The sequence below is a fragment of the Mycobacterium sp. 852002-10029_SCH5224772 genome (assembly GCF_001667315.1).
Lineage (GTDB): Bacteria > Actinomycetota > Actinomycetes > Mycobacteriales > Mycobacteriaceae > Mycobacterium.
Window position 1 is genome coordinate 57,672 of record NZ_LZHT01000029.1, and the last position, 57,671, is coordinate 115,342.

Here is a 57,671-nt window from a genome sequence, read left to right on the forward strand (position 1 = left end):
TACAACGGCGTCAGCTTGGAAAAATCGGGCCGCTTCTTGGCGTCCTCGATCGAACCGCCGTTGATGGTGTCGAGGCGGACCAGCGGGTTGAACTTCTGCCGCTGGTTGGGCTGTTCGCCTTCCTTCGGCACACGGACCGCGCCGGTCACGGCGTCGCCACGGCGCAGGCCGTTCTTGCGCACCATGTTCATCGACACGTACACGTCGTGCGGGCCGGCCAGGTAGCCGGACGTACGCACGAAGGCGTAATTGTCGAGGACGTCAAGAATGCCGGCGACAGGCTGAACCACGTCGTCCTCGCGCAGTTCGGCGTCGCCACCCTCGCCGGATCGCTCGCCCCGGCGCCGGCGGTCGCGGAAGCGGCGTCCCCGCCGGCCCCCACGCCCCTCGCCGTCGTCGTCTTGCTGGTTCGACCCACCACGACCCTGCTGGCCGCCCGAGCTTTGTTGATCCTCGCTGCCGCCGCCTTGGCCGCGGTCTTCGTTCTGGTTGTCTTGCTTGCCTCGGTCGCGGCTGTCGGTCCCGCCGGTGGCTGCGCCATCTCGGCTGCCGGTGCGCTCGCGGTCGGCGTCGTCGTTGCCGCGGGCGGCTGATCCCCCGTCGCGGGAAGCGCCGCGTCGTTCGCGGCGGGGCGCCTCGGCTGTTGCACCATTCTGGCCTTCCTTGGCCGCCGGCGCTTCGGCGCTGTTGTCGTCCTTGTTGTCTTTGGTGTCGGCGCCTTTGGTGCCTGACTTTCCGCTGTCCTCAGCGGACTTCGTGCCGTTGGCGGGAGCGCCGTTGGCCTGTCCCCTGACTTCCTTGATCGCGGCGATCAGTTCGTTCTTACGCATTCCCGACGTCCCTTTGACGCCGACCTGGCCCGCCAGCGCGCGCAGCTCGGGCAGCACCATGGCGGACAAGGAGCCGGTCGAAGCGTTCGTCTTCGCGTCGGGAGCGTTGGTGGTCACGGCATTAGACAGTTGATTGGCGTCAGTGTTTTCGCCAGCCGTGAACAGGTCCGTATCAGTCACGGAGTTCCTTTCTTCCCCCGCTGATCACGTCATACGGGGGGTTCGTTGCATTCAGCCAAATTGCCGAGTGCGCCCAATCATCGACTCTGCAACGGTGATCGCCTGGATCGGCGGAATAAACGGCGAACCTCGTCCACAAGAAGAATTGGTGTTGTCCTAGCGGCAAGGCAGTATGGATGCAGATGCAGATGCTGCGATTGCTGGACGGCTCCGAGGATAGCCCCCATCCCTGCTGGAAGCAAGCAAACCCTCCGGCCACGCTGTTGATCAACCCGCGACGGTGACCCCCGGGCCCCAGCGAACCCGTTCGCCGGCGGCCATCTTGATGAGGGCAAATCCGTTGGTGGCGCCGTACTCCACCGCCTCCGAGGGCAACTGTGCGACCGTAGTCACAGCGATCACCGATGGACCCGCCCCGGACAGCGTCGCTGCCACGTTATGACGCCGTAGCAGTCGCAAATATTCCGCTGAGGCGGGCATGGCCGGTGCGCGCTGGGGCTGGTGCAGCACATCTTCGGTTGCCGCCATGAGCAAGTCCGGTCGTTCGGTGAGCGCTACCACCAGTAACGCGGTGCGGCTGACGTTGAAGCGTGCATCGTCATGGCTGACCTGCGCGGGCAGCAGCACACGAGTCTCCGCGGTCAACGAGCGTTCCTCGGGAACCGCGCAGTACAGGTGGATATCGGGGTGAAGCCGCAACGGCACCGCCGCGTACCGCGGGTGGTCACCGCTGCGGTCAACCCACGAAACGATGGCACCGCCCAGCACGGCGGCCGCTGCGTTGTCGGGATGACCCTCGAAGTCCGAGGACAGCTGAATCAGCTGGGCATCGTCGAGTGTGTTCCAATCCGTCTGCGCGACAAGGCCATTCGCGGCCGCAAGGCCTCCGACCACCGCCGCCGCGGACGAGCCCAGGCCGCGGGAGTGCGGGATGGCGTTGCGGCAGCGCACCACCAGGCCGGGGGCGCGGACCCCGACAGCTTGCAGGCCGCGCTCGAGGGCGCGCACCACTAAATGGTCGGGGCCGACCGGCAGCTGGCCGGCACCCTCCCCCTCGACCGTGACCACCAAACCGGAAGAAGTTGTCTCCACGGTGATTTCGTCGCAAAGACTCAACGCCAGACCGATACTGTCAAAGCCCGGGCCGAGGTTGGCACTGGACGCCGAAACCACGGCGGTGGCCACCAGCCCGGCGGGCAGCATCGAGGTCACCAACAGCCCTTCGTTACGTGACGACCCGCTGCGCCCGGCTTCGCCGCGCTTGCGATCGCCACGCAGCCCAATACGTGACGACCCGCTGCGCCCGGCTTCGCCGCGCTTGCGATCGCCACTAGGCCAGCCCCAGCTTTTCGACCACCAGAACCGGATCAACCGGCAACGCAGTGACGGTGGGCATATCCCGCAGCGCAGTGTCCGGATCCTTGAGCCCGTTGCCCGTCACCGTGCATACGACCGTCGACCCCCGGTCCACCCAGCCGTCGTCGACGGCCTTGAGCAGACCCGCGATGCTGGCCGCCGAGGCGGGTTCGACGAAGACACCTTCGGACTCGGCCACCAGGTGGTAGGCGGCCAGGATCTCCTCGTCGGTGGCCGCCAGGAAGCGGCCATTGGATTGCTGCTGCGCGTCGACCGCGGCCGTCCACGACGCCGGCGCGCCGATGCGGATCGCGGTCGCGATCGTTTCCGGGTTCTTGACCGGCGCGCCGTTCACCAGCGGGGCTGCGCCGGCCGCCTGGGTGCCCAGCATCCGCGGCAGCTTTTCGATCAAGCCCTCGTGGTGATATTCGGTGTAACCCTTCCAATACGCGGTGATGTTTCCCGCGTTGCCGACCGGAAGGGCGTGCACGTCCGGCGCGACGCCCAGCGCGTCGACGATCTCGAAGGCGGCCGTCTTCTGGCCCTCGATGCGCACCGGGTTGACCGAGTTGACCAACGAGATCGTCGGAAAGTCAGCGGCCATCTTGCGGGCCAGTTCCAGGCAGTCGTCGAAGTTGCCGTCGATCTGGACAATCTTGGCGCCGTGCATGACCGCCTGCGCCAGCTTGCCCATCGCGATCTTGCCCTGCGGGATCAACACCGCACAGGTGATGCCGGCGCGGGCGGCATAGGCCGCCGCCGACGCCGAGGTGTTTCCGGTCGAGGCGCACAACACGGCCTGCTGGCCGCGTGCCACCGCATCGGTGACCGCCATCGTCATGCCCCGGTCTTTGAAGGATCCGGTCGGATTGAGGCCCTCGACCTTGAGATGAACTCTGCAGCCGGTCTTTTCCGACAGGCGGGTCGCCACGATCAGCGGGGTGCCGCCCTCGAGCAGGGTGACCGGTGTCCAGTCGTCGCCCACCGGCAACCGGTCCCGGTATGCCTCGATGAGGCCGGGCCACGGCTGATGGACGGCGGTGCGCGGCGCACTCATAGGGTGGTCCCTTCCAGTCGCAGCACGCTTGCGACGCTCTGCACGGCATCCAGATCGGCCAGCGCGTCGACGGTTTCGGACAGCGCGGCGTCCGTGGCGGTGTGGGTGACCACGACGATCCGGGCCCCCACCCGCCGCCCGCCTTCGTCCGCGACGCCCTCCTGCCGCACCTCGGCGATGCTCACCTCGCGCTTGGCGAACTCGGCTGCCACCGACGACAACACGCCGGGCTTGTCGGCCACGTTCATGCTGACGTAATAACGCGTGGAGATGAATCCCATTGGGGCGATGGGGAGTTGGGCATACTTGGATTCCCTCGGCCCACGGCTGCCCAGCACCCGGTTGCGTGCGGCCATCACCAAGTCGCCGGCCACCGCGGACGCGGTCGGCGCGCCGCCGGCACCCTGACCGTAGAACATCAGCCGCCCAGAGGCCTTGGCCTCGACGACAACCGCGTTGAATGCGCCGTTGACCGTGGCCAGCGGGTGCGACAGCGGCACCAGCGCGGGATAGACGCGGGCCGAGACCCGCTCCTGGCCGTCGTCGCCTGCGATGCGCTCGCAGATGGACAGCAGCTTGATCGTGCAGCCCAGCGCCCGGGCGGACTCGAAGTCGGCCGGGGTGACTTTGGTGATGCCCTCGCGATAGACGTCGTCGGCGGTCACCCGCGTGTGAAAAGCGATGGATGCCAGGATCGCGGCCTTGGCGGCGGCGTCGTAGCCCTCGACGTCGGCGGTGGGGTCGGCCTCGGCGTAGCCCAGGGCGCTGGCCTCCGCCAGCGCGGTGTCGTAGTCGGCGCCGGTGCTGTCCATCGCGGACAAGATGTAGTTGGTGGTGCCGTTGACGATGCCGGCCACCCGCAGCACCGTGTCACCCGCCAGCGACTGGGTGAGCGGCCGGATGACGGGAATGGCGCCCGCGACCGCCGCCTCGAAATACAAGTCGACGTGCGCGCTTTCGGCCGCCTGCGCCAGCTCGCCGGTGGAGATGGACAACAGCGCCTTGTTCGCCGTGACGACCGATTTGCCGTGCTCGAGGGCGCACAGGATGGCCTTGCGGGACGGCTCCACGGGCCCCATCAGCTCCACGACGATGTCGACGTCGTCGCGTGCGGCGAGCCCTTCGATGTCGTCGGTGAGCAGCTCGGTGGGAACGCCGCGGTCATCGGCGACGCGGCGCACTCCGACGCCGCGCAGCACCAGGGGCGCACCGACGCGCGCCGCGAGGTCGTCGGCGCTGTCCTCGAGGATGCGGACAACTTCGCTTCCGACGTTGCCCAACCCGAGTACCGCTACACCGACCGGCTTTTCGTCACGGGGCACAGTTCACCTCACTTCCAGACTCAATAGATCGTCGACCGTCTCGCGGCGCAGGAGCAGGCGCGCGCGCCCGCCGCGCACCGCGACGACGGCGGGACGGCAGATCATGTTGTAACGACTCGACAGCGAATAACAGTAGGCACCGGTGGCGGCCACCCCGATCAGGTCGCCGGGTTGTAGATCGCCGGGCACCCAGGTGTCGCGCACGACGATATCGCCGCTCTCACAATGCTTTCCGACAACGCGAGCCAGCTCCGCCGGCGCATCGCTGATCCGGGAGACCAGCCGGGCGTCGTATTGGGCGTCGTAGAGCGCGGTGCGGATGTTGTCACTCATGCCGCCGTCGACGCTGACGTAGCGGCGATGTGCGGTGGCACTGACATCGACGTCCTTGACGGTGCCCACCTCATAGAGGGTGACGGTGCCGGGCCCGGCGATCGCGCGTCCGGGCTCGACCACCAGCCGCGGTGTCGGCAGCCCGACGGCCGCCGACTCGTTCTTCACGATCGCGCTCAGCTTGGCGGCCAGTTCGCCCATCGGCGGCGGATCGTCGGCAGCTAGATACGAAATGCCAAGTCCACCACCGAGATCCACGGTGGAAATCTGGGCGGTTTGCTCGACCCCGAACTGCTCGACGGCCTCGTGCAGCAGGCCGAGCACACGGCGCGCGGCGAGTTCGAAACCGGCAACGTCGAAGATCTGCGAACCGATATGGCTGTGCAGACCGACCACCCGCAGGTGTTCGGTTTCGAATACCCGGCCGACGGCGGCCAGCGCCGCGCCGCTGGCCACGGACAACCCGAACTTCTGGTCCTCGTGTGCGGTGGAGATGAACTCATGGGTGTGCGCTTCGACGCCGACGGTGAGACGAACGAAGACGTCCTGGACGATGCCCGCCTCGGCCGCGATCGCGTCCAGGCGTTCGATCTCGGTCATCGAGTCCAAAACGATATGGCCTACACCGGCTTTCACTGCAGCGGTCAACTCCGCCACAGATTTGTTGTTGCCGTGGAAAGTAATCCGTTCCGGTGGAAAGAAGGCGTGCAGCGCCACGGCCAGCTCCCCGCCGGTGCACACGTCGAGCGATAGGCCTTCCTCTTCGATCCAGCACGCTATCTCGGTACACAGGAAGGCCTTGGCGGCATAGTGCACATTCTTGCCGCCGCCGAAGGCCGACGCGATCTCGCGGCAACGGGAGCGGAAGTCGTCCTCGTCGACGACGAACAGCGGGGTCCCGTACTCCTGGGCGAGGTCGGTCACCGCAACGCCCGCGATGGTGGCGACACCGGATTCGTCGCGAGCTGTGTTGCGGGGCCACACGTTTGGCGCCAGCAGCAGCAGCTCCTCGGGGGATTGCGGCCGGGGCGGACTTTCGGCGTGGCGGGTCTCTTCGGCGTGCCGAGGACCGGCGGGATGAACGTTCACATTCGCTCCGGGGCAGTGACGCCGAGTATCGCCAGGCCGTTGGCGATCACCTGGCGGGTCGCCTGGCACAGGGCCAAGCGCGCGGTGTGCAGATCGTTGGGTTGCTCGTCGCCCTGCGGCAGCACCCGGCAGGAATCGTAGAACCGGTGGTAGTCGCCGGCGAGATCTTCCAGGTAGCGGCAGATCCGGTGCGGTTCACGCAGGGATGACGCCGTGGTGAGCACCCGGGGGAATTCGCCGAGGGTGCGCAGCAGCGTCCCCTCCTTGTCGTGGCTGAGCAGGCCGAGGTTCCCGGTGTCGGGGATCAGGCCGAGCTCGGCGGCGTTGCGGGCCAGCGCCGAGAGCCGGGCGTGCGCGTATTGCACGTAGTAGACCGGGTTTTCGTTGGACGCCGACGACCACAGCGCCAGGTCGATGTCGATCGGGGTGTCCACCGAGGACCGGATCAGGCTGTAGCGCGCGGCGTCGACCCCGATCGCCTCGACGAGGTCGTCGAGTGTGAGCACGGTTCCGGCGCGCTTGCTCATCCGGACGGGCTGGCCGTCGCGGACCAAATTGACCATCTGGCCGATGAGCACTTCGACGGTGGCCGGGTCGTCGCCGAGGGCCGCAGCCACGGCCTTGAGGCGGGCGGTATACCCGTGGTGGTCGGCGCCCAGCATGTAGATGCACAGGTCGAAGCCACGCTGCCTCTTGTCCAGGTAGTAGGCGATGTCACCGGCGATATAGGCCGGCTTGCCATCGCTTTTGATCACGACGCGATCCTTGTCGTCACCAAAGGCGCTGGCGCGCAACCACGTTGCGCCGTCCTTCTCGTAGATGTTGCCGGTCTGACGCAGCCTGGCGAGAGCCTCGTCGACCCGACCGCTGGTGTGCATCGCGTCTTCGTGGGTGTAGACGTCGAAGTCGATGCCGAATTCGTGCAGCGACTCCTTGATGTGGGTGAACATCAGGTCGACGCCGATGGCGCGGAAGGTCTCGTGCATCTCGGGATCGGGCAGGCGCAGCGCGTCGGGCGCCTTCTGCACGATCTGGGCGGCGATGTCGTTGATGTAGCTGCCGGCGTAGCCGTCTTGCGGAATGGGTTCGCCCTTGGCGGCGGCGATCAGTGAGCTGGCGAAGCGGTCGATCTGGGCGCCGTGGTCGTTGAAATAGTATTCGCGCACCACGTCGGCGCCCTGGGTAGACAGCAACCGGCCCAGGGCGTCGCCGACCGCGGCCCACCGCGTTCCGCCGATGTGGATGGGTCCGGTCGGGTTCGCCGAGACGAATTCCAGGTTGATGTGCTGGCCGGCCAGCGCACCGGAGTGGCCGAAGCGATCGCCGGCGTCGATGACGTTGTTGACGATGACCGCCTGCGCCGACGCCTCGAGACGAATGTTGATGAAGCCCGGCCCGGCCACCTCCGCCGACACGATGCCGTCGGCCTGTGCCAGCGCCTCGGCGAGCCATCCGGCCAGGTCGCGGGGGTTGGCGCCGACCTTTTTGCCCAGCTGCAGCGCCAGGTTGCTGGCGTAATCGCCGTGCTCGGGATTGCGGGGTCGCTCCACGGTAACCGTCTGCGGCAGCGCGGCAGCGTCCAGCCCACGCTCGGCCAGCACCGCGGCGGCGGTGCTTTTGAGCAGCTCGGCGAGGTCAGCGGGGGTCACGAGCGTCCATCCTATTGGCTGGGGTGCCCGGGCCCCGAATCCATTGCGGTGGCGGGGCAGCCGCCTCGATGCGTTAGTCTGTGCGTGCTTGTTTGAATGCCCCATGGCGCAACAGATATGTCGGTGCGCCCCCGTAGCTCAGGGGATAGAGCGTCTGCCTCCGGAGCAGAAGGCCGCAGGTTCGAATCCTGCCGGGGGCACCAGCGTTATTGCAGGTCGGAGGTGGTTTCCGAACCACCTAGCAGTGCCGTTCGTGCGATCGTCGTGCGGGTTTTCTATTTGTCAGGGCCGTCACATCGCGTCGCCTTGACCCTCTCCCTGGGGGAGACCCGACCGTGGTGACATGACAGCCGACAGCTCAATCCCACGACACCAGTTGCCCGCGGCGATCACCACCTACCTCACGGCGCATCAGCACCGCGAGGCGGCCACGGCGATGACGACCTTCACCACCGATGCCGCCGTCACCGACGAAGGCCGCACCTACCGCGGCCACGACGAAATCGCCGACTGGCTGCGCAACGCCGCCAGCGGATACACCTACTCAATGGAATTCGTCGGCGCCACCCGATCCGACGACAGCCACGTCGACGTCGTCCAGCACCTCGAAGGCGACTTCCCCGGCGGCGTGGCCGATCTGCACTTCCGGTTCACACTCGACGATGGACTCATCAGCGGACTGGTGATCGAGCCATGACGAAGACGTGGTTCATCACCGGTGGCACCCCGGGCGGGTTCGGTATGGCGTTCGCCGACGCCGCACTCGAGATCGGCGACCGGGTCGTCCTCACCGCCCGCCGGCCGACCGAGCTGTCCGACTGGGCACAGCAGCACGGCGACCGTGTACTGGTGCTGCCGTTAGACGTCACCGACTCGAAGCAGGTGCGCGAGGCGGTGCGCGCGGCGGAGAAGAATTTCGGCGGCATCGATGTCCTGGTCAACAACGCCGGCCGCGGCTGGTATGGTTCGATCGAGGGCATGGCCGATACCGCGGTCCGAAAGATGTTCGAGCTCAACGTCTTCGCGGTGCTGTCCGTGATCCGCGCCGCACTGCCCGGTATGCGTGCCCGGGGCAGCGGGTGGATCATCAACATGTCCTCGGTCGCCGGACTGAGCGGCGTCACCGGCTTCGGTCATTACAGCGCAACGAAATCGGCGGTCGAGGCCATCACCGGGGTCCTCCGCAAGGAGGTGGAGCCCCTCGGCATTCGTGTCATGGCGGTCGAACCCGGAGCGTTCCGCACCCGCGCCTACACCGGCTTCGCCGACGAACCGATCGAAGAGTCCGTTTCCGAATACCGGCCGCTGCTCGAGCAGGTCCGCGCCGCGATGGTCGAGCAGGACGGCGCCCAGCCAGGCGATCCGCGACGCGGAGTGCGTGCGGTGATCGCGGCCATGGCCCAAAACCCGCCGCCTCGGCGGCTCATCCTCGGCAGCGGCGGCTACGGCACCGTCGTCACCGCACTCGAGGATGCTCTCGAAGATATCCGCGCACAGGAAAAGCTCTCTCGCGAAACGGATTTCCCGCCGGGGGCCTAGAACTCAGGCCGTCGAGTCGAGGTCCCGGTCGGCATCTGGCGCGACCCGGAACACCGGCCAACCGATCTCAGTTCGCCATTGGGTGGGTTCGGTCGTGTCGCGGGGACCCACGACGTAGGTTTCGTGGATCGGCCCGTCGACGGTGAGCGCGTTCTCCACCACCCAGGCCCCGAGACGGCCGTAGGTGACGTCGAGATCGTCATGCGGGCCTTGATGCACGGTGACGGCGAGATCGGCGGGCGGAAGCTCGACGACCTCGATACGGCCCGACGCCCGCGGAGAGCGCACTGGCCGGAAGACGGTCATCGACCCGGCGGCCTCGGTGAACAGTTCGTTGGCGTACCGGCCGCCGGGCGGTCCCGTGCGCTCGGCTTCGGGAAAAGCCGCATCCAGCTCGGCCATCGCCGCGTCGTACCACCCGAGCGAATCGTCGAGCTGGACAACGCCGGTGATCGCGGCGACCCTGCGGGCGGGAACCGACCGCAGTTCGACGTCGGCCGGCTCGGGGTTCAGCAGCCGGCGCAGGGACACCACTGCGGCACGGGTCCGCTCCAACTCGGCCTCGAGCCGCCGCACATGACCGGCGATCACCTCGGCCCGCCGCTGTGCATCCTCGGTGTCGAGGATGGACCGCACTTCGGCGAGCGGCACGTCGAGCTGGCGAAGCCGGTGGATCACCTGGGCGGTCGGGATCTGCTCGACGGAGTAGTAGCGGTATCCGGTGAAGGGATCGACGGAGGCGGGCTCGAGCAGCTTGGCCTCGTGGTAGCGGCGCAGTGTTCGCACGCTCAGATGCGTCACCGTGGCGAACTCTCCGATGGTCAAACCCGACCGCATGCGGCCAGTCTGCCTTCCCGCCGTCTATCCTGCGCCCATGGGTAGCTCGCGAGTTTCCGGCGGCGTGGTGCACAAGCTGCCGACCGACCTTGCGTAAGGCATTGCTCGCCAACGACACCGCACTCGCCGCGTGGAACGACATCACGCCGTTGGCGCGCAACGAGTTCATCTGCTGGGTCGAGGACGCCAAACAGGAAACGACCCGCGAACGGCGGATCCGCCGGACACAGGAGGAACTCGAAGAGGGCAAGCGCCGGCCGTGCTGTTGGCCCGGTTGTAAGCACCGCGAGCGAAACGGCAAATGATCACTTCTCGTGGGCGGGAGCCGCCTGCAGATCGGGTGCGGCGGCGGCCAACAACGCCGCACGGTCACCTGTCAGCGGAGGAGGATAGATCCGCTGACCGTTGATGATCCGCTTCGTCGCCTTGGCCGCGGCGCCAGTGCTGACGACGTGGCGATCCCAGCCCTCGGTGTACACCGCACCGGCCGGCCCGAGGTCGAGCACCGTGACGTACCACGGAATGCGCAGCGTCCTCATCGGCAGGCCCAGCAGATCACCGATCACGCTGTAGACGCTGTAGACGCTGAAAGCTGTTGTGCACCAACATCTATGCTGGATACGGACTATGTTTGCTGAAACTGCGTCCGCATATTCGAATCCTGCCGGGGGCACCAGCGTTACCGCTGTTCAGCCTTGTGAAGCTAATCCGAAGACTTGTCCGACTCGTCGGAGTCCTCTGACTCCTCAGGCTTATCGGAATCCTGCGACTCGTCGGTTTTCTCGGCTTTGTCGGAGCCCTCGGTGTCCTCCGCGTTGTCGGATTTTTCGGCCGTGTCCGACTCCTCGGCCTCATCGGACTCCTTGGCCTTGTCGGCATCCCGCGCCTCGTCGAGCTTGTCCGCATACTTCGTCAGCAACCCGGCCAGGTCGCGCGCCTCCTCAGCAGCCAACGAATCCTCGAACAGACGCTCGTCGCTGTCGGAGATGCGCTCGACGTAGACGGCGGCTTCCCTGACTCCGACGTCCCATCGGCCTCCCTCGTGACGAACCATGTGCTGCCGCCTTTCGACCGGTGACTCGATTCCGAACCTGACGCCCCGCGCTAGTGCGTTGTTTACCCACTTCTGCGGTGGCCGATACGGCCACATTTGCTTGCACGAAGCGTGGCGGGCCCTTCGCCGCGCCGCTGAAATCTGCCGGGGGCACCAGTCTTCGGAAAACATCGCCCCACGCGTCACAGACGACGTTAAGCTGCTGGTCGTGGGCGTGAGGATGTTCGCCAAGGGCCGTGGCCGATGGCTGGCGGTCGCGGCGTCGCTCGTCGTCTCGGCCGCCATGATCCACGCCCAGGGCACCAAGCCGCGGTGCTGTGTCGAGCCGCCCGCACCGACCCCCACCAGCGCCGCTGCGTCCCCAACTCCGCCAGCCAGCGCGCCGCACACCGCCAGTCCGGCCGAGGTGGAGGCGCTCACCGCGCTGGCACCCCCCGCCCCCTCGGCGGGTCAGCAATTCCAGCTCGCGTTGCCGCGCGGCGTCGCGTCCGAGGACCGGCTGCAGGTCAAGACCATCTGGGCGGCCCGCGTCATCGGCGTGCTCTTTCCCCAGATCAAGACCATCTACGGGTTCCGGGAGGACCCGCTGCCGTGGCATCCCAACGGGTTGGCCATCGACGTGATGATCCCGAACTTCCACACCGCCGAGGGCATCGAGCTCGGCAATCAGATCGCCGGGTATGCGCTGGCGAACGCCAAGCGGTGGGGCATCAACCACGTGATCTGGCGGCAGAAGATCTACCCGGGCGTCGGCGGGGGCAACTGGATGGCGGACTTGGGCTCAGAAACCGCCGACCATTACGACCACGTACACATCGCCACCGGCGGTGGTGGCTATCCGACCGGGCACGAAATTTATTACATCGCCTCCATGACGACCGCGCCACCGGACTGATCGACGGCGCCTCCGTTCACGCCCGCCCGGCGGCGAACGCCGCCACCGGCATCTCGACGGATCCGCCGCACGGGCCGCCGATGATGTCGGTATGCCAGACACCGCGCAACGATCCGTCCGCCTGCGGGGTGTAAAAGGCCCACGACCGCGCGGGTGCCCACACCTTCTGCACGCCTTCGCCCCGATAGCAATCCCATTGGAAGTCGAAGCGCTCCACCCATTTCGCCCCATCCCAGGTGTAGCGGGACGGCTGGGGCAGCGTCGGGTTCTTCGGAGTGGGCCCGTTGGTGGCGGTGGCCACGCACGTGCCCGACGAGCACGCGGTGGTGAAGACGTAGTCGGCGCTGAAGGTGGGTTCGGTTTGCGTCGCCGCGACACTGGTGCCGGATTTGCCGGCCGCATACCGCACCAGCGAGTATTTGCCGTTCCACGCCGGTGACACCGCTTGCGCGCCGACGGCGGGCGTGCCGGCGACCGAGGCAGTCACGGCAGCGAGCACCGCGACTACCCGAAACCTCGGTCGCATTGGTCAATGGTGGACGTTCGACGACGCGGTCTGATCTCGGCGAGGACACGATCACGTTGTTCCAACGACGTTTGTTCTCAGCGCAACAGGAAAAGGCCGTACGCGGCGATCGACTGCGCATCGGCGATGATGCCCCCGCGAATCATCTGCTCGATCTCGTCGCGCGAGAACCACGCGCTGCGCATGTCCTGCTCCTCGTGCTCGCGGTTTGCTTCGCCCTCGACGATGCCCGTGGCCAAAAACACCCAGCCGCGCTGACTGGTCATCCCCGGAGCGACGTCGAGCTCGCCGAGCGCCTCGAACGTCGTTGCGCGCAAACCGGTTTCCTCGCGCAGCTCGCGCTCGGCCAACTCGTCGGGTTCGGCGTCGGCCAGGTCCGGCGCGGTGCCTTGGGGAAACTCCCAACGACGCTCCCCGATGGGGTAGCGAAACTGCTCGACCAACCGGAAGCGGTGCCCGTCATAGGGCATCACGAGCGCGTAGGTCGGTTTGTCGACGACGCTGTAGAGGCCGGTGCTGCCGTCCGGGCGGCGGATGTCATCCTCGCGCAGCACCATCCACGGATTCCGGTAGATCTCGCGGCTTGCGAGGCGTTCGATGAAGGTCACGCCGCCAGTATTGCCGTGAATACCGCACCCGACGCGGTGGCTATGGGCGAGGAGTAGCGTCCGAATCCATGCCGTCCCCCGAAGCCATCACCGAGACCGTCAATCGCTACCTCGCGCTCGTCGCCACGGGCACCGCCAACGACATCGTGACCCTGTACGCCGCCGACGCCACCATCGAGGACCCGATCGGGGCCGACATTCGCCGCGGGCACGACGCCATCCGCGGCTTCTATGCGGGGTTCCAAGACGCCAAGAAGGAGACCGAACTCGCCGAATTGCGGGTTTCTGGCAGCGAAGCCGCCTTCTTCTGGCACCTCACGCTGGACGCCGGCGACAGCCGCACCCGAATCTCACCCATCTCCACGATGTCGTTCGACGCGGACGCCAAGATCACCGCGATGCGGGCATTCTGGTCACCGGCCGACGTTGAGGTTTTGTAGCCCGACCGCCAATTCTGTTGGCATCCGGTAGTGCGCAACACACCTGGGTCAGGAAGCAGACCAGTCCATGGACCCTTGGGGGCCGGTGCCGTCCGCGTCGCCGCCGTGTCGCGCACACCAGCCGGCCAATTCCTGGCGCGCCGCGACAGTCACCGGATGCTCATCACCGAGTACGCGGGTCTCCTCCTCGACCAGCGCTTCCCATGCGGCGACCCCGTCCGTGACGCCGGCCCGGTTCGGGGCCCAGAGCGTGAACATGTGCCGCGCCATGAGCAGATGAACGTGGTCGTCGCCCAGCTTGTCGCGCAGTTCGCCGATCAGCCACTCGAGTTCGGTGATCGCCGCGGGGATATCACCCGCCCGGCCCCGCCAGATCGCCAGCATCAAGCGAGTTCCGAGGGTGTCGGCGTGACCGTCGCCGAGCACCCGACGCCGCGCCGCGAGCACGTGTTGCCCCTCGGTCATGGCGCCGCCGAAATCACCGATCTCCCAACGCTTCTCAGCGACCCTCTCGCGGGCCATCAGCGTGCTCTCGTGTTCGGCTCCCAGAATGCGCTGTTCGTCGGCGACGAGCTGCGACCATTCGGACAGCGACGACAGCGGGGGTTGCTGGCGGCCCGCCAGCAGGTGACGAGCGGTCAAGGTGCTCAGGTGATCGCGACCGAGGACCTCGACGAGATCAGGTATCAAACCTTCGAGGTCGGTGTAGACGACGGCGTCCTCGCCCGCCCGCAGCTGCAGGGTGGCCAGCGCCACCTTGAGCTCGAGGACGTTGGGATTGCGCTCCCCCAGCGTTGCCCGGCAGAGGGTCACCAGCTCGTTAGCCTGCAGCGCGGCACCGGCGAAATCGCCGTTGTTCGCACACTGCGCCATCAGCCCGGTCATTTCGGCCAGCGGGGCGGGCAACTCCTGCTGCGTCATATCGCTAATGAAAACGCCACTGCGCCGATGCGGCAATTCACCCTGTGCCGCCCGCCGCGCAGCCCTGAGTCGCGACCAGCTACAGCCGCCCCGCCACGTCCGCCGCGCGGCGAAGCTGATCGGCATCCGAGCTCGTCGGGATGAGCTGAACCTCGTCGGTGCCGATCTCCTCGAACCTGCGCAACACGTCCAGCAGCTCGTCCTCGCTACCGGCCCAGCCGGTCATCGGCGCCATGGCGTCGACGTATTCGCCCGGTATCCAGTTCATGTAGCGACGCAGATGGCGGTGCACCTGGGCGCGGGACTCCTCGGGCGAGCCGAACGCGAACCAAAACGAGGTGATCAGGTGGGGCTTGGGCTTGCCGGCCTGCGCCCACGCGTCTCGCGTGACGTCGAACAGCTCGTTCTGCTTGGCGACGTCGAGGTCCAGGGTGGTGCCGGCCAGCCCGTCGGCCCATGCCGCGGCGCTGCGGATGGTTTTCGGTCCGATACTGCCGACGAACAGCGGCGGACCGCCGGCCTGCACCGGCGCCGGCCCGACGGGCAGCACCGAGTCGGCGGTCTTCTCCCCCGCCCACACGCGCTTCATCACGGCCACCCGTTCGGCCATGCCGCGCATGGTCTGCGTCGCCCGATCGGCGCTGACGGCGTCATAGTCCTCGTGCCGGCCGCCCACCCCGATGCCCACGGTCAACCGGCCGCCGCTGAGCATATCGCCGCTCGCCAGGCCCTTGGCGAGCATGACCGGGTCGTGCAGCTGCGGCACGATCACCGTCGTCAGCAGCCGCACCCGGTTGGTCCAGGCGGCCAGCGCGCCCAGCAGGGTCAAGCTGTCCGGGTTATCAAAGGCGATGCGCTCACCCCAGCACAGTGACGAGAACGGGCCCTCGTCAATACTGCGCGCCCAGGTCTCGAGCACCGTCGCATCCAGATCCGGTTCCATCACCGGCATGGTCATCGCTATCTGCACGACGGCGATTCTGACATGTTTAACATGCGGCCCATCAGTGGAACCATGGTGCGAATGGACTTCACCAGCACCTCCATCGCGCATGTCCGACTGACCGTGACCGATATCGAGCGATCCCGGCAGTTCTACGAGAGCGTGTTCGGTTGGCCGGTGTTGCTCGAGGTCCCAGAGAACGCGGACGAATCCACCCGCAATCAGTTGAGCTTCCTGTTCGGCGGCGTCATCTACGACCTCGGCGGAACGCTGCTCGGGCTGCGGCCCGTCGCCGCAGACCGCTTCGACGAGGATCGCGTCGGGCTGGACCACATCGCGTTCCGTCTCACCAGTAAAGACGAATTGGATTCGGCAGCAACACATCTCGATGAGCTCGGGGTGGATCACCAGCCGGTCAAAGACATCGGGCCGTCATACATTCTGGAGTTCCGCGACCCCGACAACATCGCCCTGGAGCTGACCGCGCCGAAGTAGCGGGAGGCTCGTGGCGTTGTCGCGCCGGGCGACCGGTGGTTGACTGGACAGAACTATGACCATCAGTTTCAACCACACCATCGTCGCGTCCCGCGACAAACGCGAATCCGCCGAATTTCTCACCGAGCTGTTCGGGCTGCCCGACCCAAAGCCGTTCGGCCACTTCATGGTTGTCGAACTCGAGCACGGCGCCAACCTCGACTACGCTGACGCCCCCCAGGGTGCGGACATCCCGCGTCAGCACTACGCCTTCTTGGTGTCCGAGCAGGAGTTCGACACCATCTACGACAAGATCCGGTCACGCGGCCTGCAGCACTGGGCGGATCCGGGCGCCCAGCGTCCCGGCGAGATCAACCACAATCACGGCGGGCGCGGCGTCTATTTTCCGGACCCCTCCGGCCATGCCATGGAGATCCTCACCCGCCCCTACGGGTCAGCAGGCTGAGCCGTGGAGCGAGTTGCCTAGTCGCCGGTGCGCGCCGTGCCGTGCCGCTGCCTTTCCTGCTTGCGATAGTCATCGGCCAGTTGCGCGACGTGCTTGGGCAGGCCGCCGGTAGCGACGTCGGCCAGGGTGGTTTCTTCCAGCACCGATCGCATGCTGGCGCGTAGCGCCCGCCAGACGTCGGTGAGCGCGGCGGTCGGTCCCGAATACGGCAAGTCGCCGAGTCCGATGTCACGGACGCTGGCCAGTGGTCCATCGATGCAGCGCAACACGTCGGCGATGCTGATATCGCCGCCGGAACGGGCCAATTCGTAGCCGCCCTCGCGACCGCGATGGCTGCGCACCAGCCGGTCGGTGCGCAGGTTGGTCAGGATGTCGACGAGAAATTGCGGTGGGATGCCCTGGGCCTGGGCCAAGTCGTCCGTCTTCACCAGCGTCCCGTCGGACACCGTGGCGAGCTGGATCATCGCCCGCACGGCGTACTCCGCCTTCGCTGACATGCGCACTCTCAGGATTGTGCCATCCAGTGCGAACATTTCGGTGCAGCCGGGCTGGACCGGCGCGCTACCCGCGCGATTCGAGCAGGTCGATGACCCGCTGCGCCTGCTCCTCGACGGTACCGTCCGGGGTGAGTCGCAGGTCGGGATTCACCGGCGGCTGATACGGACTGTCGATACCGGTGAACTGCGTGATCTCGCCCGCGCGCGCCTTCGCGTACAAACCCTTGGGGTCACGCTTTTCGCATTCGTCGAGCGGGGTGTCACAGAACACCTCGATGAAGTCGAAACCGGCGTCGGCGTGCACTTGGCGCGCCAATTCGCGTTGCTCGGCCAGCGGGCTGATCGCCGGCACCAGCACCACGTTGCCGCAGTCGGCGAGCAGCGCCGCCACGTGCGCGAGCCGACGCAGGTTTTCGGCGCGGTCGGCCATGCTGAAGCCCAGGTCGGCGTTCAGACCGTGCCGCAGGTTGTCACCGTCGAGAACGTAAGCCAGAGCGCCGTTTTCGAGCAGCTTTTGCTCGACCAGCATCGCCACCGACGATTTGCCGGAACCGGACAGTCCAGTGAACCACACCGTCGTGCCCCGGGGCCGGACCTCGGCAATGGCCGAGGGCTTGTGCCGCACGGTGTTTGGGCTCGCCGCCTGCGCCGACGCGTCACGCAACACCATGCCGGCCGCCACGGTGCCGTTGGTGTGCGGGTCGATGAGGATGAACGAGCCCGTACTGGGGTTTCGGGTGTACTCGTCGAGCAACAGCGGGACCTGGGTGCGCAGCGAAATGCGGCCAAGCTCATTGAGCTTCAACGCCGTCGCGGTCTTATCGCGGTGCAGCGTGTTGACGTCGAGCCGGTAATCGAGCGCCGTCACCTTGGCTTGCGTGGTGCGGGTGGTGTGCTTGATGACGTAATCGCGGCCTGGCTCGAGCGCCGCGCCGTCGGCCATCCAGCACACCGTCGCGTCGAACTCCTGCGCGACCCTGGGCTGGTTGTGGGTGCGCGCGATCAGATCGCCCCGCGAGATGTCGATCTCGTCGGCGAGGGTCACCGATACGGCCATCGGCGGAAACGCTTCTTCCACAGGACCATTCGGCCCCTCGATCGCGGTGATCCGGGTGCGCTTGCCGACGGGCAGCACCACAACCTCATCCCCCGCGCGCATGACGCCGCTGGCGACGGTGCCAGCGTAGCTGCGGTGGTCTTGATGTTCGCGGGTGTGCGGGCGGATGACGTACTGCACCGGGAACCGCACGTCGACCATGTTGCGGTCACCGGCGATGTACACCTCTTCGAGGTGGGACAACAACGCCGGCCCCTCATACCAGGGCGTCTGGTCCGACTTGGTCACCACGTTGTCGCCGTGCAGGGCGGAAATCGGGATGGTGGCCACGTCGTGCACATCCAACCGCGCGGCGAAAGCGTGGAATTCGTCGCGGATCGCCTCGAATTTCTCTCGGTCCCAACCGATCAAGTCCATCTTGTTGACCGCGAGCACGATGTGTTGGATGCCCAGCAGGGACGCCAGGAAGGCGTGCCGGCGTGACTGTTCCAACAGGCCGTGCCGCGCATCGACGAGCACGATCACCAGTTGGGCGGTCGACGCGCCGGTGACCATGTTGCGGGTGTACTGGATGTGGCCGGGGGTGTCGGCGATGATGAATTTCCGCTTGGGAGTGGCGAAGTAGCGGTAGGCGACGTCGATCGTGATGCCCTGCTCGCGTTCGGCCCGCAGGCCGTCGGTCACCAGCGCCAGGTCGGTGTAGTCGTGACCGCGGTCCTTGGACGTCTGCTCCACCGCCGCCCACTGGTCTTCCATGACGGCCTTGGAGTCATAGAGCAGGCGACCGATCAGGGTGGACTTGCCGTCGTCGACGGACCCCGCGGTTGCGAGCCTCAATAGCGTGGTGGGCGGGGCCATCAGAAGTATCCCTGTCGTTTGCGGTCTTCCATGCCGGCCTCCGAGATCCGGTCGTCGGCTCTGGTCGCCCCGCGTTCGGTGAGCCGGGAAACCGCGGTCTCGGCGATGACCTCGTCGACGGTGGCGGCTTCGGATTCCACGCATCCGGTGCATGTGACATCCCCGACGGTGCGGAAGCGCACCGTCGCTTCGAACACCGGCTCGTCGGGGTTCGGCTGCATGTTCCGGTCGACCGCCAACAGCATGCCGTCGCGGCGAAAGACCTTGCGCCGGTGCGCGTAATAGATCGACGGCAGAGCGATGTTCTCGGCGCCGATGTAGGACCAGATGTCGAACTCGGTCCAGTTGGACAACGGGAAGACCCGGATGTGCTCGCCCTTGTGATGGCGCCCGTTGTAGAGGTTCCACAGCTCGGGCCGCTGCACCTTCGGATCCCATTGACCGAACTCGTCGCGGAAGCTGAACACGCGCTCCTTGGCGCGGGCCTTCTCCTCGTCGCGGCGCGCCCCGCCGAACGCGGCGTCGAACTTGTTCTCCCGGATCGCGCGAAGCAGGGTCACGGTCTGAATGGGGTTGCGTCCCTGGCGCGGCTCGACCACCCGGCCGGCGTCGATGTCTTCCTGGACCGAGGCGATGACCAGGCGCACCCCGTGCTCGTTGACCAACGCGTCGCGGGTCGCGATCACCTCGTCGAAGTTGTGGCCGGTGTCGACGTGCATCACCGGGAAGGGCAGCCGGCCGGGGCGGAACGCCCGCAACGCCAGGTGCAGCATGACGATGGAGTCCTTACCGCCCGAAAACAGCAGCACCGGCCGCTCGAACTCGGCGGCCACCTCCCGGATGATGTGGATCGCCTCTGCCTCCAGCGAGCGCAGATGGCTCAATTCGTACTGTCCGACCGCGGGGGCCGTCTTCAGATCACTGGTCATAGCTTCCTTCGGCTACTCGCTAAAACCTGGCAGAACTGACCATATTTAGCATCTTAGCGATATATGAGACCAGCTGACTTCGGCGCTGTCAACCTGAGGGGTGAGCACGCCTGGCGACCTACCGGCTCGGAGGAGGTCGCGAGCGTAACGGGGCTGCGAAAATTCACCCGATTTTTCGCAGTGTGGTTACGCTCGCGGGCCGCCGATTACAGCGTGACCTCGTGGAGCTTGCCCGTGGCGACGTCGAAGAAGAATCCGCGCACGGAGACGTGTTTGGTGACGAACGGATTGCCCTCGATGCGGCGCAGCGACTGCCGGACATCCTCGGCGACATCCGGGAACGACTCGGGCGCCCACGGCGGTTTGACCCCGGTCTCCTCCTGGATGCTGCGCTTGAAGTCATCGTCGGTGAAGGTGAGCATCCCGCAATCGGTGTGGTGAATCAGGATGATCTCTCGCGTTCCCAGCAGTCGTTGGCTGATGGCCAGCGAGCGGACGACGTCATCGGTGATGACCCCGCCGGCGTTGCGGATGACGTGGGCCTCGCCCTCGTTGAGCCCGAGGAGGCGATAAACGTCGAGCCGCGCGTCCATGCACGCGACGACCGCGACATGTTTGCCCGGCGGCATCGGCAGCGGCCCCTTGAAGCTGCTCGCATACTCGGCGTTGTTGGCCAGGAAATCATCGGTAACCGTCACGCAAGCCTCCTCGGGACTGTCGCGGTCTGAGACGTGCTGCGATTGCCGCACGGCTGCGTACCGCGGTGGATGCTAACAACTGATCACACGCGATTCACGCATGAGAATCAAGCAGATCGGAATGTCATCGAACGCGCCGGGCGCTGCACACGCGACGCTGTGCTGCCGGCTCGATAACCTGTCCCAATGCGACGTGGGCTGTGCGGACGGGCATGACTCGATTCCTGGCACGCCGGTTGCTCAACTACGTCGTCCTGCTGGCGCTGGCATCGTTTTTGACGTTTTGGCTGACGTCGGTGGCCTTCAAGCCGCTGGACAGCCTGCTACAGCGCAACCCGCGGCCGCCCCAAGCCGTCATCGACGCCAAGGCCCACACGCTCGGTCTCGACGAGCCGATACCGATCCGCTACGCGCACTGGGCTTCGCACGCCGTCAGCGGCGACTTCGGCAAGACCATCACCGGCCAGCCCGTCGGAGCGTCGCTGTGGCGGCGCATCGGAGTAACGCTGCGCCTGCTGATCATTGGCTCGCTGGTGGGCACCGTCGCGGGCGTCGCGGCCGGGGCGTGGGGCGCCATTCGGCAGTACCGACTCAGTGATCGCGTCGTCACCATGGTGGCTCTGCTGGTCCTCAGCACCCCCACCTTCGTCATCGCCAACCTGCTGATCCTCGCCGCGCTCCGGGTGAACTGGGCCGTGGGCCTTCACGTTTTCGACTACACCGGGGAGACCTCGCCGGGTGTGTCCGGCGGGACGGGGGCGCACCTGCTCGACCGGTTACGGCACTTGGTGTTGCCGTCGCTGACCCTGGCGCTGGCCGCCGCGGCGGGTTACAGCCGTTACCAGCGCAACGCGATGCTCGACGTCCTCGGACAGGATTTCATCCGCACCGCGCGGGCCAAGGGGCTGACCCGCCGGCGTGCGCTGGTGAAGCACGGATTGCGCACCGCGCTGATCCCGCTGGCCACCCTGTTCGCCTACGGGGTGGCCGGGCTGGTCACGGGAGCGGTGTTCGTGGAGAAGATCTTCGGCTGGCACGGCATGGGCGAATGGCTGGTGCAGGGCATCGCGACGCAGGACACCAACATCATCGCGGCCATCACCTTGTTCTCCGGCGCGGTGGTGTTGCTGGCCGGCCTGCTCTCGGACGTGTTCTACGCCGCTCTCGATCCGCGGGTCCGGGTGTCATGACATCGCAGGCGAATATCGATGGTGCCCACGGGTTTTCGGGTCACGAAGTGGCGGGCTTCACCTCGCGCCGCACCCTGGTGCTGCGCAGGTTTGCCCGCAACCGGCTCGCGGTGGCGTCGCTGACGTTGTTGGTGCTGTTGTTCGTCGGCTGCTACGCGCTGCCCGCGGTACTGCCCTATTCCTACGAGGACCTCGATTTCACCGCGCTGCTGCAGCCGCCGAACGCGCGCCACTGGCTGGGCACCAACGCGCTGGGCCAAGACCTGTTGGCGCAGATCCTGCGCGGAATGCAGAAGTCCATGCTGATCGGTGTCTGCGTCGCGGTCATCTCCACCGGCATCGCCGCCACCGTCGGGTCGGTCTCAGGCTACTTCGGCGGTTGGCGTGACCGCGTGCTGATGTGGGTGGTCGACCTGCTGTTGGTGGTGCCCAGCTTCATTCTGATCGCCATCGTGACACCGCGAACCAAGGATTCGGCCAATATCTTGATGCTCGTTCTGCTGCTGGCCGGGTTCGGCTGGATGGTCAGTTCCCGCATGGTGCGCGGGATGACCATGAGTTTGCGTGAACGCGAATTCATCCGCGCCGCACGGTATATGGGCGTATCCAGCCGGCGCATCATCGTCGGGCATGTGGTACCCAACGTGGCTTCCATCCTGATCATCGACGCGGCGCTCAACGTCGCCTCGGCCATCCTGGCCGAAACCGGTTTGAGCTTTTTGGGTTTCGGCATTCAGCCGCCGGACGTGTCGCTGGGAACCCTGATCGCCAATGGCACCCAATCCGCGACCACCTTTCCCTGGGTATTCCTGTTCCCCGCCGGGGTGCTGGTGGCGATCTTGGTGTGCGCCAACCTCACCGGCGACGGCCTGCGGGACGCGCTCGACCCCGGCAGCGCGCTGGTCCGAGGCGACGGCCGATGAGCCCGCTACTCGAGGTGAGCGACCTGGCCGTCACGTTCGGAACCGGCCGTGACCCGGTGGCCGCGGTGCGCGGCATCAGCTACCGCATCGAACCGGGCGAAGTCGTCGCCATGGTCGGCGAATCCGGTTCGGGCAAGTCCGTTTCCGCGATGGCGGTCGTGGGCCTGCTGCCCGAGCACGCACGGGTGCGCGGCTCGGTCCGGTTGCACGACACCGAACTGCTGTGCCTGGGCGACGACGCGATGTCGCGGTTGCGCGGCAAGGCGGTCGGCATGGTGTTTCAGGATCCGATGTCGGCGCTGACGCCCGTCTACACCGTTGGCGACCAGATCGCCGAGGCGATCGAGATCCACCAGCCGCGGGTGGGCAAGAAGGCGGCCCGCCGCAAAGCGGTGGAACTGCTCGAGCTGGTGGGCATCGCGCAGCCAGAGCGGCGCGCCCGCGCATTTCCGCACGAGCTCTCCGGCGGCGAACGACAGCGGGTGGTGATCGCGATCGCGATCGCCAACGACCCCGACCTGTTGATCTGCGACGAGCCCACCACCGCACTGGATGTCACCGTGCAGGCGCAGATCCTCGAAGTACTCAAGACCGCACGCGACGTCACCGGCGCTGGGGTGCTCATCATCACCCACGACCTCGGCGTGGTCGCCGAGTTCGCCGACCGCGCGCTGGTGATGTACGCCGGGCGGGTCGTTGAATCCGCCGTCGTGGATGACCTTTACCGGGATCGCCGCATGCCCTACACCGTCGGGCTGTTGGGCTCGGTTCCGCGCCTGGACGCCGCACAGGGCACCCGGTTGGTGCCGATCCCCGGCGCACCGCCGTCATTGGCCGGCCTGGATCCCGGCTGCCCCTTCGCCCCGCGCTGCCCGCTGGCCATCGACGAATGCCGGCTCGAGGAGCCGGAATTGCTTTCCGTCGGCGCCGATCATCGGGCGGCGTGTATCCGCACCGATCAGGTCGACGGCCGCAGCGCCGCGGACATCTACGGCGTCAGCACCACAGGCCATCCAGCGCAATCCGGGGACTCGTCGGTCGTCGTCCGGGTGCGCGACCTGACCAAGACCTACCGGCTGACGAAGGGGGTGCTGCGCCGCAGCGCCGGCGAGGTCCGCGCGGTCGACGGGGTCAGCTTCGAGCTGCGACAGGGCCGCACCCTGGGCATCGTCGGCGAGTCGGGTTCGGGCAAGTCGACCACGTTGCACGAGATCTTGGAGCTCACCGGGCCCGAGTCGGGATCGATCGAAGTGCTGGGCACCGACGTGACCACACTGAACACGGCCGGCCGACGATCGCTGCGGCGCGACATTCAAGTCGTGTTCCAGGACCCGGTCGCCTCGCTGGACCCGCGGTTGCCGGTGTTCGAGCTGCTCGCCGAACCGCTGCGCGCCAACGGGTTCGACAAGAGCCGCACCAACGCGCGCGTCGCCGAGTTGCTCGAGATCGTGGGCCTGCGTCGCGCCGACGCGATCCGTTACCCCGCGGAGTTCTCCGGCGGGCAAAAGCAGCGCATCGGCATCGCGCGTGCGCTGGCGCTGCAACCGAAGATCCTGGCCCTCGACGAACCCGTCTCCGCGCTCGATGTGTCCATCCAGGCCGGGATCATCAACCTGCTGCTCGACCTGCAAGCACTCTTCGGTTTGTCCTATCTGTTCGTCTCCCATGACCTTTCGGTGATCAAGCACCTCGCGCACCACGTGGTCGTGATGTACGCGGGCTCGATCGTCGAGCAGGGCGACAGCCGGCAGGTCTTCGACAATCCACAGCACGAATACACTCGGCGGCTGCTGAACGCGGTGCCGCAGCCGGATCCGGGCAAACGTGTCTAGCCGTCCCGGCATCCGTTTCGCAACAGTGCTTCTCACGATGGCGCTGGCGCTGTCGGGCTGCTCGCCGGCCATCAACGTGATTCCCGAAAACGGGCATAACGCGCGCATCGGTACGACCAGCGACATCAACCCGCACGATCCGGTCACCCTGCAGGACGGCGGCGACCTACGACTGGCGCTCACCGCCTTCCCGCCGAACTTCAACATCTTGCACATCGACGGCAATTCGGCCGAGGTCGCCGCCATGATGAAGGCCACCTTGCCGCGCGCCTTCGTCATCGGGCCGGACGGCTCGACAACGGTGGACACCAACTACTTCACCAGCGTCGAACTGACCGGCACCGCACCGCAAGTGGTGACCTACACGATCAACCCCGAGGCGGTGTGGTCGGACGGCACACCGATCACGTGGGAAGACATCGCCAGCCAGATCCACGCACTGAGCGGTGCCGACAAGAACTTCGAGATCGCCGGGCCCGCCGGCGCCGACCGCGTCGCCTCGGTGACCCGCGGCGTCGACGACCGGCAGGCCGTCATGATCTTCGCCAAGCCCTACGCTGAGTGGCGCGGCATGTTCGCCGGCAACGGAATGCTGCTGCCCAAGAGCATGACGGCCACCCCGGAGGCGTTCAACAAGGGCCAGCTCGACGGGCCGGGCCCGTCGTCCGGCCCGTTCATCGCATCGTCGCTGGACCGGACGACCCAGCGGATTGTGTTGAGCCGCAACCCGAAATGGTGGGGCTCGCGACCCCGTCTGGACAGCATCACCTACTTGGTGCTCGACGATGCCGCGCGGCTGCCGGCGCTGCAAAACAACACGATCGACGCAACCGGGGTCGGCACGATCGATCAACTGACCATCGCGGCGCGCACCAAGGGAATCACGATCCGGCGCGCCCCCGCCCCGGCCTGGTCTCACATCACCTTCAACGGAGCGCCGGGGTCGATCCTGTCCGACAAGGCGTTGCGGGTCGCGGTGTCCAAGGGCATCGATCGGCAGACCATCGCCGAGGTGGTGCAATACGGCCTCACCAGTGACCCGGTGGCATTGGGCAATCACATCTACGTCGCCGGGCAGAAGGGCTACCAGGACAACAGCGCGGTGGTTCCCTACGACCCGGCCGCGGCAAGACGCGAGCTTGACGCCTTGGGCTGGAAGCAGGTCGGCCAATTCCGGGAGAAGGACGGCCGCCAGCTGGTGATCCGTGATCTGTTCTATGACGCCCAAGGCAGCAGACAGTTCGCGCAGATCGCCCAGCACAGCCTCGCCCAGATCGGTGTCAAGCTCGAGCTTGTCGCCCGCGCGGGCAGCGGATTTTTCACCAACTACATCAACGTCGGTGCTTTCGATCTCGCCCAATTCGGTTGGCTCGGAGACGCTTTCCCGCTCTCGTCGCTGACCCAGATCTACAAATCCGATGGGGAGAGCAACTTCGGCAAGATCGGCAGCCCGCAGATCGACGCGGCCATTGAACGAACCCTGGAAGAACTCGACCCCGACAAGGCGCGGGTGCTTGCCAACGATCTCGACAATCTCATCTGGGCGGAGGGCTTCAGCGTTCCGCTCACCCAATCGCCCGGCGACATCGCGGTGCGCAGCACGCTGGCCAACTTCGGCGCGGCGGGCCTGGGCGACCTGAACTACACCGCTATCGGATTCACGCGGAGCTGAGCCGACGCAGCAGCCGAGTCGGCACCGGCAGCGCCCCTTCGGCGGCGGCCGCCGTTCCGATCAACTTCCACAGCAGACGCACCTCGGGCCGCGGCGGAAGCGCGTCCAGCGCCGACGCCCGGGCGGCGAGCCCATCCAGATCGCCACGCCGAACCGCGTCGGCCACGGCGAGCGCGACGGGCTCACGAAAATCCAGCGCGCTGTGCGCCATGCTGGGCAGGCTCACGAGCACCGCATGGGGCAGCAGCGACGCGACGCGATCGGCCACCGCAGGCGGGGTGATGAGATCACGTCCCCCGGAGAGCACCACGGCGGGCCAGCTGAAATTCGGCATTTCGGCGGGCAGGTCATAGGGCTCGTCCTCGAAAGTCACTCGCTGCGTGCGCGCTTCGCTTTCGGCCACCGAGGGATCCAGCGGCAGGCCGTCGGGTTGGGCCGCGTAGTCCAGCTCGCGGAACGCGATGCGGCTCACCAGATCTTCCTCATAACGGAACGGCAGGTTACTCAGGGTGGTGAACCGGGACAGCGTCCACCACAAGAGTTTCCGGCGTTCCAGCAGCAGGTCGAGTTGCCGTTCGAGCAGGTCGGCACCACCGTACCCGTAGATGGTCGCGACGACATGTGTCGCCGCAGGGGTCATGACACCGCCGTCGACGAGTTTGCGCATTTTCGGTGCCAGGGTGGCGGTTTCGGGGCTGTCGCCCCTGAGCAGCAGCCGGCGGATCGCCCGTCGCACGATCACGATGTCGTGCCGCGACAGCAGCGGCGAATCGAGCACCATTGCGTGTACGCGGCCGGGATGGCGCACACCGACTCCGGCCGCGATATAGGTGCCGTAGGACGCGCCATAGATGATGGCCGAGTCCGTGTGGGCGTCGTCGAGCACGGCCGCGACGTCGTCGACAACCTGATTCACGGTCATCGCCTGTGCGGGCAGATCGGCACCCGAATCGTCATGGCGCGACATCCCGACCCCGCGGTGTTCGATCATGATGACGTCGAGACCGGCCGCCGCCGCGCGCCGGCGCAGCCCCTTGTACATCTGCACCGACGCGACCCCCGGCCCGCCGGGGATGATGACCAGCGGGTGGGCGGACTTACGGCCGGTGCGCACGTAGTACAGATCGAACTCGTCGGCGCTGTGCGGCGAGATCGGCCGGCGTACGGCGCGCACGCCGGGCAATGCCGCCAACTTCTGCTGCACCCGGCTCCGCTTTGCGTTCATCGTCATTGGTGTCGGACCGCCATGGTCCCATTCTGCAGGCAAGGCGTCCCGGCAGCGCCGAGTCGTCAGACCGGCCGTATCGAGTGAGGTCAGCCGCCCGGGTTTAAGCGCTGAGATCGATGCGGTGCGCGCCCTGGACACCGTCGTAGCGGTCGGGACTGCAGGTGAGCACGATCACCTGCCCGTGCGTCCCGACGCTGTCGAACAACTGGCCCATCTTGGCCAGCCGGTCGGGGTCGGTGAAACCCAGTGCATCGTCGACGACCACCGGGACGGCGTCCTCCTTGGCGACCAGGGCGGCGCCGGCCAGCCGGGCCAGGATGCCGAGTTGCTCCTTGGCGCCGCCGGACAACGACTCGTAGGGCACCGTGATGCCGTTGAGCGTGCGGCTACGGATGCACAGGTCGCTGTCGATGTCGACCTCGAAACTGGGGCCGAACACCGGCCGGCCGAGCCGCTGCAGCTCCGCGCGGTAAGGCTCGACGTAGCGTCGCCGGGTGGTGTCGCGGTGGCGCGTCATGACCGAGCGCAGCAGCTGCGCGGCGCGGGCGCGCCCGCCGATCTGGCTGTGTTCGGTGGCGGCGTGCTCGAGTTCGGTTTCCGCGGCGTCCAGCTTGCCCTGGCGCCCCTCACTGCCGAATACGGAGAGTTCGATAGTGATCTCACGCAACGCGCGGGCGGCGTCTTCGTAGCGCTCGCGCAGCGACTCGGCTTCCTTTGTGGCCTCGGCCAATTCGGCGGCCACCGCGTCGGGGGACGCCGCCGCCAAGGCGTCGGCGAGCTCGGTCGCCCGTTGCCCCGCGGCCTGCTCGGCCCGCAACGCCGAGTCCGCCGATGCCGCCAGTTCCTCGTCGCTGACCGAGGCGCGCTCGGCGGCCAGCCGGCCCGCGGCCGCCTGTAGCTCGGCGCGTTGAGCTTCCACCGTGTTCTGCAGAACGGTTGCCCGGGTGGACAACTCGGCCAGCTTTGCGGCGGCGGTGGCGGCGGCCAGTCGGCGGGCCTCGCATTCGGTCGATGCGTCCGCGCGGCTCTGTCGGGCCGCGTCGAGTTCGGTGCGGGCAGCGCTGATGTCGGTGACAACGGGATCCGGCTCGACCGGGTGTTCGGCGCGTAGCTGCGCCAGGCGCAAGCGGAGCTCGTCGATCTGCTCGTCGCCGCGCAAACCGGCCAGGGTGGCGCTGAGCTGATCACGGGTGCTCTGCAGCTCGCGGCGACGCTGGTCGACCGATCGTGCGGCGGCGAGATCGGCCACCCCGGCGACCTCCAGCGCAGCGGCCATCTCCTGTTGTGCCGCAGCATGTTTCGCGTGGATGTCCAGCGTGGTCGCGCCCGGGTTGACCCGGGCGGTCAGGACGTCGGTAACCTCAACCACGGCAGACCCGGCGGCGGTGATCGACCAACTTTGCCCCGCCGCCAAGGAGATCCGTTCACCGTCGACCACCAGGTGAATGTCCGCCGCAGCGGTGAATTCGATTGCCGCAGACGTCAACGCCAACTGGTCGCCGGTACGATCGACCGCGGCGGCGGCGTCCTCGATTCGTCGCAGCAATTCCTCGGTGACGGTGATCGTGCTGAGCTCGGCGCGGATTCGCTCACACTCCCCCTCGATGGCATCGACCTTGGCCAGCCTGGCGCTCAACCGGTCGGCCTCCTCGCGGCCGGCCAACCGGTCGAGCGCGCACCGTGCGTCGTCGACGCGGGCGTGCAGGTCGGCAAGGACCTGGGTGGCCTGCTGCAGCACGGCGTCGCACGCTTCGGCCTCGGTTCGCGCCGCCGATTGCGCGGCCGCGGCCTCCTCGACGTTGGCTTCCGTCGCGGCGACGGCGCCGGCGCGGGTGTCGATTTCGGCCAGCAGCTGCACACGTCCGGCATGGGCGGCGGCCGCCGCGACGCTGCTCGCGTCCGCGGCCTCGGCGACCAGCTGGGCTTCGCGCCGCTGCGCGGTGAGCGCTGCGATCTTGTCGGCCGCTTCCTGCGCGGCCGCGACGCGCGGGCCGGCGGCGATGCGCCGCCGGGAGAAGTCGGCCACCTGCTCGGTCAAGATAGCGTGGCGGCCCACCCGATCGTCGACCTCGGCGACGGCGGCCGCGCACTCGGCGATCGCGGCCTCGGCGTCGGCCAGCCGGGCGATCGCGGCCGCCCACTGCCCCGTCGGGCGTCCGGTCGGGGTGAAATACCTTGCGTATTCGGCGTCGATGCGTTCGATCAGCAACGGCTCAGTGCCGCACAGCCCCCCGCTGTCACCGGCGGCGACATCGAGCGCGCGCGACAGCGCGTCACACCCGGACAAATCCACCGCGGCGGTCGACGCCGACTGCAACACGCGCTGGGCATGCCACAGGTCGCTGTCCACCGTCTCGGCCAGCATCGCCCGGACCCGTTCGTGGGCTTCGTCGCCGGTGAGCTGTTCGCGGCACGGCGTGATGACCGTCAGCTCCGTTTCGCACTTCTTGTGAAACCGCTTGCGATAGACGAAACGGTATGGGCCACAGCTGATTTCGGCGGACACCTCGGAGCCCACGTCGCTATGGGTGGGCTTGACCTGTTTGACTTCCTTCTTCGTCGAGCGATCGCGGGACTCCAGAAGAAGATCCAGGGCCTCGATCATCGATGACTTGCCGATCTCGTTGGCGCCGCACACCACCACGACGCCGTGGTCGGGGAATTCGATCTCCCGGTGCGAGATGCCGCGGTAGTTCGTCAGGATCAGCCGGTGCAGCTTCACGCCGCGCCCCGATCGGCGAGGCGCAGCAGCAGCGCCAGCGCGGCCTGCGCGTCGACGGCGGTGGCCGAATCGTCCTCGCGGGCCGTCACCACCAGCTCCTCGACCGCCGCGGCGGCGAATCCCCCGATGCCGAGATCGCTGAATTCGCCGTCGGCCGGGATCACCGCCAGCTCGGTATGCCGTTCCCACAGCCCCAGCCAGGCGAACAACCGCGCGTACTTGTCCAGGCAGGCGTCCAGCGCGGCGCGGTCGGTGACCGTCAACGAGCCGGTCAGCGCCAGGCGCACCACGGTTCGGTCCTTATCGGCCATCAGGTCCAGGTTCACGTCGAGGTCGGCGATGTCGCGGCCGGTGTCGACCTGCCGGTGCATCGTGACGAAGCGCCAGCATCCGACGTGCCGCGCGGTCACGGAGACGGCGCGCTGCGGGTCGGCCTCGTCGACGTCCACAACCAGGACGTGGCCCGGGTTGGATTCCACATCGTCGAAGTTGGTGACTTCCGGCGACCCGGAGTACCACACCCGGCCGGTGCTGCCGACCTGGGTCAGGGAGTGCTTGTCCCCCAAGGCCACATAGTGCACCGCGCCGCGGGACAGTGCGTCGTCGAGCTTGGCGAGCCGGATCAGCGAGGGCTTGTCCCGATCGGGGTCCAGGACGTCGACTCCGCCGTGCGCGACGAGGATCCGGGTGCCCGCGGCCGCGGGCAGGCCGTCCAGAACCTCGGCGACCAGGTCGGTAGTCGGCACCTTCGACCGCCACGGCGCGGCGACGATTTCCAGCCCGGGACGCACCTGATGTACCCCGGCACGGTCGAGCACCACCACGTTGTCGGGACACTCCGCGGTGAACAGCGCACTGGTGTACACCGATGAGGCATCCAGGGGATCGTGGTTACCCGGAAGCAGATACACCGGAATTCCGATGGCGCGCATGGCTTCCAAAGACTGGCCGATCACCTTCGGCGAAAGCTGGTTGTGCTCGAAGACGTCCCCCGACACGACGACGAACTCGGCGCCCACTTCCGCCGCGAGCGCACCCAGGCCGGCAACCGCGTCGCGGCGGGCCGCCGAATAGCGTGGCTGGGCGTCGCCGGCGAGGAAGTGGCGGGTCATGCCCAGCTGCCAGTCGGCGGTGTGCAGGAATCGCATGCCGGCGACCCCCTTTCGAACTGCGTGTTTACCGGGGCATCGCGAGTTTAGGTCTGTGCACCGACAAGACGCGGGACCTCGATCGGCAGGTCTTGGTGTGAGAAATCCGGCCAGATCCTGGAGTTCTTGATCGGCGGATCGAGTCCGGACCGATACCGACTCGAGGTCGCGGTCAGAAATCCTCGCGACCATGCCTCAGATGAGTTGCACCAGTGTGAATCAAGACCAGAGGCCTGCACAAGCCGCTGCAGTCAGTCTCGCATGCTGGTACTCGGGAACTGCCGCAATACCTGGAGATCAACCCGGTCGAGATGCCATGGCCGCACGCTTGGGCAGCGACGTAGGAGATGGCTGCGACACAAGCTAACTTGGCGGGTTCACAGGCCTGCCGGGATTCGGAAACGCCGGGTTCGTGTAGGCCGGCGTCTGTGGCTCATCGCCGGGAATCGGATTCATGGTTGGTGGTGGCCCGGACTCTGGCTCAGCTAATGGAGGCGGGGGTGCCCGGTGTTCGGGCGGTGGCGGCTTGGGCACCAAATAGTTCTTCCACGCGCCCGGTGGATTCGGTGCAGGGCCGATGGTGTTATCCGGCCAGCGCCATGAACAGCTACCGGAAGCACCCCCGAAATCGCCTGCGGGAATGGTCAACCCAAAACCCATGAAACTTCCGCCGATGGGGGCGTTGCCACCTGGACCGCCCATGTTCCATCCGCCGTATTCGCAGTGCCAGTGCGTGCTGTTCTCTTCGATAGGAAAATCGCAGTAGTACGTCGTGGCCCCCGCCTCGAAAGTACTTCCGCCAACACCGGGATAGTCGCACACGCCGGGACCCGGAAGGTTGCCGCCCGGCCCAGCCCAGGCTGCCGGCGAATTGAGGATTACCCAGAAGGTAACTCCCGGTGCCACAAGTAATCTAATTCCCGTGCGCAACGATTCTTTCACTGTAACGCCTTCTGGCTTCGGCAAATGGCAGCGCGTGCCTCGAGCGGGGGACTGCTATTCCAAGTTCTACAACGCCCGGGACAAATTCGCAGAGGAATTAGGATTCGTCCCCTTAGGCTGGTCCTGGCGGTCGGCGCCGAGACCGTGCTGCCAGTCGACCGACGTCTCCACTCGCTAGGCCTGCCGGATACAACCGAGCTCGGCCGCTTCGTCTGCCAACCAACCCCGGCCACCACCCCGAGAAACTGCTCGTCGACGACGCGGATGACGACGACTTGCCGCAGTCATTAATCTGATTGCTCGTGACTGGCCAGCGCACCTTGCTGTTGATGCGGCATGCGAAGTCCGACTACCCGGCCGGGGTCGCCGACCACGACCGGCCGCTGGCCCCACGCGGCATCCGGCAGGCCGGGCTCGCCGGCGATTGGTTGCGCACCAATGCGCCCGCCATCGACGGCGTGCTGTGCTCCACGGCGACACGCACCCGGGAGACGTTGCTCAACACCGGCATTGACGCGCCGGTGCGATACAGCGAGCGCCTCTACGCCAGCACCCCCGGCACGTTGATCGACGAGATCAACACGGTGGACGACGCCGTCGGCACGCTGCTGGTCATCGGGCACGAACCGACGATGTCGACACTGGCGCTGGGGCTCAGCGGTGCCGGGGACACGAATATCGGTGCCGCCGAACGAATTTCGGCCAAGTTCCCCACGTCGGCGATCGCGGTGCTCGCCGTGCCGTGCGCGTGGAAAAAGGTGGAACTCGGCGTGGCCACGCTCATCGGCTTCGAGGTGCCGCGATGAGCCTCGATCAGGAGTTGGTGGCCAGCGTCAGCTCCATCAGCTTGATGGCCTGCCCGCACGCATCGATACCCGGCGCCTGCGGGTTGACCCACCAGCCGACCACCCCGGCCGCATCGCTGGCCACGCCGCACGCGCCGTTGGCGTCGTCGGGACGCATCACGATTGAGTCGATCCCCGCGATCGGCCGCGACTCGACCTTGTACTTCAAGAACTCCGCGACCTTGCGCTCGTTACTCAGACTGCCCTGCTCGAACCAGAACCGGGTGATGTCGATCAGGCCGGCCGGATTGGCCGCCTGCCACCGGCAGATCGCGCCGACGAACGTGCTCTGGATGTCGAGCGGATCGGCGCCGACGGTCTTGGCCAGAATGTCGCTGGTCAAGACCTCACACTCCTTGAGCAGGTTCGGGTACTGCTGCTGGGAGTTGTTGTTGCGGGGCACGTTGCCGCCCGCCTTGACCGCGTTGCCCCCGATCGACCTGGAACACCCGGTCAGCGCCAGCAGCGCGGCCAGCAACACCGCTGCGGCGGCACGGGCAGTCGTCCTGCCCGGCGACCCGGCGCGCATCGAGGCCGTCATTTCGAGTTCGCAATCGACTGACGAGCCAGTTCTTTCGCGATGTCGCACGGCGGCGGGAACGGCTTCTGACTGAAGCTGATCGACCATTCGATGAAGTCGTCCTGAAACTGAATGCCTACTTCGCACAGCGAGTCACCCAGGTTGGGTTCGTTTCCGACGGCGATGAATCCGCCGTGGCCGTTGATGTTGATGTCGTCGACGCTGGCACGGGAGAGCTCCTCGGTCTTGCGTTCACGTCCGATCGGGCTACCGCGATACCAGGAGAAGGAGAAGTGGGGCCCGAGGATGCCGCCGCCGGCCAGCCACTGGCACCCGACGGAGTTGCGGGCGGTATTGATCAGTCCGGTCACCCTGGTGAGCTCCGCCACCGTCTGGTCGCTGATGCCGCCGCATTGCGGAAACATCGGCCCGTGGTTGCCTTGCCCTTTCTGCGGCGTCGACGACGCCGTCGCGCCGGGTTTGTTGCCGCCGGAATCGGAGCAGGCTGCCACCGCGGGAAACAGGATCGTCAATGCTGACGCCACAAGGGCCAGCGCCCTCGCGTTACGCCGCACCGCTACCCTGCTTCCGTTCCGCCCGCTGCTGGTCCACACGATGCACTGTAGCGGCAGCCCAGCGGGTCAACCACCGACGCGCCTGAGCAGGTATTTCGACGCCGCCAACGAGTGCGGTGCGCGCGTTGGCCATCCGGCGGTTGGCGGGGACGCCCGGCCCGACGGTGTGCGACAGTTACCCCATGCTCCTGGCACTGCTGCGCCAGTACATCCAGCCGTACCGGCGGCTGGTCGCGGTGCTGATGGTGCTGCAGCTGATCAGCAACCTCGCCTCGCTCTACCTGCCGACCGTCAATGCCGCCATCATCGACGAGGGCGTCGCCAAGGGCGACACCACCACGATCGTCAGGCTCGGCATGGTGATGCTCGGGGCCACCGGATTGCAGGTGTTGTGCTCGGTCGGCGCGGTCTATTTCGGCTCCCGGACCGGAATGGGGTTTGGTCGCGACCTGCGCGGGGCGGTGTTCGAACACGTCGTCACCTTTTCCGAGCGCGAGAGCGCCCGATTCGGCGCGCCGACATTGCTGACACGCAGCACCAACGACGTGCGCCAAATCCAGTACCTGGTCCAGATAACGGGCACCGTGCTGGTGACGGCCCCGATCATGTGCCTCGGCGGAATCGTCATGGCCATCCACCAAGAGGCGGCGCTGACGTGGCTGCTGCTGGTCAGCGTGCCGATCATGGCGGTGACCAATTACTGGGTGATGTCGCACATGCTGCCCCTGTTCCGCAGAATGCAGGGGCTGATCGACGGCATCAACCGGGTGATGCGGGACCAGCTGGCCGGTGTTCGGGTGGTCCGGGCGTTCGCCCGGGAAGGTTTCGAGCGTGACCGCTTCGCGCGAGCCAACACCGCGTTGTCGAATACCGCACTGACCGCGGGCAACTGGCAGGCGTTGATGCTGCCGGTGACCACGCTGACCATCAACGTGTCCAGCGTCGCACTGATCTGGTTCGGCGGGCTGCGCATCGATCGCGGCCAAATGCAGGTGGGCTCGTTGACCGCCTTCTTGGCGTACTTCACCCAGATCCTGATGGCGGTGTTGATGGCGACGATGACGTTGGTGGTGCTACCGCGCGCCGCGGTGTGCGCCGAACGGATTACCGAGGTGCTCTCCACCCGCCCGGCCGTCACCGACCCACCGAACCCGAAGTCTCCCCCGGGCCCGATCACCGGTGTGATCCGCCTGGACCGTGCGACTTTCACCTATCCGGGCGCCGACCGCCCAGTCCTGCAGGACATTTCGTTGACCGCCCGGCCCGGGACCACCACCGCGATCGTCGGCGGTACGGGTTCGGGAAAGTCGACGCTGGTCTCGCTGATCTGCCGGCTCTACGACGTCACCGGCGGAGCTGTCCTGGTCGACGGCATCGACGTCCGCGATTACCACACCGAGCGGCTGTGGTCGGCGATCGGCCTGGTCCCCCAGCGCGGCTACCTCTTTTCCGGAACGGTCGCCGACAACCTGCGTTACGGCGCCGCCCCGGGACAGGTCATCACCGAGGCGGATATGTGGGAGGCGTTACGGGTGGCCGACGCCGACGGGTTCGTGCGTGCACACGACGACGGGCTGCGCATGCGGGTGGCCCAGGGCGGCATCAACTTTTCCGGCGGGCAACGACAACGACTCGCCATCGCCCGGGCGGTGATACGTCACCCGGCCGTCTATCTGTTCGACGACTCGTTCGGCGCCCTCGATGTGCACACCGCCGCGCGGGTGCGCGCATCGTTGCAGCCGATATCGAGCCGGGCCACCGTCATTGTTGTCACCCAACGGGTTTCGACTGCCGCCCAGGCCGACCAGGTGATCGTCCTGGATGGTGGAAGGCTGGTCGGCGCCGGATCGCATGAGTCGCTGCTCACCGACTGCGCCACCTACGCGGAATTCGCCGATTCGCAAGCGGTGGGCGCCATGCCATCGGGTCGAATCCGGGGCACGCAATGACGCCGTCGACTCACGCCGCGACCCGCGGCGCGGCCCCGGCGCCGGCCGGGCGGTCTCGCGATTTCTGGGGTTCGGCCGCTCGCCTGGTGAAACAGCTTGCGCCGCAACGCAGGCTGAGCATCGCGGTGATCACGCTGGGCATCGTGGGCACGGCGATCGGCGTAATCGTTCCGCGGATCCTCGGCCATGCCACCGATTTGCTGTTCAACGGCGTCATCGGCCGCCAGCTCCCCGCCGGCATCAGCAAGGCGCAGGCCGTCGCCGCCGCGCGCAGCCGGGGTGCGGACACCTTCGCCGACCTGCTGTCCGGGATGAACGTGGTGCCGGGCCACGGTGTGGACTTCGACGCGGTCGCACGAACGCTGACGCTGGCGCTGGTCTTCTATCTCGTTTCCTCGGTGTTGATCTGGGCGCAGGCCCGGCTGCTCAACCTCACCGTGCAGCGCACCATGGTGGCGCTGCGCCGCGATGTCGAGGACAAGATCCACCGGTTGCCGTTGTCGTACTTCGACGGACGCCAGCGCGGCGAACTGCTCAGCCGGGTCACCAACGACATCGACAACGTCCAATCGTCACTGTCGATGACGATCAGCCAGCTGCTGACGTCGGTTCTCACCGTGGTTGCGGTGCTGGCGATGATGCTGTCCATCTCGCCGCTGCTGGTCGGGATCACCGTGCTGACGGTGCCGCTGTCACTGCTGGCGACGCGGGCGATCGTGCGGCATTCTCAGCGCCTGTTCCTCGCCCAGTGGACGAGCATCGGACGCCTCAACGCCCATCTCGAAGAGACCTACAGCGGGTTCACCGTGGTCAAGACCTTCGGTCACCAGGCCGCCGCCCGCGAGCAGTTCCGCACCCTCAACGACGACGTCTACCAGTCCAGTTTCGGCGCCCAGTTCTTCTCCGGGCTGGTGGCACCCGCGACGACGTTCATCGGCAACCTCGGCTACGTCGCCGTCGCCGTGGTGGGCGGCCTGCAGGTGGCCACCGGGCACATCACGCTGGGCAACATCCAGGCTTTCATTCAATATGTCCGGCAATTCAATTCGCCACTGAGCCAACTGGCCGGGATGTACAACACCCTGCAATCCGGGGTGGCCAGCGCCGAGCGGGTCTTCGCCCTGCTCGACGAGCCCGAAGAACCGCCGGACCCCGAGCCCGCGACGCGGCCCTCGCCCACCGGCACGGCCCCGCGGCCCGGTGGGCGCGTCGAATTCGTGCACGTCAGCTTCGCCTACCGGCCGGGCGCCCCAGTGATTGAAGACCTGTCGCTGGTGGTCGAACCGGGCAGCACGGTGGCGATCGTCGGACCGACCGGGGCCGGCAAGACCACGCTGGTGAACCTGCTGATGAGGTTCTATGACGTGGACGCCGGCCAGATCCTCATCGACGGGGTCGATATCACCACGATCGACCGGCATTCGCTGCGGTCGCGGATCGGCATGGTGCTGCAGGACACCTGGCTCTTCGACGGGACGATCGCGGAGAACATCGCCTACGGACGCCCCGAGGCCCGCGACGACGAGGTGGTAGCGGCCGCCGAGGCGGCCTACGTCGACCGGTTCGTACGGTCCTTGCCGGCCGGTTACCACACCCGGGTCAGCGGCGACGGCGCCAACATCAGCGCCGGCGAAAAGCAACTCCTCACCATCGCGCGGGCGTTTCTCGCCCGCCCGCAGCTGCTGATCCTCGACGAGGCGACCAGCTCGGTCGATACCCGCACCGAATCCCTCATCCAGCACGCCATGTGTGATCTACGCCGCGACCGGACGAGTTTCATTATCGCGCACCGGCTTTCGACCATCCGCGATGCCGACCGGATCCTGGTGGTCGAGGCCGGCCGGATCGTCGAACAAGGCAACCACGCCGAACTGCTGGCCCGGCGCGGCGCCTATTACGCGATGACCCGGGCCTGACACCGAAAGCATCTGGCGCAGGTCAAGCGCGGCGATTGTGGCCGTTATCGTGCGCCGGGACGGGTGTGCGCTTACCGTCATGATTGCTCAGTCACGGGTCGCGATCGTGCGTCCGCCCACAACGCCGGCAGTAGGACCGGCGGGGCCGGGGTCGGGTTGGAAGGATGAGGAATGAGCGACGAGCAGGCCTCACGGGCGGGGTCGATGTTCGGCCCCTACCACCTGAAGCGGCTGCTGGGCCGCGGTGGAATGGGTGAGGTCTACGAGGCCGAACACACCGTCAAGGAGTGGACCGTGGCGGTCAAGCTTCTCTCCGAAACCTTCAGCCGAGACCCGGTCTTTCGCGAGCGGATGAAACGCGAAGCCCGCACCGCGGGCCGTTTGCAGGAACCCCACGTGGTGCCCGTACACGACTACGGAGAAATCGACGGCCAGATCTTTTTGGAGATGCGTTTGATCGAGGGCACCGACCTGGACAGCGTGCTCAGACGCTTCGGCCCGCTTCCCCCGCCGCGCGCGGTCGCCATCATCACCCAGGTCGCCTCCGCACTCGATGCCGCCCACGCCGCCGGGGTCATGCACCGTGACGTCAAACCGCAAAACATCCTGGTCACCAGCGACGACTTCGCCTACCTCGTCGACTTTGGCATCGCCAGCGCCACCACCGACGAAAAACTCACCCAACTCGGCACCGCGGTCGGCACCTGGAAATACATGGCGCCAGAACGGTTTTCCGACGCCGAAGTCACCTACCGCGCCGACATCTACGCCCTGGCGTGCGTGTTGTTCGAGTGCCTGACCGGGTCCCCGCCCTACCGTGCCGACAGCGCCGGCGTGCTGGTCTCCGCTCACCTGATGGAGCCCATACCGGCGCCCAGTCAGCGGCGCCCGGATATCCCCAAAGCCTTCGATGCGGTGATCGCCCGCGGCATGGCCAAAAAGCCTGAGGACCGCTACGCGAGCGCGGGTGACCTCGCGCGGGCCGCCAAGGAAGCGCTGAGCAACCCCGACCAAGACCGCGCCGCCACCATCTTGCGCCGCAGCCAAGACGCCGCGCTGCCGAGGCCCGACCATCCCGACCCCCGGCTGAACACCGCACCGGCGCCTCCCCAGCCGTATCAACCCGCTTTCAACACCCCACCGCCGTCGCCGTTCGCGGCACCGTATTACCAAGGCGGCAACGCCAACTGGGGCGGCCCGCCACCGCAGTTCGCCCCCTCGACGCCCTGGGGCCGGCCCCCACCCAAACCGCACCGCAACGTCTGGCCCGTCGTCGCGGCCGTCGCCGTGGTGGTCGTTCTCATCGCGAGCGGGGTGAGCGTCTGGCTCGTCATGCGGCCCAATCCGGAGCCGCCGCCTGCCGAACCCTTGGGGGCGGAGCGTCTCAGCGCCCTGCTGCTCCCTCCGTCCGACATCAATGCCGTGATGGGCTCATCGACGATGCAGCCGGGCAAACCCATTACGTCGACTGACAGTTCGTCGGTGACGGTGTCGGTGCCCGACTGCCAGGGTGCGCTCTACACGACCCAAGATCCGGTGTACGCGGGCACCGGTTACACATCGGTGAACGGGCTGGTGTCCTCCGAGCCGGGCGACAACTACGACCACTGGGTCAACCAGGCCGTCGTGCTGTTCCCGTCCGCCGACAAGGCCAAGAGCTTCCTGCAGACCTCGGTCGAGAAGTGGAAAGGCTGCGCCGAAAAGACGGTGACCGTCACGAACAAGACCAAGACCTATCGGTGGACGTTCGCTCAGGTTCAGGGCACTCCGCCGAAAATCACGCTGATGGACAGCCAGGAAGGCGCCGACGGCTGGGAGTGCCAGCGTGCACTGAGCGTGGCCAACAACGTGATCGTCGACATCAACGCGTGCGGGTACCGCATCAGCGATCAAGGCGGCCGGATCGCGGACAAGATCGTCGCCAAAATCGACAACGAGTAGCCGGGCTCTTACGCGCCAATGCCGTTGGAGCGCTGCGACATTGCTACGACGGCAGATCGGGACCCTGCGCGCGCAGGTCGTCGACTGCCGTCATCGCGTCGCGCAATTTGGCCAGCCACTCCTCGGCATGTTCACCGACCAGCTTCACCGACCACGCCAGCGCGTCGGCGCGTGACCGGGCGACACCGGCATCGACCAACGTGTCGAGTACCTGGCGTTCCGGTTGCTTGAGCCGGGTCATGACCGGTACTGCGATGTGGGTGAACAGGATTCGCTCTGTACCCGTTGCGGAGGCGACCTCGACCCCCCAGGAAACCTTGCGTCCGTAGCGATCCTGAGCTTCGTCGGCGATATGCATGCGCTCGGACCGCGTTTCCTCGCGGAATCGTGACGCGCGCCCGGCCGCGCGGGCCTCGCTCTCTTCACTTTCGGAGTTCGCCGCGTCCGCGAGCTTTCCGACGACGGTGATCTCTTCGCGGTCGACGGTCACCGTGGGGTCGCCGTCGAACCACTTTTCGGGAAGACGCCCGGCGAACCATTCCGCGGCGTCACTGGCGTCGGGCTGCTGGGCTTGCTGCCAGCCTCCGGGGCGGCCGTATCGCCGCCCGTGTGCATGATGGGCTTTCATGATTACATAATTACACCGTTGCACTAGTTACGGAACCCTGTTCACCGGCAGCGAAAAGACGGCCGGCACCGATCTCATCCCTGACCCGGAAACCCGTTGATCCGGGCTGTTCGACGGCGTATTTTGGGTGACGAAGCAGGCCCGGGAAGCGACCGATTCGAAGTGCCGGAACACGGGGTAGGAATCCGGCCGCGTAGGACACGCGTAAGACGGAGTCAGACGCCCCCAGGAGGCGCACCGGGCCTGCCCATATCGACAGACGCCACCCATTCGCCGCGCCAGCGGCGGTCAGTCGCCGCCGTCGCCCCGCCGGATGCGAAACAGCTTGACCTCGCCCTTGATGCCCTTGAGTCGGCGGGCACCGGCGAACGACCCCGAAAACTCACCGCGCTCCCCGATGACGTCCCACACCGAATCCGCCACCACGACCGTGCCCGGGCGCGCCACGCTGGTGACACGGCTCGCCACGTTGACCGGGCTGCCGAACCAATCGCCGGCCCGGCTCACCGCCATGCCGGAGGCCACCCCCGCCCGCAACCGGGGAAAGTCGTTGTCGGAATCGACCGCATCGACGAGCTTCACGACCACATCGAGCAACGGATGCGGGTCGGAGCACACGAACATCACCGCGTCGCCGATGGTCTTGATGAAACGCACCGGAGGAACGGTCATGTCGCGGGCGAGGATGGCCAGCCGGTTGGCCAGGTGCCCCAGCTCTTCGGGCGTGACCGCCTCGCCTATTCGAGTGAATCCGACCAGGTCGGCGAAGGCAACGCTGATCTGGCGCGCCCCCGGGAGCGGCTTGCCGGCGGCGCGCTCCGCGGCGTTGACCGCTTCGGTCTCCATCATGTGGCGCAGCTGCATGAACAACATGTGCTGGATCATCGGGCCGAGCATGGGCGCGATTTCGGTCACCAAAGCCTTTGAGGCCTGCGCGATTTCGAGCTCAGTGGCACCCGGGCGCATGATCGCCGACAGCGCGGAGTACCTCATGACTTCGGCGGTCCGAGACAGACCTTCGGCCAGCACCTGGACCACCAGAATTACGTGCTCGGGATCCAGTCCCACCTCGACGAAACGCTGGCTGAAGGCGGCGGCCTCACCGTCGGCGCGCATGTGAACAGCCGCGTCGGGGTCGTCGACCCGGACCAGGCCGATGGCGCGCTGCACTCGCTGCAGCAGCCCCAGGTCGATGCCGTGGGTCTCGCTGATCTCCCGGGTCGACACGTACGTGCCATCGTCTCCGATGATGTGGCGGGTGGCCAGCAACAGAGGCGGATTTGTCGTCCGGATCTCCTCGGCGGTGATGCCCTGCTCGAGCAGCCACTTCACGAGCTCGGCCCGTTCCGTGCGCGCCGTGCCCTCCAGCCCTTCGAGCAGGTCGTCGATGGTGTGGTCGTCCCGGTCGTGCACGTCGCCAACGTACAACGCCGGCACGCCATGATGTGAGGGATGAGCACACCCCTGCTGCGGGGATTCCCGCCGATCATCGACGAGCGCGTCACAACGCTGATCCTGGGCTCGTTTCCCAGTACGCAATCACTGGTGGCGGGCCAGTACTACGCCAATCCGCGCAATGCGTTCTGGACGATCACCGGTGAGCTTTTCGGCTTCGAGGCGACCGCGCCCTACGACCGGCGTCTGGCGGAACTGCAATCCCACGGAATCGCCCTCTGGGATGTGCTGCACACGTGCCGGCGCAGCGGCAGCGCCGACGCGGCGATCGATCCGAAGACTCTGGTGGTCAACGATTTCGGCGAGCTGTTTGCCGACTACCCCGGCATCACGGCGGTGTACTTCAACGGCGTCAAGGCCGCCGAGCTGTACCGCAGGCTGGCGTCAGCACCCGAAGAGATCCAGTACCACCGGCTGCCGTCGACCAGCCCGGCCCGCGCGATGCGGCCTGGTGACAAGCTCGCGGCGTGGGCCAGGGCTTTAGGCGCGGGCGCTTGACCCTCTCATGACACCGGCGGCCGGCGAAGGGCCCACGGTCGAGCGGCTTCGATCTGCGCCGACAGCGACAACAGGGTCGCCTCGTCGTACGGCCGGCCCACGAGTTGGACCGACATCGGCATCCCGTCCCCATCGAAGTCCCACGGCACCACCGCGGCGGGCTGCCCAGTGAGATTCCAGATCTGTTGGTAGGGAACGTACTGCCCCACCCTCAGCAGCGTCGACACGGCGCCGCGCCGCTGATACGCGCCGATACGAGACGGGCCCGTCGCGGTTCCGGGCGTGACGACGACGTCGACATCGTCGAAGATCGCCTGGATCCGCGAGACGACGGCCCCCTCGCCCGCGCGGATTGCCTCCATCCGGCGGTCCGAGAAGAACGACCCCAAGCGGGCCATGTTGCGGGTCCGTGGTTCCAGTCGTTCCGGGTGCGCCAGGGCGTCCGCGTCGTCGCAGATCCCGCGCAAGTAGCGAGGCAGGTAGTTGGTGAACATCGCCGATGCCGGATACTCCGGGTCGGCGGTGATGACGTCATGGCCGAGATCGCGGAGCAACGCACCGGCCTGGTCGACCGCCGTCAACTCCCGCTTGCCGACCCGGACCGGTTGCGGGGTTGGGACCTTGGTGCTCAACGCAATTCGCAGCCGGCCGGGGTTGCGCGTCGCCGCAGTGACGAACTCCCCCTCGGGGCCGGGCACCGTCGAAGTGGCATCCAGGAACACGGCTGCATCGATCACCGTCCGAGCGATCGGGCCGTTGACGCTCAACCCGTACCAGGCACCGTCATGGGGTTCCAACGACACCCGATCGCGTTGCGGCTTCAGGCCGAACACGCCGCACCAGGTCGCCGGGATGCGTATCGAGCCGCCCCCGTCGGATCCCAGCGCGAGCGGAGCCAGCCCGGCCGCGACCGCGGCGGCGCTGCCGCCGCAGCTGCCGCCGGGCGTGCGCCTGGGATCCCACGGGTTACGGGTGGCTCCGAAAGTCAGCGACTCGGTGTACGGCAGCATCATCAACTCGGGCACATTGGTTTTGCCGATGATGACGGCGCCCGCGGCGCGCAGCCGGCGCACCACCTCCGCGTCGGAGGTCACCGCGGGTCGGTGTCCGCCGCTGCCGAAGGTCGTCACCTCGCCGGCGACGTCGACGTCGTCTTTGATCGCGATCGGCACGCCCAGCAGCGGCAGCCGTTCGCCCGCGTCCAGGCGGTCCTGCGCCAGGGCGGCCTCGTAGCGAGCCTGGTCGGCGAGCACCACGCGGTAGCAACGCAGCTGGCTGTCCAGTTGCGCGATCCGCTCCAGGTAGACCTCGAGCAACTCCGGTGCGGTCAGTTCACCGTTGGCCAGCAGGCGCGCTTGTGCCGCCGCGCCGGCGAAGGCGAGATCATTCACTGCGGCAGCGTATCCGTTGCGAGTAGGGGCTGGCCGCTACCGGTCTCGAACGTGGTTGCGGGGCGGCAACAAGTACCGTGGGCGACATGTCCTGCGTGTTCTGTGCGGTCGTCGCCGGGGAAGCTCCGGCCATCCGGATCTACGAAGACGACGACTACCTCGCGATTCTCGACATCCGCCCGTTCACCCGCGGCCACACGCTGGTTGTGCCCAAGCGGCACAGCGTCGATCTCACCGACACCGCGCCGGAGACGCTCGCCGGAATGGTCACCCTGGGCCAACGCATCGCCCGGGCCGCGCGCACGACGGAACTGGCCGACGCGACCAACATCGCCATCAACGACGGCGCCGCCGCCTTCCAGACGGTGTTCCACATCCACCTGCACGTCCTGCCGCGCCGCAACGGCGACAAGTTGTCGGTGGCCAAAGGAATGCTGCTGCGCCGCGACCCCGACCGCGACGCCACCGGCCAGATTCTGCGCAACGCGCTGGCCCGTATCGACGCAAGTCAACCGGATTAGGCTCGGCGCCCGCCGCCACAAGGTGAGGCAAGCGGCCGCACCAACCTGGCTAAAGCCACACTTAGCGCACATCCGCGGCGGTTTAATGCCCTGGTGGTGAAGTTGTTCGCTTCTTCACCAGACAGCAGGGGAGCGGCTGGAGCGGCTATGAAACGGCGGGTGTTGAATCCGTGGCGGCGGTCGGGGGTGCCCGCGCCCGCCGGGTGGCTGCTCGCCGGCGTATACGGCACAGCCGGGGTGTTGATCCTGCTGTCGTCGTTCTATGGGTGGCGCGGAGCGTACGGGTCGCGGCCGGTCAACGAGTTCGTCATCGCGGTATGTCTGGTCATCACGGCGGCATGCGCGGCGCACACGGCCCGATCCAGTGTTGGACGGCAGCGATACGGCTGGCTGGCGCTGGTTACGGCGCTGCTTGGCTGGGGGGCCGGCGAGATCATCTGGGCGGTCTACGACGTGCGCCCGGAATACGATCACGCCGTCCATCCGGCGGTGACCGAGTACGTGCTGATGTTGTGGCCGATCGGCGCCACAGCGTCGTTGATCCTGCTGTCCCTGTTGTCTCGCCACACTCCCCGGCGCCTGCTGCTCGACGGTCTCATCGTGGCGACGTCGCTGTTCGTCATTGCCTGGGTGTTCGTGGTCGAGGCGCAGCTGCGGGAACGCTCCGGCACACAACTGGTGACGCTGGGAGAGGTCTTCGCCGACATCGTCCAGCTGACGATTGCAATCCTGATGTTGTCCCGGGCTCGGCCGGGCGACCGTCCGAGTCGCAGCCTGCTCGCGGGCGGCATCGCGACCATCTGCGGTGCCGACCTGCTGCTCGTTTTCCATACGGGCCTCGGCAGCTACCACACCGGCGAGGTCAATGACTTGGTCCGGGTGGCCGGGCTGGCGACGTTGGCGCTGGCAGCACTGTCCGCCGTGCACGCGCATCCCGCGCCGGCATCGCCGGATGAGATCGAATTCCGGGCCCGGCTGTGGCTGCCCTACTTGCCGCTGATCGTGGCGGCCGCGGTGGGTTGGGGACATGCGGCGGGCAATTCGATGCATGAACCCGTAATCGGCGCGCTGGGCATACTGGTGGCCGCCGTCTTGGCCCGCCAGTTCGTCGTCCTGATCGAAAACCAGGATCTGCTGTCGGAAGTCGCGCGCGAGGCGTATCGCGACCACCTGACCGGTCTGGCCAATCGGGCCCTCTTCCTGCACCGGCTGCAGCAGGCCGTTGCGCGCCGACATCCCAACGGCACGCCCATCGCGGTGTTATGTCTGGACCTCGACAACTTCAAGGCGGTCAACGATGCCCTGGGCCACCCGGCGGGTGACGAACTCCTTGTCCGGGTGGCCGGGCGGCTCACCGCGACGTTGGGCGAAAGCGGCACCGTCGCCCGACTCGGCGGGGACGAATTCGCGGCGATCATCGAGGCTTCCGTCAAGGAATCGCAGGCGGCCGCGCATCGGATCCTCGACGCATTCTCCGGGGCCGTTTTGATCGACGGCATTCCGATCACGGTTCGGCCGAGCATCGGGTTCACGGTGTGCACCGGCGCGTCCGCCTGCACGGTCGATCAGCTGATGCGGCACGCCGACCTGGCCATGTACGCCGCCAAACGCGAAGGCGGGCAATGCATCCGCAGCTTCATGCCTGACCTCCCGATGCCGTACGCGTTTCCGCCGCCTCCCAGCTCGAAGGAATCCGCGGTTGCGTCGGGTGTTGGCGGCAACGGCAGCGCCGAGGCGACACCACAGCCGCCCGTCTCCGGCGTTGTGGCGGCGACATCGAGCCCGCCCTCCGATGCCGCCGACGCCGGCCGACGGCCACCGGGAGGTATCCAGGCCGCCTTCGCGGTGCTGGCGATCGGCGTGACCGCCTTCGCCGTGTCCACGGCCCTACATCCCGCTTCCGGACATGGCATCTTCTCGGCAACGACGTTGTATTCGGTGCTGAACGCGGTGGCGGCCGGTCTGATCGCCCTGCGCGCATACCACGTCCCGGCCGACCGCCTGGCGTGGTCACTGATCGCCGCCGGTATGGCGTTCTCGGCCGCGGGCGACGTCGTCTACGCCTTGTGGGTGCCCGACGGTCGATCCCCATCGGTGGCTGACCCGGTGTACCTGGCGTACTACCCCTTTGTCTACGCGGGGCTGCTGTTGCTCATGCGGGCACGGTTCAAGCGGCTGCCGATCCCGGTTCAGCTCGACTCGGTGGTGTGCGCGTTGACGTTGGCGGCGGTGGCCGCGGCCTTGACCGAGGGGCCCATCCGGGCGGCGACGCTGCGCACACCGGCCACCGTATGGATGGGTCTGGCCTACCCGTGGGTTGATCTGGTGCTCCTGGCCCTGGCCGCCGGAATGTTGCCAATACTCGGTTGGCGCAATGAAATTCGCTGGCCGCTGCTGGTGGCCGGATTGGTTCTGTTCGCGGTGGCCGACGGCGCGTACATGTTCCAGACCTCCGCCGGCACGTACCGCGCGGGCTCCCTGCTGGACGTCTGCTGGCCCGCATCGTCGCTGCTCATCGCGATGGCGAGCTGGGCCCGTTCGTCGCCGACGGCGCCACTGCCCAGACACCGATTCGGTCCGTATATCACCCCGGTGGCTTCCTCGGTTGTGGCATTGGGAGTGATTGTCCTGGCACATTACTCGCGATCCGCCGCGACGCTGGCGGCGTTGAGCCTGGTTGTGGCCGCCGGGCGGTTCTCGCTGACCTTCCGGGACGTGAGCCTGCTGCAAACGCACGCCAAGCACGCCATGACCGACGAGCTGACCGCGCTGCCGAACCGGCATTCACTGGCGACGGCTCTAACCGCGCTGCCCGCTGCGGAGTCACCGGCGGCGGCGTCGATGCCGAGCAGGGCACACGCGCCGTGGGCACTGTTGTTGTTGAGCCTGAGTGATTTTCACGAGATCACCGACTCGATCGGCCGCGAATTCGGCGACGAGCTGCTGTGCCATATCGCAAACCGCCTGTCCGGCAGTGTCCGTCGTGACGATGTGCTCGCACGGGTGGGTTATGACCAATTCGCGGTGCTGCTCGCGGACGGGGCCAGTCTCACTGCCGCCAGCGCTCAGGCGGGGCGGCTGCTGGAAGCGTTGAGTGAACCGATCGCCTTGGATCCGATCACCGTGCAAGTAGAGGGCCGCATCGCCATCGCGCTTTGTCCCGACCACTGCGACGATCCGCAAGAGCTGCTCAGCCGCGCCGAGACCGCCATGTCGCACGCCAAATCCGCCCGCAGCAAGATCGCGGTCTACGACTCGTCGTTCGAGATTTATCGGGACAACGACCCCAACCTCATCGAGGAGTTGCGTACGGCATTGTTCGACACCGACGAGCTGAAATTGCACTACCAACCCAAGATCGACGGCCGCGACGGCAGCGTTCACAGTGTCGAGGCGGTGCTGCGCTGGCAGCATCCCCGCCGCGGAACTCTGCTGCCGGAGGAGTTCTTGTCCGCCGCCGAACGAGCCGGACTGATGCGCAAGATCTCCAACCGCACATTGAGCATGGCTCTGAAGCAGGTCCGGTGCTGGCGCGAGCAGGGCATCACGCTCACCGTCGCGGTGAACCTGTCGACGACCAACCTGCTCGATATCGAGCTCGTCGGTACCGTTGAGCGGCTGCTTGCAAATCACGACCTTCCCGCGGACGCGCTCATTCTCGAGATCACCGAGAGCGCGCTGGTGGATTCCGTGCGATCTCGAAACACCGTCACCGCATTGCAGCGCCTGGGGATTCGTATATCGCTCGACGACTACGGCACCGGCTGGTCGTCATTGGCTCGCCTGCAAGAGGTTTCGGTCGACGAGCTCAAACTCGACCGCATTTTCGTCTCGCGCTTGGCTTACGACGCGCGCTCGGTCGCCATCGTCCGGTCCACGGTGGCGTTGGCGTCCAGCCTGGGCGCCGATCTGGTCGCCGAGGGCGTCGAAAACGAGGCCACCCTGAACGCCCTGCGGCGGTACGGCTGCATGATCACCCAGGGGTTCGTGCACAGCCCGCCGTTGCCGCCGGAGGAGTTACAGGACTGGATCGCCAGCCACGCGCCGACCCCCCACTCCAGCCGATCCAACGGGTGACGGGCCTCAGAACAACTCTTTGGCCAGCAGCTCGAGCGTCGCGACGCGCGCCGGTGCGGCGCCGGGGTCCGTGCCGCGGCGGGCCGAAGCCACCGGGTTCACCATCACCTCGTCGACGCCGAACCGTTCGGCAAGCGCCCGGATCTGCGCGGCGGCCTCGGCCGACGCACCCAGCACGGAGCGTTCCAGACCGCTTTGGACGATCCGCTGCTGCTGCCCGGTCAACTCGGCCGCCGCGGCCTCTTCCACCAGCGGCACCGGCCCGAGCGGCTGCCCGGTCCGCAGCCGGGCCATCATCTGCAGGTTGGGCAACATCAACGCCGTTGCCTCCTCCCGGGTGTCGGCCACCGCCGCGTTGACCGTCAAGAAAGTCAGCGGCTCCGCGGCCACGGCGCTGGGCTTGAAACGGGAGCGGTAAAGCTCGAGCGCCTCGTCGGTTCCCTGGCCGGAGAAGTGATGTGCGAACACGTACGGCAGCCCCTTGGCGGCGGCCAAATGCGCCGAATACATCGACGAACCCAGAAGCCACAGGCGCGGTTCGGTGGCGGCGGCCGGGGTGGCCTTGAGGGTGTAGTCGCCCGAGCGCAACGGAACCCGCACGCCACGCGCGCTCATCAGCGCCGCCACGTCGTCGAGGTATTCGGGGAAATTTTCGATGTCCCGGTCGTCGTGTCCGCCGCGCAGGGCGTAGGAGGTCACCGGGTCGGATCCCGGTGCCCGCCCGATGCCGAGGTCGATGCGGCCCGGGGCGGCGGCTTCCAGTAGCGCGAACTGCTCGGCCACCGCCAGCGGCGCGTGGTTGGGCAGCATCACCCCGCCCGAGCCGAGCCGCAGCTGCGAGGTCTGCGGGGCCAGATAGGCGAGCACCACCGGGGGGCTGGTGGCACCCACCGACGGCATGTTGTGGTGCTCGGCGACCCAGTAGCGGGTGAAACCCAGCCGATCCGCGGCCTGTGCCAGCTGCACGGTGGCCGCCAGCGCGTCTGCGGTCGTCTGGTCGGTGCGCACCGGGATGAGATCAAGGACGGAAAGACGCACGATGGCGTCAACGCGCGCGGGCCCGCAATCGTTCCCGGCCCGGCTCAATACTCCTCGAGGGACAATTCAGCACCGTCCCGGTCGACGACGGAGCCGCCGCGGATTTGCGTCGTACGCTTCTCGGTGGCGGCCAGCAGCCCCATGCGGTCCAGCACGGTCAGCGAATATCCGTGCCGCCCAAGCCAAACGCGGTCACCGTACCCGCCACGCTGGCACCGGAGAACAGAGCCTGGTTCACGTGATCCCCGCCAGTTCTTTTGCTTCGCGAAAGACGTCGTCGAGCATTGCCGGTGTCAACCTGCCGGTGAACATGTTTTGCTGGCTCGGGTGGTAGCAGCCGAGCAACCGCACGCCGGGCGCCAGGTCGGCAACGACGCCGTGGCCGAACCGGGGCTTGCGTCCCACTGCTCTACCGGCGGCGCCCGGCAGCCGCAGCGCGATTTGCCAGCCGAAACCGCCGAGAGCCACCACGACGCGAACGTGCTCGGCCACCAGCTGCCATTCGGCCCGCAGCCAGGGCCAGCAGGTATCCCGCTCGGCCGGGGTCGGGGCGTTGGCGGGAGGCGCACACCGCACCGGCGCGACGATGCGAATCTTTTTGGTCTGCAACCCATCCGCGGCGTCGACGCTGGTCGGTTGGTTCACCAGACCGGCCCGGAACAGCGCCGCGTACAACTGGTCGCCCGAGCGGTCGCCGGTGAACATGCGGCCGGTGCGGTTGGCGCCGTGCGCGGCGGGCGCCAGCCCGACGATCAACAGCCGGGGTCGCGCCGCTCCCCAGCTGGGCACCGGCCGCCCCCAATACGGTTGGTCGGCGAAGGCCCGGCGTTTGACGACGGCGACCTCCTCGCGCCAGTCGACCAACCGGGGGCAGGCCCGGCACACGCTGACCAGGGCGTCGAGTTCGGGTATCGAGGTGGCCTGTTCCGCGAGCGCGACCACCTGAGCGGCATCGGCCGCCACCGGGGTTTGCGGTGTGGCCGGATCCCCGGGCCATCCGGTACCCGCGGCAACCGGAGAGTCGAACGGCTGGCCGGTGCGGGGGTGGTCGAGCACATGAACATCCTGCATTGGGCGGCGGCCTCCACGAAATCCATTGGTTTGCCGACGATCGCGGCCGTGACGCGGGCTTAGTATCGGGCCGTGAGCTCTGACGCCCTGGCCAGCCTGATCGCCGACCTGCCCGACGGCATGGTTGTCACCGATCCCACGGTGACCGAGGGCTATCGCCAGGACCGCGCGTTCGACCCGTCGGCCGGCAAACCGCTGGCCGTGGTGCGGCCGCGGCGCACCGAAGAGGTGCAGACCGTGCTGCGCTGGGCCTCCGCGCACCGGGTACCCGTCGTGCCCCGGGGCGCGGGCAGCGGCCTGTCCGGCGGGGCGACCGCGCTGGACGACGGCATCGTGCTCTCGATGGAGAAGATGCGCGACATCGCCGTCGACCCGGTGACCCGGACCGCGGTATGTCAGCCCGGGCTGTTCAACGCCGAGGTGAAGAAGGCCGCCGCCGAACACGGCCTGTGGTATCCGCCGGATCCGTCCTCATTTGAAATCTGCAGCATCGGCGGCAATATCGCCACCAACGCCGGCGGGCTGTGCTGCGTGAAGTACGGCGTCACCACCGACTATGTGCTGGGCATGCAGGTGGTCCTGGCCGACGGCACCGCGGTCCGGCTGGGCGGGCCGCGACTCAAGGACGTCGCGGGGCTTTCGCTGACCAAACTCTTCGTCGGCAGCGAAGGCACGCTGGGCGTCGTCACGGAAGTGACGTTGCGGCTGGTGCCCAAGCAGAACGCGTCCAGCATCGTCGTCGCCAGCTTCGCGTCGGTGCAGGACGCGGTCGACGCGGTGCTCGGGGTCACCGCGCGGCTTCGCCCCTCGATGCTGGAGTTCATGGATTCGGTGGCGATCAACGCCGTCGAAGACACCCTGCGCATGGACCTGGACCGCGGGGCGGCCGCCATGCTGGTGGCCGGATCCGACGAGCGCGGCCGCGCCGGTAGCGAGGATGCCAAGATCATGGCCGAGGTGTTCGCGGAACACGCTGCGACGGAAGTGTTTTCGACCGACGATCCCGACGAGGGTGAGGCGTTCGTCGTCGCCCGGCGGTTTTGCATCCCGGCCGTCGAAGCCAAGGGATCGCTGTTGCTGGAGGACGTAGGGGTGCCGCTTCCGGCGCTGGGCGAGCTGGTTACCGGGATCGCGGGCATCGCCGCCGAGCGCGACCTGATGATCTCGGTGATCGCGCACGCCGGCGACGGCAACACCCACCCGCTGATCGTCTACGACCCCGCCGATGCCGACATGACCGAACGCGCCCATCTGGCGTTCGGCGAGATCATGGACCTGGCCGTCGGTCTCGGCGGCACGATCACCGGCGAGCACGGCGTCGGCCGGTTGAAGCGGCCCTGGCTGGCCGGCTATCTCGGACCCGACGTGATGGACCTCAACCGACGCATCAAGGCGGCGTTGGATCCCCACGGCATCCTCAATCCCGGGTCGGGCATCTGAGCTGCGGCTGCGGTTGCTGCTGCGGCTGCTGCTGCTGCTGCTGCTGCGCGAATCTGCGGCTGCGGCTGCGCGAATGTGCGGCTGTACGCACATTCGGCGGTCAATGTGCGGCTGTCCGCACACTCGGCGCCAGCGATGGTTGACATATTGCTGTATCTGTCGTACGAATGAGACATGGCTGTCGTTATGTCTCACCACGCGCCGGTCGCCTTCCAGCTCGCGACCGCCGCCACCTGGCCGAACCCGTGGTCGATGTACCGCGCGTTGCGCGACCACGATCCCGTGCACCACGTCGTGCCACCCAGCCACCCCGAGCATGACTACTACGTGCTCTCCCGGCACGCCGACGTGTGGGCCGCCGCCCGCGACCACGAAACCTTCTCCTCGGCAAAGGGTTTGACCGTCAACTATGACGATCTGGAACTGATTGGGCTGCAGGACAATCCGCCATTCGTGATGCAGGATCCGCCGGTGCACACCGAGTTTCGCAAGTTGGTGTCGCGCGGCTTCACGCCGCGACAGGTCGAGGCGGTGGAGCCCAAGGTGCGGGAATTCGTCGTCGAGCGCATCGAGGGGTTGCGCTCGGCCGGCGGCGGCGACATCGTCACCGAGCTGTTCAAACCGCTGCCGTCGATGGTGGTTGCACATTACCTCGGTGTGCCCGAAGAGGATTGGGTGCAATTCGACGGCTGGACCCAGGCGATCGTCGCGGCTAACACCGCCGAAGGCGGCGTCGCCGGCGCGCTGGAAACCGTCGGCGATGCGGTCGGGTCGATGATGGCCTACTTCACCGGCCTGATCGAACGTCGTCGCACCGACCCCGAGGACGACACCATCTCCCACCTGGTGGCTGCCGGGGTCGGCGCCGACGGTGACATCGCCGGCACGCTGTCGATCCTGGCCTTCACGTTCACGATGGTCACCGGCGGCAACGACACCGTCACCGGGATGCTCGGTGGGTCGATGCCGGTGTTGCACGAGCGGCCCGACCAGCGAAAGCTCCTGGTGGACAACCCCGAATTGATCACCGACGCCGTCGAGGAGTTGCTGCGGATGACCTCGCCGGTCCAAGGACTGGCGCGCACGACCACGCGCGACGTGACGATCGGCGATACCACCATTCCCGCCGGACGCCGGGCGCTGCTACTCTACGCGTCGGCCAACCACGACGAACGCCAATACGGGCCGGACGCCAACGAGCTCGACGTGACCCGATGCCCGCGCAACATTCTGACGTTCAGCCACGGCGCACACCACTGCCTGGGCGCCGCCGCGGCCAGGATGCAGTCGCGGGTTGCGCTCACCGAACTGCTGGCCCGATGCCCGGACTTCGAGGTGGACGAGTCGGGCATCGTCTGGGCGGGCGGCAGTTACGTGCGGCGGCCGCTGTCGGTGCCGATTCGAGTGCAGTCCTGATGGCCGGGAACGACTGGCTTTCGTCGCGCCGCAACGAAGCGGCCGCCGACCGGATCCTCGACGCGGCCGAGGAGCTCTACACGCAGCGCGACTCCGATTCGATCGGCATGAACGAAATCGCCAGGGCCGCAGGGTGTTCCCGCGCAACGCTGTACCGGTATTTCGAAAATCGCGACGCCCTGCGCACCGCTTATGTGCACCGCGAGACCCACCGGCTCGGCCGCGAGATCCTCGCGCGCACCGGCAGCATCGAGGACCCGCACGAAAGGTTGATCGCGAGCATTCTCGTCACCTTGACGATGGTGCGCGAAAGTCCCGCGCTGGCGTCCTGGTTCGCCACGACCCGCCCGCCGGTCGGCGGTGAGCTCGCAGGGCAGTCCGACGTGATCGCGGCCCTGGCGACGGCGTTCCTGCACTCGCTGGGAGCCGATGATCCCGCGGCCGTCGAACGCCGGGCCCGCTGGGTGGTCCGGGTGATCGTCTCGATGCTGATGTATCCGGGCCGCGACGACAACGAGGAGCGGGCGATGATCGAGGAGTTCGTCGTCCCGATCGTGACGCCGGTGTCCGCCCGCGGCTAGGCGCCGCCGGATTGGCCGACGTCGGTCGCTCAGTCCCGGACCCGCGTGAAGCGGTGCAGCAGCCACGCCAACGGGATCGTCAGCACCAGCGTGGCAACGAACAGGTTCAGCATCGGGCCGGTATAGACGCGCGCGCCGACCACGTAGTCCATCGCGAATTCCATGGTGATCAGGTGGATCAGGAAGATTTCGTAGGAGATCTCCCCCAGCCACACCATGGGGCGGCTGGCCAGCAGCCGCGAATACCATCCGTGGTCCCCCAACGCCAGGGGCGCCACCGCCAGTGCGGCGATCACGGCATAGAAACAGGTCTTGAACAAGGCTTCGCTCAGCGTCGCCGGGGATGTGGTGGGCGCGCCGGCGATGGGGGTGGACACGATGAAATAGCTGATGGTCGCCAGCGGGATGGCGATGAACCCGTAGCCACGCACACCCATCTCTTGCAACACCGTGAGCATCATGCCGGCAAGGAACCAGGCCAGGTAGGTGGGCAGCCATAGCCGCGCGCCGTCGGGAAACCAGTGGTCGGTGTGCACGAGAACCAGCCACGCCGGGCTGATCAACGTCATGCCCGCCAGGGTGCCCAGCACCAATTTCGGTTGCCATTGCCGCCGGCAGATCAGCACCAGCAGCAGGTATGCCAGCAGCGGAAGGATGACGTAGAAGGAGGCCTCTACCGCCAGGCTCCACATCTGGGTCAGCCCCTGGTGCAGATACTTGCCCAGGTAGCCGTTGCAATAGATCTGGGTCAGCGTCAGGTTGCGCGCCAATCCCAGCCACGTGTGTCCGGGGTTGGGCCCCGCCTCGCGGTAGTGGTACAGCACGTAGGCGAACAGCACGGTGACGACGTAGGGGGGCATGATGCGCCGAACCCGGTGCCGCGCATAGCGACTCAGCGACGGCGACGGGCCACCGGTTGCGGCGGACTTCACCCACGGACGGAACAGCAGGTAGCCGGAGAGCACGAAGAAGATCGGCACCCCGATCTCCATCCGGGAACCGACCAGGCCCCAATAGCCGTGGGTGTATTTGCCGGTGGTGTAGGCCGCGTGGGTCCCAACGACGAGCAGCGCGGCGACAGCGCGGACGCCGGTCAGTGAGGCGACGCGGTCGACGCGAGAGGTCTGCTCGAGCCCGCCCTGGGCGTCCTGTTCTTCGGACAGTGTCATCCGCCGTGTTTCCTGCGCGGCTTCCCGCCGTCCCGGGCGCGGGCCTTCCCGGAGGACTTGTCCGGCTGAAGGTTGATCAGCACCCCCGAAATGCGGGTTTGCTCCAGTCTTTTCAGCGTCGAATTGGGTAGCTTGGCCGGCAGTTCCACCAGCGAGAAATCCGGCCCGATCGAGATGTGGCCGAAATCGCTGCGGTGCAGCCCGCCCTCGTTGGCAATGGCGCCGACGATGGCGCCCGGACCGATCTTGTGACGCTTGCCCACCGCGATGCGGTACGTGGCGAACGGCCTTGTCGACCTTGGCTTTTCGGGGCGATCGCGCTGTTCGGTACGCCGCTCGCGCCGCTCGCGCGGAGGCTCGGGCGCCATCAGGAATTCCTCGCCGTCCCGCGATAGCAGGGCCAGCGCGGCGGCGATATCGGCCATCGGGGTGTCGTGCTCGCGCTCGTAGTCCTGGACCAGCTTGCGGAACAGGTCGATGCCGGAAGCCCCGAGCGCGGTGGTGATGGAATCGGCGAACTTGGCCACGCGCTGCGCGTTGACGTCCTCGACGGTGGGCAATTCGGTTTCGGTGAGCGTTTGCCGCGTGGCCTTTTCGATCGCCTTGAGCAGGTGCCGTTCGCGCGGGGAGACGAAAAGCAGCGCGGTTCCCGAACGCCCGGCCCTGCCCGTGCGCCCGATCCGGTGCACGTACGACTCGGTGTCATGCGGGATGTCGTAGTTGAGTACGTGCGAGATCCGCTCCACATCCAGCCCGCGGGCCGCCACGTCGGTAGCGACCAGGATGTCGATGCTGCCGTCCTTCAGAGCGGCGACAGTCCGCTCACGCTGACCCTGCGGGATGTCTCCGTTGATGGCGGCCGCAGAAAAACCTCGCGCCCTTAGCTTTTCGGCGACTTCCTCGGTGGCCTGTTTGGTTCTGACGAAGACGATCATCGCCTCGAACCGCTCGACTTCCAGAACCCGTGTCAGCGCGTCCATCTTGCGCGGGCCGGCGACCTGGATGTAACGCTGCGAAATGTTCTCGGCGGTAGCGGTTTTCGCTTTGGTGCTGACCTCGAGTGGATCGTGCAGGTACTTGGTGGTGAGCTTGCCGATCGCGGACGGCATGGTCGCGGAGAACAACGCCACCTGTTTGTATTCCGGGGTCTCCGACAGAATGCGATCGACCTCTTCGGCGAAGCCCATGGTGAGCATCTCGTCGGCCTCGTCGAGCACCAGGTAGTCGACGTGGGACAGGTCCAGCGTCCCCCGTTCGAGGTGGTCGATCACCCGGCCGGGCGTGCCGACCACCACGTGGGCGCCGCGCCTGAGCCCGGCCAGTTGCACGCCGTAGGACGAGCCGCCGTAGATCGGCAGCACGTTGATCTTCGGCAGGTGGGCTCCGTACCGGCTGAACGCCTCGGCGACTTGCAGGGCCAGTTCGCGGGTGGGGGCGAGCACCAGGGCCTGGGTGGCGGTGCTGGTGACGTCGATCTTGGACAGGATCGGGATCGCGAACGCGGCCGTTTTGCCGGTGCCGGTCTGCGCCAGCCCGACGACGTCCGATCCGGCCATCAGCGCCGGGATCGTCGCGGCCTGGATGCCGGTCGGTGATTCGTAACCGACATCAGCGACCGCCCGCAGAACCGAGGGGTGGATCTGCAGGTCGGCAAACGTCGTAGAGGCAGCCTCAGCCGGGCTGTCTGAGAGGGTCATCGCCCAAGGAGTCTAGTGGTATCGCCAGCTCAGCAGAGCGGAGTGCAGCGGGTCACCACGGAAGGACCCCAGCGTGATCGCCAGCTCAGCAGAGCGGAGTGCAGCGGGTCGCCCCCTGTCCGGCGGTCCGCGTGATCATCAGCACAGCCGAGCGGGCCCCGGCCACGCCTGCCACACCCGAGGAGCCGATGACGGTACGGTGCGTCGATGTGTGGTCGCTACCGTGTCGTACCGAGCCACTGACCTGCTCGGCCGCTGTCGCATTGCTCACCTTCGCGTTGACCGGCTGCGGTTCAGGGGACTCGACAGTCGCCAAGACACCGCAGGCGAGGACGACGTCTGAGACCGCGTCGATCACGGCCCCGGCCACGCCATCGCCGGCTGCCCGGCCCGGCAACGCGCCGCCGGCCGATCCGTGCGCGGTCAACCTCGCCTCGCCCACGATCGCGAAGGTGGTGTCCGAGCTGCCGCGCGACCCGCGCAGCCAGCAGCCCTGGAACCCCGAGCCGCTGGCCGGCAACTACAACCAGTGCGCGCAGCTGTCGGCGGTGATCATCAAGGCCAACACCAACGCGGTCAGCCCCACCACCCGCGCGGTGCTGTTCCATCTCGGCCAATTCATCCCGCAGGGTGTCCCCGATACCTACGGATTCAACGGCATTGACCCGGCACAAACCACGGGCGACACGGTGGCGCTGACCTACCCCGGCGGGATCAAGGGCTTGAAC

The 57,671-nt window shown here is 67.1% G+C and carries 49 protein-coding genes, 1 tRNA gene and 2 pseudogenes (2 of these 52 cut by a window edge); 23 read left to right on the top strand and 29 right to left on the bottom strand.

Going from position 1 to position 57,671, the window contains the following annotated elements; translation table 11 throughout:
• From rho to argS, 6 genes are all read right to left on the bottom strand, one after another.
• Positions 1–1,010: the 5' portion of a transcription termination factor Rho gene (rho, locus tag A5775_RS07250; RefSeq protein ID WP_067249882.1), read on the bottom strand. 853 nt of this gene lie to the left of the window's left edge; 1,010 of the gene's 1,863 nt are visible here — the first part of the coding sequence; its start codon is at positions 1,008–1,010; the stop codon falls past the left edge of the window.
• Positions 1,011–1,277: 267 nt separating this feature from the next.
• On the bottom strand, positions 1,278–2,213 hold the full coding sequence (gene thrB / locus A5775_RS07255) for a homoserine kinase (protein ID WP_067250028.1): 936 nt from the start codon (positions 2,211–2,213) through the stop codon (positions 1,278–1,280).
• Between the two features lie 127 nt (positions 2,214–2,340).
• Entirely contained in the window at positions 2,341–3,423 is a 1,083-nt protein-coding gene (gene thrC, locus A5775_RS07260) for a threonine synthase (RefSeq protein WP_067249885.1), read from the bottom strand.
• A complete protein-coding gene (locus A5775_RS07265; protein ID WP_067249888.1) occupies positions 3,420–4,745 on the bottom strand; it encodes a homoserine dehydrogenase in 1,326 nt (441 codons plus the stop codon). Before A5775_RS07265 ends, thrC begins: the two co-directional genes overlap by 4 nt.
• A 3-nt stretch (positions 4,746–4,748) precedes the next feature.
• The gene (lysA, locus tag A5775_RS07270) at positions 4,749–6,167 is read right to left on the bottom strand and encodes a diaminopimelate decarboxylase (RefSeq protein WP_067249892.1); all 1,419 of its coding nucleotides are present in this window, start codon (positions 6,165–6,167) and stop codon (positions 4,749–4,751) included.
• Complete coding sequence (gene argS, locus A5775_RS07275) at positions 6,164–7,816, bottom strand: arginine--tRNA ligase (RefSeq protein WP_067249897.1); 1,653 nt, start codon at positions 7,814–7,816, stop codon at positions 6,164–6,166. The genes lysA and argS overlap by 4 nt, the downstream gene beginning before the upstream one ends.
• 127 nt (positions 7,817–7,943) lie before the next feature.
• Between argS and A5775_RS07280 the strand changes: the two genes are divergently transcribed.
• The 3 genes from A5775_RS07280 (at position 7,944) to A5775_RS07290 (ending at position 9,355) form a co-directional block, all read left to right on the top strand.
• A tRNA-Arg gene (locus A5775_RS07280) sits at positions 7,944–8,019 on the top strand.
• A gap of 140 nt (positions 8,020–8,159) precedes the next feature.
• Positions 8,160–8,513, top strand: coding sequence for a DUF4440 domain-containing protein (locus A5775_RS07285; protein ID WP_067249900.1), 354 nt, complete (start codon positions 8,160–8,162; stop codon positions 8,511–8,513).
• The gene (locus A5775_RS07290) at positions 8,510–9,355 is read left to right on the top strand and encodes an SDR family NAD(P)-dependent oxidoreductase (protein WP_067249903.1); all 846 of its coding nucleotides are present in this window, start codon (positions 8,510–8,512) and stop codon (positions 9,353–9,355) included. The genes A5775_RS07285 and A5775_RS07290 overlap by 4 nt, the downstream gene beginning before the upstream one ends.
• A gap of 3 nt (positions 9,356–9,358) precedes the next feature.
• On the opposite strand, the gene A5775_RS07295 is transcribed toward A5775_RS07290, so the two are convergent.
• Entirely contained in the window at positions 9,359–10,192 is an 834-nt protein-coding gene (locus A5775_RS07295) for a MerR family transcriptional regulator (protein WP_067249907.1), read from the bottom strand.
• A 37-nt stretch (positions 10,193–10,229) separates the two neighbouring features.
• Between A5775_RS07295 and A5775_RS07300 the strand changes: the two are divergent.
• Positions 10,230–10,497, top strand: a pseudogene (locus A5775_RS07300) (YdeI/OmpD-associated family protein).
• Here A5775_RS07300 and A5775_RS07305 read toward each other — a convergent pair.
• Both A5775_RS07305 and A5775_RS07310 read right to left on the bottom strand, forming a co-directional pair.
• Positions 10,498–10,773 (bottom strand): annotated as a pseudogene (locus tag A5775_RS07305) (NAD(P)/FAD-dependent oxidoreductase); the annotation flags it as partial. It abuts the pseudogene before it with no gap.
• Positions 10,774–10,895: 122 nt separating this feature from the next.
• Positions 10,896–11,246, bottom strand: a complete 351-nt coding sequence (locus A5775_RS07310; protein WP_067249919.1) for a hypothetical protein — start codon at positions 11,244–11,246, stop codon at positions 10,896–10,898.
• A gap of 220 nt (positions 11,247–11,466) precedes the next feature.
• Here A5775_RS07310 and A5775_RS07315 point away from each other — a divergent pair, with 220 nt between their 5' ends.
• Positions 11,467–12,141 (top strand): glycoside hydrolase, encoded by a 675-nt coding sequence (locus A5775_RS07315; RefSeq protein ID WP_067250030.1) that lies wholly within the window; start codon positions 11,467–11,469, stop codon positions 12,139–12,141.
• Between the two features lie 16 nt (positions 12,142–12,157).
• On the opposite strand, the gene A5775_RS07320 is transcribed toward A5775_RS07315, so the two are convergent.
• Positions 12,158–12,628 (bottom strand): hypothetical protein, encoded by a 471-nt coding sequence (locus A5775_RS07320; RefSeq protein ID WP_067250033.1) that lies wholly within the window; start codon positions 12,626–12,628, stop codon positions 12,158–12,160.
• Positions 12,629–12,744: 116 nt separating this feature from the next.
• Positions 12,745–13,275, bottom strand: a complete 531-nt coding sequence (locus A5775_RS07325; protein WP_067249922.1) for an NUDIX domain-containing protein — start codon at positions 13,273–13,275, stop codon at positions 12,745–12,747.
• Positions 13,276–13,343: 68 nt separating this feature from the next.
• Between A5775_RS07325 and A5775_RS07330 the strand changes: the two genes are divergently transcribed.
• Positions 13,344–13,715: a nuclear transport factor 2 family protein gene (locus A5775_RS07330; RefSeq protein ID WP_067249928.1), complete on the top strand. Its 372-nt coding sequence runs from the start codon at positions 13,344–13,346 to the stop codon at positions 13,713–13,715.
• Between the two features lie 48 nt (positions 13,716–13,763).
• Here the strand turns inward: A5775_RS07330 and A5775_RS07335 are convergent, their stop codons facing one another.
• Positions 13,764–14,636 carry a tetratricopeptide repeat protein gene (locus A5775_RS07335; protein WP_067249931.1) on the bottom strand — a complete coding sequence of 291 codons (873 nt, stop codon included), beginning with the start codon at positions 14,634–14,636 and terminating at the stop codon, positions 13,764–13,766.
• A gap of 79 nt (positions 14,637–14,715) precedes the next feature.
• Positions 14,716–15,594: an LLM class flavin-dependent oxidoreductase gene (locus A5775_RS07340; protein WP_067249934.1), complete on the bottom strand. Its 879-nt coding sequence runs from the start codon at positions 15,592–15,594 to the stop codon at positions 14,716–14,718.
• Between the two features lie 66 nt (positions 15,595–15,660).
• On the opposite strand from A5775_RS07340, the gene A5775_RS07345 reads away from it, so the two are divergent.
• Both A5775_RS07345 and A5775_RS07350 read left to right on the top strand, forming a co-directional pair.
• Complete coding sequence (locus tag A5775_RS07345) at positions 15,661–16,074, top strand: VOC family protein (RefSeq protein ID WP_067250036.1); 414 nt, start codon at positions 15,661–15,663, stop codon at positions 16,072–16,074.
• Between the two features lie 55 nt (positions 16,075–16,129).
• The gene (locus A5775_RS07350) at positions 16,130–16,519 is read left to right on the top strand and encodes a VOC family protein (protein WP_067249937.1); all 390 of its coding nucleotides are present in this window, start codon (positions 16,130–16,132) and stop codon (positions 16,517–16,519) included.
• 17 nt (positions 16,520–16,536) lie between these two features.
• Here A5775_RS07350 and A5775_RS07355 read toward each other — a convergent pair whose 3' ends face one another.
• The 4 genes from A5775_RS07355 to A5775_RS07370 all read right to left on the bottom strand — a co-directional run bounded on the left by A5775_RS07355 (position 16,537) and on the right by A5775_RS07370 (position 20,558).
• Entirely contained in the window at positions 16,537–17,022 is a 486-nt protein-coding gene (locus A5775_RS07355) for an RrF2 family transcriptional regulator (protein ID WP_067250039.1), read from the bottom strand.
• A 58-nt stretch (positions 17,023–17,080) separates the two neighbouring features.
• Positions 17,081–18,931, bottom strand: a complete 1,851-nt coding sequence (gene cysC / locus A5775_RS07360; protein ID WP_067249941.1) for an adenylyl-sulfate kinase — start codon at positions 18,929–18,931, stop codon at positions 17,081–17,083.
• On the bottom strand, positions 18,931–19,860 hold the full coding sequence (gene cysD, locus A5775_RS07365) for a sulfate adenylyltransferase subunit CysD (RefSeq protein ID WP_067249945.1): 930 nt from the start codon (positions 19,858–19,860) through the stop codon (positions 18,931–18,933). Before cysD ends, cysC begins: the two co-directional genes overlap by 1 nt.
• Before the next feature lie 206 nt (positions 19,861–20,066).
• The gene (locus A5775_RS07370; RefSeq protein WP_067250042.1) at positions 20,067–20,558 is read right to left on the bottom strand and encodes a carbonic anhydrase; all 492 of its coding nucleotides are present in this window, start codon (positions 20,556–20,558) and stop codon (positions 20,067–20,069) included.
• A gap of 212 nt (positions 20,559–20,770) precedes the next feature.
• On the opposite strand from A5775_RS07370, the gene A5775_RS07375 reads away from it, so the two are divergent.
• From A5775_RS07375 to A5775_RS07390, 4 genes are read left to right on the top strand one after another with little or no spacing between them, the layout of a single operon-like run.
• A complete protein-coding gene (locus A5775_RS07375) occupies positions 20,771–21,748 on the top strand; it encodes an ABC transporter permease (RefSeq protein ID WP_067250045.1) in 978 nt (325 codons plus the stop codon).
• Between the two features lie 47 nt (positions 21,749–21,795).
• Positions 21,796–22,671 (top strand): ABC transporter permease, encoded by an 876-nt coding sequence (locus A5775_RS07380; protein ID WP_156660603.1) that lies wholly within the window; start codon positions 21,796–21,798, stop codon positions 22,669–22,671.
• On the top strand, positions 22,668–24,503 hold the full coding sequence (locus tag A5775_RS07385) for an ABC transporter ATP-binding protein (protein ID WP_067249952.1): 1,836 nt from the start codon (positions 22,668–22,670) through the stop codon (positions 24,501–24,503). Before A5775_RS07380 ends, A5775_RS07385 begins: the two co-directional genes overlap by 4 nt.
• A 37-nt stretch (positions 24,504–24,540) precedes the next feature.
• The gene (locus tag A5775_RS07390) at positions 24,541–26,175 is read left to right on the top strand and encodes an ABC transporter family substrate-binding protein (protein ID WP_067249955.1); all 1,635 of its coding nucleotides are present in this window, start codon (positions 24,541–24,543) and stop codon (positions 26,173–26,175) included.
• On the opposite strand, the gene A5775_RS07395 is transcribed toward A5775_RS07390, so the two are convergent.
• The 3 genes from A5775_RS07395 to A5775_RS07405 form a co-directional block, all read right to left on the bottom strand.
• Entirely contained in the window at positions 26,162–27,406 is a 1,245-nt protein-coding gene (locus tag A5775_RS07395) for an alpha/beta hydrolase (RefSeq protein WP_067249959.1), read from the bottom strand. The genes A5775_RS07390 and A5775_RS07395 overlap by 14 nt on opposite strands.
• 97 nt (positions 27,407–27,503) lie before the next feature.
• Positions 27,504–30,125, bottom strand: coding sequence for an AAA family ATPase (locus A5775_RS07400; protein WP_067249962.1), 2,622 nt, complete (start codon positions 30,123–30,125; stop codon positions 27,504–27,506).
• A complete protein-coding gene (locus tag A5775_RS07405; protein WP_067249964.1) occupies positions 30,122–31,273 on the bottom strand; it encodes an exonuclease SbcCD subunit D in 1,152 nt (383 codons plus the stop codon). The genes A5775_RS07400 and A5775_RS07405 overlap by 4 nt, the downstream gene beginning before the upstream one ends.
• A 1,244-nt stretch (positions 31,274–32,517) precedes the next feature.
• Between A5775_RS07405 and A5775_RS07410 the strand changes: the two genes are divergently transcribed.
• Entirely contained in the window at positions 32,518–33,021 is a 504-nt protein-coding gene (locus tag A5775_RS07410) for a histidine phosphatase family protein (RefSeq protein ID WP_067249967.1), read from the top strand.
• A 7-nt stretch (positions 33,022–33,028) separates the two neighbouring features.
• Here A5775_RS07410 and A5775_RS07415 read toward each other — a convergent pair whose 3' ends face one another.
• Together A5775_RS07415 and A5775_RS07420 are read right to left on the bottom strand one after the other, a co-directional pair.
• Positions 33,029–33,601 (bottom strand): DUF3558 domain-containing protein, encoded by a 573-nt coding sequence (locus tag A5775_RS07415; RefSeq protein WP_156660599.1) that lies wholly within the window; start codon positions 33,599–33,601, stop codon positions 33,029–33,031.
• Complete coding sequence (locus A5775_RS07420; RefSeq protein WP_067250048.1) at positions 33,598–34,155, bottom strand: DUF3558 domain-containing protein; 558 nt, start codon at positions 34,153–34,155, stop codon at positions 33,598–33,600. Before A5775_RS07420 ends, A5775_RS07415 begins: the two co-directional genes overlap by 4 nt.
• Before the next feature lie 182 nt (positions 34,156–34,337).
• Here A5775_RS07420 and A5775_RS07425 point away from each other — a divergent pair, with 182 nt between their 5' ends.
• The 3 genes from A5775_RS07425 to A5775_RS07435 all read left to right on the top strand — a co-directional run bounded on the left by A5775_RS07425 (position 34,338) and on the right by A5775_RS07435 (position 39,961).
• Positions 34,338–36,104, top strand: coding sequence for an ABC transporter ATP-binding protein (locus A5775_RS07425; RefSeq protein ID WP_067250055.1), 1,767 nt, complete (start codon positions 34,338–34,340; stop codon positions 36,102–36,104).
• On the top strand, positions 36,101–38,020 hold the full coding sequence (locus A5775_RS07430; protein WP_067249971.1) for an ABC transporter ATP-binding protein: 1,920 nt from the start codon (positions 36,101–36,103) through the stop codon (positions 38,018–38,020). The genes A5775_RS07425 and A5775_RS07430 overlap by 4 nt, the downstream gene beginning before the upstream one ends.
• 171 nt (positions 38,021–38,191) lie before the next feature.
• Positions 38,192–39,961, top strand: a complete 1,770-nt coding sequence (locus A5775_RS07435) for a serine/threonine-protein kinase PknH/PknJ (RefSeq protein WP_067249973.1) — start codon at positions 38,192–38,194, stop codon at positions 39,959–39,961.
• Positions 39,962–40,004: 43 nt separating this feature from the next.
• Here A5775_RS07435 and A5775_RS07440 read toward each other — a convergent pair whose 3' ends face one another.
• Both A5775_RS07440 and A5775_RS07445 read right to left on the bottom strand, forming a co-directional pair.
• Positions 40,005–40,589, bottom strand: a complete 585-nt coding sequence (locus A5775_RS07440; protein ID WP_067249976.1) for a hypothetical protein — start codon at positions 40,587–40,589, stop codon at positions 40,005–40,007.
• Positions 40,590–40,877: 288 nt separating this feature from the next.
• Positions 40,878–42,002 (bottom strand): adenylate/guanylate cyclase domain-containing protein, encoded by a 1,125-nt coding sequence (locus A5775_RS07445; protein ID WP_067250058.1) that lies wholly within the window; start codon positions 42,000–42,002, stop codon positions 40,878–40,880.
• A gap of 39 nt (positions 42,003–42,041) precedes the next feature.
• On the opposite strand from A5775_RS07445, the gene A5775_RS07450 reads away from it, so the two are divergent.
• Entirely contained in the window at positions 42,042–42,542 is a 501-nt protein-coding gene (locus tag A5775_RS07450) for a DNA-deoxyinosine glycosylase (RefSeq protein WP_067249980.1), read from the top strand.
• A gap of 5 nt (positions 42,543–42,547) precedes the next feature.
• Here the strand turns inward: A5775_RS07450 and A5775_RS07455 are convergent, their stop codons facing one another.
• Positions 42,548–43,933 (bottom strand): amidase, encoded by a 1,386-nt coding sequence (locus A5775_RS07455; protein WP_067249983.1) that lies wholly within the window; start codon positions 43,931–43,933, stop codon positions 42,548–42,550.
• An 86-nt stretch (positions 43,934–44,019) separates the two neighbouring features.
• On the opposite strand from A5775_RS07455, the gene A5775_RS07460 reads away from it, so the two are divergent.
• Together A5775_RS07460 and A5775_RS07465 are read left to right on the top strand one after the other, a co-directional pair.
• Positions 44,020–44,454 (top strand): HIT family protein, encoded by a 435-nt coding sequence (locus A5775_RS07460; protein WP_067250062.1) that lies wholly within the window; start codon positions 44,020–44,022, stop codon positions 44,452–44,454.
• 162 nt (positions 44,455–44,616) lie between these two features.
• Complete coding sequence (locus A5775_RS07465) at positions 44,617–48,531, top strand: bifunctional diguanylate cyclase/phosphodiesterase (RefSeq protein ID WP_067250069.1); 3,915 nt, start codon at positions 44,617–44,619, stop codon at positions 48,529–48,531.
• Positions 48,532–48,537: 6 nt separating this feature from the next.
• On the opposite strand, the gene A5775_RS07470 is transcribed toward A5775_RS07465, so the two are convergent.
• Both A5775_RS07470 and A5775_RS07475 read right to left on the bottom strand, forming a co-directional pair.
• Positions 48,538–49,569, bottom strand: a complete 1,032-nt coding sequence (locus A5775_RS07470) for an LLM class flavin-dependent oxidoreductase (protein ID WP_067250065.1) — start codon at positions 49,567–49,569, stop codon at positions 48,538–48,540.
• Positions 49,570–49,803: 234 nt separating this feature from the next.
• On the bottom strand, positions 49,804–50,640 hold the full coding sequence (locus A5775_RS07475) for a uracil-DNA glycosylase (protein ID WP_067249987.1): 837 nt from the start codon (positions 50,638–50,640) through the stop codon (positions 49,804–49,806).
• Positions 50,641–50,712: 72 nt separating this feature from the next.
• On the opposite strand from A5775_RS07475, the gene A5775_RS07480 reads away from it, so the two are divergent.
• From A5775_RS07480 to A5775_RS07490, 3 genes are all read left to right on the top strand, one after another.
• The gene (locus tag A5775_RS07480) at positions 50,713–52,080 is read left to right on the top strand and encodes an FAD-binding oxidoreductase (protein ID WP_067249991.1); all 1,368 of its coding nucleotides are present in this window, start codon (positions 50,713–50,715) and stop codon (positions 52,078–52,080) included.
• A gap of 174 nt (positions 52,081–52,254) precedes the next feature.
• On the top strand, positions 52,255–53,496 hold the full coding sequence (locus tag A5775_RS07485) for a cytochrome P450 (RefSeq protein ID WP_197512403.1): 1,242 nt from the start codon (positions 52,255–52,257) through the stop codon (positions 53,494–53,496).
• A complete protein-coding gene (locus A5775_RS07490; RefSeq protein ID WP_067249998.1) occupies positions 53,496–54,077 on the top strand; it encodes a TetR/AcrR family transcriptional regulator in 582 nt (193 codons plus the stop codon). The genes A5775_RS07485 and A5775_RS07490 overlap by 1 nt, the downstream gene beginning before the upstream one ends.
• Before the next feature lie 29 nt (positions 54,078–54,106).
• Here A5775_RS07490 and A5775_RS07495 read toward each other — a convergent pair whose 3' ends face one another.
• Complete coding sequence (locus tag A5775_RS07495; RefSeq protein WP_067250000.1) at positions 54,107–55,246, bottom strand: acyltransferase; 1,140 nt, start codon at positions 55,244–55,246, stop codon at positions 54,107–54,109.
• Positions 55,243–56,943, bottom strand: a complete 1,701-nt coding sequence (locus A5775_RS07500) for a DEAD/DEAH box helicase (RefSeq protein ID WP_067250002.1) — start codon at positions 56,941–56,943, stop codon at positions 55,243–55,245. Before A5775_RS07500 ends, A5775_RS07495 begins: the two co-directional genes overlap by 4 nt.
• Before the next feature lie 188 nt (positions 56,944–57,131).
• On the opposite strand from A5775_RS07500, the gene A5775_RS07505 reads away from it, so the two are divergent.
• A protein-coding gene (locus A5775_RS07505; RefSeq protein ID WP_067250072.1) for an LppP/LprE family lipoprotein crosses the window boundary here: on the top strand, positions 57,132–57,671 show its 5' portion. Its footprint extends 66 nt past the window's final position; 540 of the gene's 606 nt are visible here — the first part of the coding sequence; it begins with the start codon at positions 57,132–57,134; its stop codon lies off the right edge, out of view.

What these genes read in the sequence shown, in the direction of transcription:
- thrB (WP_067250028.1), bottom strand. Translation starts at nt 2,213, where the DNA reads ATGCTGCCCGCCGGGCTGGTGGCCACCGCCGTGGTTTCGGCGTCCAGT.
- thrC (WP_067249885.1), bottom strand. Translation starts at nt 3,423, where the DNA reads ATGAGTGCGCCGCGCACCGCCGTCCATCAGCCGTGGCCCGGCCTCATC.
- A5775_RS07285 (WP_067249900.1), top strand. Translation starts at nt 8,160, where the DNA reads ATGACAGCCGACAGCTCAATCCCACGACACCAGTTGCCCGCGGCGATC.
- A5775_RS07290 (WP_067249903.1), top strand. Translation starts at nt 8,510, where the DNA reads ATGACGAAGACGTGGTTCATCACCGGTGGCACCCCGGGCGGGTTCGGT.
- A5775_RS07295 (WP_067249907.1), bottom strand. Translation starts at nt 10,192, where the DNA reads ATGCGGTCGGGTTTGACCATCGGAGAGTTCGCCACGGTGACGCATCTG.
- A5775_RS07310 (WP_067249919.1), bottom strand. Translation starts at nt 11,246, where the DNA reads ATGGTTCGTCACGAGGGAGGCCGATGGGACGTCGGAGTCAGGGAAGCC.
- A5775_RS07315 (WP_067250030.1), top strand. Translation starts at nt 11,467, where the DNA reads ATGTTCGCCAAGGGCCGTGGCCGATGGCTGGCGGTCGCGGCGTCGCTC.
- A5775_RS07330 (WP_067249928.1), top strand. Translation starts at nt 13,344, where the DNA reads ATGCCGTCCCCCGAAGCCATCACCGAGACCGTCAATCGCTACCTCGCG.
- A5775_RS07335 (WP_067249931.1), bottom strand. Translation starts at nt 14,636, where the DNA reads ATGACGCAGCAGGAGTTGCCCGCCCCGCTGGCCGAAATGACCGGGCTG.
- A5775_RS07340 (WP_067249934.1), bottom strand. Translation starts at nt 15,594, where the DNA reads ATGACCATGCCGGTGATGGAACCGGATCTGGATGCGACGGTGCTCGAG.
- A5775_RS07345 (WP_067250036.1), top strand. Translation starts at nt 15,661, where the DNA reads ATGGACTTCACCAGCACCTCCATCGCGCATGTCCGACTGACCGTGACC.
- A5775_RS07350 (WP_067249937.1), top strand. Translation starts at nt 16,130, where the DNA reads ATGACCATCAGTTTCAACCACACCATCGTCGCGTCCCGCGACAAACGC.
- cysC (WP_067249941.1), bottom strand. Translation starts at nt 18,931, where the DNA reads ATGGCCCCGCCCACCACGCTATTGAGGCTCGCAACCGCGGGGTCCGTC.
- cysD (WP_067249945.1), bottom strand. Translation starts at nt 19,860, where the DNA reads ATGACCAGTGATCTGAAGACGGCCCCCGCGGTCGGACAGTACGAATTG.
- A5775_RS07375 (WP_067250045.1), top strand. Translation starts at nt 20,771, where the DNA reads ATGACTCGATTCCTGGCACGCCGGTTGCTCAACTACGTCGTCCTGCTG.
- A5775_RS07385 (WP_067249952.1), top strand. Translation starts at nt 22,668, where the DNA reads ATGAGCCCGCTACTCGAGGTGAGCGACCTGGCCGTCACGTTCGGAACC.
- A5775_RS07390 (WP_067249955.1), top strand. Translation starts at nt 24,541, where the DNA reads ATGGCGCTGGCGCTGTCGGGCTGCTCGCCGGCCATCAACGTGATTCCC.
- A5775_RS07395 (WP_067249959.1), bottom strand. Translation starts at nt 27,406, where the DNA reads ATGACGATGAACGCAAAGCGGAGCCGGGTGCAGCAGAAGTTGGCGGCA.
- A5775_RS07405 (WP_067249964.1), bottom strand. Translation starts at nt 31,273, where the DNA reads ATGCGATTCCTGCACACCGCCGACTGGCAGCTGGGCATGACCCGCCAC.
- A5775_RS07415 (WP_156660599.1), bottom strand. Translation starts at nt 33,601, where the DNA reads ATGACGGCCTCGATGCGCGCCGGGTCGCCGGGCAGGACGACTGCCCGT.
- A5775_RS07425 (WP_067250055.1), top strand. Translation starts at nt 34,338, where the DNA reads ATGCTCCTGGCACTGCTGCGCCAGTACATCCAGCCGTACCGGCGGCTG.
- A5775_RS07430 (WP_067249971.1), top strand. Translation starts at nt 36,101, where the DNA reads ATGACGCCGTCGACTCACGCCGCGACCCGCGGCGCGGCCCCGGCGCCG.
- A5775_RS07435 (WP_067249973.1), top strand. Translation starts at nt 38,192, where the DNA reads ATGAGCGACGAGCAGGCCTCACGGGCGGGGTCGATGTTCGGCCCCTAC.
- A5775_RS07440 (WP_067249976.1), bottom strand. Translation starts at nt 40,589, where the DNA reads ATGAAAGCCCATCATGCACACGGGCGGCGATACGGCCGCCCCGGAGGC.
- A5775_RS07450 (WP_067249980.1), top strand. Translation starts at nt 42,042, where the DNA reads ATGAGCACACCCCTGCTGCGGGGATTCCCGCCGATCATCGACGAGCGC.
- A5775_RS07460 (WP_067250062.1), top strand. Translation starts at nt 44,020, where the DNA reads ATGTCCTGCGTGTTCTGTGCGGTCGTCGCCGGGGAAGCTCCGGCCATC.
- A5775_RS07475 (WP_067249987.1), bottom strand. Translation starts at nt 50,640, where the DNA reads ATGCAGGATGTTCATGTGCTCGACCACCCCCGCACCGGCCAGCCGTTC.
- A5775_RS07485 (WP_197512403.1), top strand. Translation starts at nt 52,255, where the DNA reads ATGGCTGTCGTTATGTCTCACCACGCGCCGGTCGCCTTCCAGCTCGCG.
- A5775_RS07490 (WP_067249998.1), top strand. Translation starts at nt 53,496, where the DNA reads ATGGCCGGGAACGACTGGCTTTCGTCGCGCCGCAACGAAGCGGCCGCC.
- A5775_RS07495 (WP_067250000.1), bottom strand. Translation starts at nt 55,246, where the DNA reads ATGACACTGTCCGAAGAACAGGACGCCCAGGGCGGGCTCGAGCAGACC.
- A5775_RS07500 (WP_067250002.1), bottom strand. Translation starts at nt 56,943, where the DNA reads ATGACCCTCTCAGACAGCCCGGCTGAGGCTGCCTCTACGACGTTTGCC.